Consider the following 57,671-nt stretch of genomic DNA (forward strand, 5'->3'; position numbering starts at 1 on the left):
AGGAATGACGGAAACAGGAAGGCCTGTTGCGTCGACAGCGGTCAATTTCAAATAACCATAGGCGCCGGCGACTAGTACTCCAGCTGCAATAACACCCCACCAACGTTTCTTCATAATAGCCTCCTTAAAAAATTTGTTTACAATGGATTTACGCATAAACTGCTAAATGGTTACAAAAATTTATGTTAAATCAGTAAAACGTAAGGAATAACATTATTATAATAATATTTAGAAGAGACTGATTTTGAAATTGACGTGATTCCGTTAAATTCTGCGTGATAGAATAGAGAAGATATCGCGTACAATAATAAGCATCAGTTTATTATTAGTTGTGCAACTTACGATTCAGGGGGTATTATCGTGACAAAAGCGATCCGTTTTAGTTATGACAAAGCATTGCCATTCGTTTCCGAACACGAAATGAAGCATTTAGAAGCTGCTGTAGGGCTAGCGCATCAAAAATTACATGAGGGTACAGGTGCAGGTAGCGATTATCTAGGCTGGGTAGACCTACCGGATACATACGATAAAGAAGAATACGCACGTATTAAAGCGGCGGCAGAAAAAATCAAGGCTGATTCTGATGTATTGCTCGTTATTGGTATCGGAGGCTCCTATCTTGGAGCTAAGGCAGTAATTGATGTACTAGGGCATACATTCTATAACTCTTTAACAAAAGAACAGCGCAAAGCACCTGAGATTTATTTCGTGGGTAATAATATTAGCCCTGTCTATTTGACTCACCTTATGCAGGTTATTGAAGGCAAGGAGGTTTCGGTCAACATTATTTCTAAATCCGGAACCACTACAGAGCCAGCTATCGCTTTCCGTATTTTCCGTGAGTTCATGGAGAAAAAGTATGGCAAGGAAGAAGCGCGTAAACGTATTTACGCAACAACAGATAAAGCGCGCGGGGCTTTGAAGCAAGTAGCGAACGAAGAAGGTTATGAGAGCTTCGTTATTCCAGATAATGTTGGTGGACGCTTCTCTGTGTTAACAGCAGTAGGATTGTTGCCTATCGCTGTATCAGGTGCAGATATCGATGCCTTGATGAGTGGGGCACAGGCGGCTCGTCAGCGCTATATGAATCCAGCTCTTGGAGAAAATGAATGCTATCAATATGCTGCTATCCGCAATTGCTTATTACGCAAAGGGAAGCAAATTGAGATGCTAGTAAGCTACGAACCTCAATTCCATTATTTCAATGAATGGTGGAAGCAGTTGTTTGGAGAGTCTGAAGGGAAGGATGGTCGCGGAATCTTCCCGGCTGCTGCTGATTTCTCTGCTGACCTTCATTCTATGGGGCAATTTATTCAAGACGGCTCGCGCAATTTGTTTGAAACGGTGCTTTCCGTTGCACAACCAGCGACTGACGTTGAAATCATGCAGGATGCCGCTAATTTAGATGGCTTGAACTTCCTTAGTGGAAAAGGCATGGATTTTGTTAACAAAAAGGCAATGGAAGGCACGATGTTAGCGCACATGGACGGCGGCGTTCCTAACCTTGTAGTTGAATTGCCTGAGCTATCAGCGTATCATATTGGTGAGCTTCTTTATTTCTTTGAAAAAGCATGCGGCATCAGCGGTTATCTGCTAGGTGTGAACCCATTTGATCAGCCTGGCGTAGAGGCTTATAAAGCGAACATGTTCGCACTTCTTGGTAAGCCAGGTTTTGAAAAGCAGAAGGCTGAGCTGGAGGCCCGCTTAAAAGGACAGTAAACCATGTATTTAACTGTAAAGGAAACAGCTGCTTATCTGGATATGCCTGAATGGTTTATACGAGAAAAGATAGCGGAGAGACGTATCCGTGCCGTCCATAATGGTGAGGACTACTTTATTAATAAGGAGCAGTTTACTTATCATATGGAGGAGCTAGAGAGACTGAAGGCTTTTGAAGAGGCGGAAAAATTCGAGCCAATTCCCGAAAGCTATGATTACAAGGACGAAGATTAATAATTTCACATTGATCTACTGGGGGAGTCCTAACTTGCAGGGCTGAGAGGACAGAGCGTGTCTGTTGACCCTTTTTACCTGATCCAGGTCATGCTGGCGAAGGGAAGTGGTTAGATTTGGTGTTGGTGATTTTCCCACTTTTCCTGCGCGGAGAAGTGGGTTTTTTCATTTCTTTGTGTAGAGAGCCAATCGATTCCCCACTCAGTAGATACGAGAAAGGGTGAAGAACAATGAAAAGCTGTTCAGACATCATTGTGATTGGCGGAGGAATTATTGGTTTGGCGATTGCCACGGAACTTGCTCACGTAGGCATGACGGTTACTCTCATCGAAAAGGGAGTGTTTGGAGGGGAGGCATCCGTTGCAGCGGCGGGAATGCTTGCTCCTTTAAAGGAATTTACGAAGCCGGGGCCGCTTCTTGACATGGGAATACGTTCATTGCAGCTATATAAGAATTGGGTGCTTGAACTGAAGGAGGCTACCGGCATTGATTGCCAGCTATCTACAGCAGGTATTCTGACAGTAGCCATGACCGACATGGAGGAGGAATGGTTGCAGGAGCGCTACCAGTGGCAAAAGTCTGAAGGTTATGATATCCGATTGTTGTCTGGAAAAGAAGTGCAAAAACAAGAGCCACATTTATCGAAAATGGTACGCCAAGCCATCTATTCTCCACACGAGGCTGATATCAATAACCGTCTGTTAGTAGAAGCCCTAGTGATACAGGCCAAAAACCGACATGTTCGTTTATTACAAAATACTGCTGTAATCAGATTAAAGCATGCTGGAAGGAAAATGACTGGCGTTGTAACAGAGAAAGGGGAGCTGGAAGCTAATCACGTGATTGTAGCAGCCGGGGCGTGGACTGCTGATATCTTACGTCAGGTGGGAGTGAATGTACCTGTCTATCCAGTAAGGGGACAAATCGCGGCGGTTGATTCGAATCATTTGCCTCTTTCCCATGTAGTCTTTGGAAAAAACGGCTATCTAGTGCCTAAGCAGGATAGACGAATTATTGTTGGAGCTACAGAAGATTTAGCCGGCTTTGACCGCTCTTCCACTGTTTATGGTGTTTCGAAAGTATTAACGGGGGCAATGTCAATTGTACCAGCGATTTCCGAAGCTCCATTTTTACAGGCTTGGGCAGGATTACGGCCTGCTACGGCTGATGGACATCCTATTTTAGGGCCAGTGCCAAACTGGAGTGGGCTAACGCTAGCCTGCGGACACTACCGGAATGGAATCCTGTTAGCGCCGATTACGGCGAAGCTGATCGCCGAATATGTCAGTTCAGATGAAACAGAGCATATGAATCCTTTCTTGCCTAATAGGTTCAGTCTTGTTTCGTCCGAGGAAAAATGAGGAGAAGGCGCTCACCCTTTTCATAAAGCATGGGAGTTTGAGGAAGGTTAACAGAAAAAGGAGATGATCGCAGATGAAGCAATGGGCAAATAGATGGCAGCATATGGCGATAGTTGCTTTTACTGTGCTTCTGTTTACTGTATCTACCTCTTCAGAGATCGCATGGGCTCAACTACCATCTCCTGTACCTTCTGATCCGATACAAGGAGCTCTTATTTTGACGATGAATCCCCATGTAATCAAAGCAATCACTCACTACTATGGTTATCCACGAGCCTATGATCTATCCTCAGCCAAGGTGGTAGGTGTCTCTCGTCTAACCAATCAGCCTCATTCCTTTGAAGCTGTTTTTCAGGTGAAAACCTATGAGGGAAATCATTCACCGCCTTTTGCAATTGAAACGATTAAGCTTGCAGTACACCCAAACGGGGTACAATTGACTGGATATTCTCATCAAGGCGACGAGTGGGAGGAAAAGCGCAAGGTGGAGGAGCAACAGGTACAAAAGGAATTTGAGGATTACTTTCAAATAAAATTGGCTGGCTATCAGCAAATCGGATATTACCAAATTGCTCACCAATATCGCGATGATCCTGATCATGCCTTACTCTTGCTGAATCAGGAATTGCTTTCCCAAAAAGAAGCGATTCAAAAGCAAGTTTATCTATTGCCTATGACCTTTCTTGGTAAACGGGACGGCTACATCTTGTATAAGCGACCAGATGGGCGGCAGATCGTCTATTTCCTGCTTAAGGAGCTAGGGACATGGAAGCTGGATAAGATGAAGCATGTACCTAGTAAGGAAGTGTCGAAAGTCAGCTTGGCATTCGTATAGAATAGCTCAAAAGCCGTCAGCAACTTGAAATGCTGACGGCTTTTGGAATGGAAAAACCAGTTTCATTTATGACTTAGGAAGAAGTGCCGTCCAAAAAGTGTCGTTCTCATATCCGAGGCGCCAAACGGCAAAGCCAGCCAGCTTGTACTTTAGAGCCAAGCTACGTTTAGCGGCGATACTATATTCATTCTCATACCAAAGGGTATGCCAAACGCCGTTTTTCATATAGTGCAGATAGGGCGATTTATATGTATCATGCCATGCTGGAACGGCTTGATTTTCCTTAATGATGGCAGGTATATTACGAAAGCTGATTGCCCTTTTTTTCTCGGTACTCCACTCGTAGCCATAGCTTGGAATACCCATTAATAGCTTATAGGCTGGTACTTGAGAGACGCTATAGCGTATAACATCCTCCACCCAATTGTAGGAGGCAACTGGACCTTCCTCTGACCAAGTTCCATGCTCATCATACGTCATTAGTTGAAGATAGTCGGCCTTGGCACCCAGTGCTTTTAAATCAAAGCCATATACCCAGAAGATAGCAGGGTCATCGTTTGTTTTGGCAGGGACAGAGACGATTAATTGCTTTTTAATCGCATGAAGCTGGTCTGCTAAGCTTCCAACGAACGAGGAATAGGCCTGACGATCTTCGGCCGGAACATTTTCAAAATCAAGATTAGCACCTGACAATTGATTTTGCTGTACGGTGGTAAGGACTTGTTGGATAAAACGCGCTTTATAGTCCTTGTTGGCCAGGATCGAATGAACGATTTCCTTATCAAATAATTTTTTCCCATGATTCGTAATGACTAAAAAGCTGCCCTTTTTTGTATCTTTCGTTAACTGTAACGCTGTTTTAGGCAGGTCTCCTACCAAATAGCCTTCCTTGGTAGCATTGTAGTTAAAGAAGGCGACGTCAGAGATTCTATCCTGGTAATGATGCAGGGAGGTATAGGCGGCTAAATCACCTGGATAATTTTCGGCATAATAGCTAACTACCTTTTGTGTAGCCGTTACCTTTGGAGCTGCCGATACATTTGAGCCAGTGGCTGCTTCTAGCTGGCTTCCTCCGAGTGTAATTGAAAGTAGCGATAGTGTTAGCAAGATTCGTTTCACAAAAATAAAATTCCTTTCCGAGTAAGTACATGTTGTAAATTGATAGATTTCTTCTTGTCCTTCCCTTTCGACACAGAGCATTGAATTCCTTTAAAAGTTACTGGTGGTAAATGATGGATGCTAATTAAATCAAAGTAATTTGGAGAAGGCTATACGGATAAGAAGAAAGGAAAGGGGTAGCTTCGATGAAACAAATAGGAAGTCAAATTGAAGGGAAACAAGCGACATACGGTGATCTTATGGAGACGTTGGGGAAAGAAGGCTTTACTTTGTCCAATTGGGAATATAGAAGTGGCTTTTTGGATCGCAAGCTCGATGATAAAGGCATGGTGTTCTTACGTTTACCTGTACAGGTAGTGAGCGGTGAGTTAGATCAGCCTCAAGCTGTTTTACGCTTTGAACAACCATTTGTCCTGAAGCATATCTACCAAACCGGCGCTGATGATGATACTGATTATGCAGCCGCTTCGGTCGTTTCCTCTATGTTTAATCAGTTTCAAGAACCCATTAATAAAGATGCGGATATAGAATCGACATACATTGTACAGGCTGAAGAACTGTTGAATAGATTAGAGCAGACGATATTTGCGGGAGAATGAGGAAAAGAGAAATTCTCGACCTTTTGTAAAATAGTTGTTAACTCATTTGCTGATAGCTACTTGCAATAGTATGATGAATATGAAATCAAGGTTATCGCAAAAGAGAAAGGATTTTAACGAAATGAAAATCGCAACGGTTTTACGTAATGATGATCATACACGTCAGGTGGATATAAGGTTGCGTGAAAAGCTGGCTGCTTCCACTTCGCGTTCCTATCGTTTTTTAGATGCCAATAGTCAAGAAAAACCGGATATGGTTTTGTCTATTGGAGGTGATGGAACCATGCTGGAAGCTGTTCATCAATATGGATTCGAGCCGCATTATATTGGGATTCATACGGGCCATTTGGGATTTTATGCGGACTGGCATCCTGATCAATTGGATGAATTTGCTGAGGCCTTGGAACAGGTAGACCCTTTAATAGCCGAATACCCAACTGTTTCCTGTCAAATTCGTACCAAGGATGGACAGCTATTGGAGAAGTGGGCACTAAATGAACTAGTCATTCGCAATGCCAGCCTTTCTTCCTTGGTAGTCTCCGTTTTTATTAATGAGCAAGAATTTGAACATTTTCGCGGAGACGGTCTTATTATTTCATCGCCTTCAGGTAGCACTGCTTATAATAAAGCGGTGGATGGTGCCTTGCTGCATCCTTCCCTAGAGGCAATTCAGCTAGCAGAAATTGCTTCCATCAATAATCAATCCTATCGGACGATAAACAGCGCACTAGTTTTACCTAAGCACCATCAGGTAGAGCTGATTATTATGAATCCTGAAATCATGCTTGGCATGGATCGAGAGCAGGGCGTTTGGAAAAATGTTGATTCAATCACCTGTCGTGTTGGTCCTCAAAAGGTCAAATTTGCTCGATACAAGCGTCTAACCTTTTGGGATCGTGTGCGTAAAGCTTTTATTCATGGTTAATATTACAAAAAATTGGTTTTTAGTCTTTACAAGTTCCCCTTCTTTACCGATATAATTATATGAGATATGAATTTCATTTACGTTAAAGATAGTTAGAGGATGGGTGAACGAATGAGAAAGAATAGGTTTTATAAGATATTTGGATTGGGTTTAGCTATTTGTATGGCCTTTGGCATGCCGACTACTTCCGTTTTGGAAGCCGCAACCAAGCCTGCAACCAAGCCTGCCGAGAAGGTTCTGTCTTCTTTGAAGATTTCAGCCAATACTCTGGCACTTGAAGCAGGGAACACGAAATCACTTACTCTAAGTGCACAATACACAGTAGGAAGACCTGTTTCTGTCACTTCCAAGGCAGCTTGGAGTACGTCAAACAGTTCGGTAGCAACGGTTACTAACGGTAGAGTAAAAGCTGTAGGAGCAGGAACAGCGGTAATTACAGCCAGCTATATGGGTAAATCAGTTACCACGTCTGTAACGGTATCCAAAAAGCTGAAAGTATTGGAAGTAAGCTCGAAAAAAGTGGATTTGCTTCGAAATGATTCGAAAAAAGTTTCTGTGACGGCTGTTTATACGGATTCTTCCAAGGAAAATGTTACAGATAAAGTAACTTGGCAGGTAAAAGGTAATGTAGTTACTGTTGATAAAGGATTAATTAAACCAAAAGAAGCGGGTTCAGCTACGGTAACAGCAAGCTTTGGTAACAAAAAGGCAACTGTAAGCGTACAAGTCGACCAAATGAATAAATTGTTGGTTACGACACAGCAGCTACATTTGTTCAAAGACGATGATGATTTTGAGATAAAAGCTACTGCTATCTACAAAGCAGGATCAAACGAGGATGTTACCTCTAAAGCAACATGGACAAGCACGAATACGGATATCGTGACAGTTAAAAACGGAAAAATTATTCCGCGTAAAGCTGGTAAAGCAATTGTTAAGGTGAAATTCGGTAACAAGAACGTAAACATCACCGTGAATGTTTACTAAGAAGAGCATCTCGATAAAGTAAAAAAGCATCCCCTTTACATTACCTGTGTGAGTAGCACAACGGTAAGCGGTAAAGGGGATTTTTCATGGGCAATAAATAAACCTCAGTCCAGCAAATGGGACTAAGGCTATTTGAGATTGAGTAGTCAATTTTTTAGAATGAGTACCTTCATATCCTTTGGTCTTTTGTCGTATCTACGGGGTTTCAATAATCGCTACAGGCCTTGTCCAAGCTCCACTTGCTTTGTCGATTTTAATGGGAAAACAACTGATTTTGAAGCCATAAGGTGTCGGGATTTTATCTAGGTTAGCAAGCTTTTCGATTTGGCAATATTCTTTATCTCTTCCAACGTAATGAGCTGCCCAGAGAAGTCCTTCCCGTGGCTTTTGCTTGTAATTCGCAGCTTGAATAGTAAGAGGGATGTCCCAGCCCCAGCCGTCAGTACCCATGACCTTGATTCCTTGCTCAATAAGCCAGCGAGTTGCTTCGGCAGATACGCCAACATGAATGTAAGCATAGTTGTCATCCATCATTTTTTTATCAGCATCGGAACGAATTAACACAATATCGTATGGTTTTAGCTGATAATCCATCTCCTTTAGCTTTTGAATCAGGTCATTCGTCGTAATTTCATAACCGGATTCCTTGTTACTAAAATCAAATACAACACCGTCTGCAAAAAACCATTCTAGTGGTAGCTCATCAATGGTTTTGGAAGGTTGACCTTCTGAAGTCGGCCAGTAATGCCAAGGGGCGTCAACATGTGTTCCTGAATGAGTATTTGCGGTCACTGTCTCCGTTGCCCAAGCTTTTTTCTCTGGAAAGTCTTCAGGAGTAAGACCTAGGATATGAGCTGCCTGAATGGCACCTTCCTCATGGGAGGAATAATCAATTTTTGCCGGTAACGGCTCTTTTATGTTGGGACTTAGAGTAACGCTTAAATCAATAAATTGTGGTTTAGCCATAAAATCCTCCTCTGGTCACAGCTTTTCAAATGTTTTTCTACAAGCATATGTGTGGAAAATGATCCTACTATTTTTTCCTCCATTTGACAATGACGACACGGTGAATTATGTTTAAACCAAATTATTTTGTTGCTTTTCTATCTTTTTTTCAAAGATGTTAATTCCTAATTCAGCAAGAACCTCGACAGCTTCTCTTACAGGTAATCTGGGGAGCTTGAATTCCTCCTGTAAGACCTTTTCTATCTCTTCCGTATTAGACAGAAGTATAAGCTTTTCATTCCCACTTTCATCTACAATACTAAATTCATTATTGTGAATCGTTACCTTCCGATGTTGATCTAGCTGGAATAATTGAATGAATAATAGAGACATAAATTTTCTATCTAGATCAAATGATTTTGCCACCGTATTATTAAAGTAGATCAGGTTTTTCGTGACAGTTGGGTCAAACGTCCAGTCCTGTTCGGTTAATTGATTTTTAACGTACCGGTTGTAGAGATAGCGTCCCGGATTTTTTGTATCTGCAACTAAACGAACGGCAATATCAGCGTATTCACTGCAATTGTCCGGGTTGCGTGTAAAATCAACGGGTGTAAAAAAAGGAGCAGCAGAAGCACAATCTACATATAAAGGTATGCCTGGTTCCTCAGGATGATCAACCAGAATAGCAATATGTGTTTGGCCAACAGGAAGTAATTTTGCTGAGAATCCAAGCTCTAATAAAAGCTGCTGCAGCGTTGAATTAAGCACGTAGCATGTTCCACCAAATTGCATGGTATAGAGGTGCAGAGTAACAATATCCAACGGGGGAATGTAGAAGTTGTTTTGGTTATATTCTCGATAGTAAATCAGCTTACTAATATTTTCAAAAGGTATTGTTGATAGGTGATTACGACAAATTTTTTGGAGAAATTGGTAGGAAGGCTTTTCTTGTTTTAGGTGTATTTTATGCAAATAAGACTCAGCCCACGTTGGTAATTTCATAGCGATTACCCCCTTCATTTTAAAATCAATAGAGTATTTTCTGGTAGGTGTCAAATAGTATTTTAATTGTAAATATTTAGATAAAAATGAGCAAGGAATTTATGTCCGGATAGCTTGCAGTCTCATGAGGTATTCCTTGATTTCATACGCAAAAGCATTAGGGTAAAGGTTATCCAATTTATTACTTTATTGTAACAAATGATTTTGAAAGCTGTCTAATAAAGTAAATTCATCCTAGGTATAGCGAAGGAGGAAGTATGTATGAAACGAAAGGGATCGAGACGGAAGATGATAGGAATGCTTTACGTCACTTGTCTGGCGGCCTTGCTGATTCCAACCTCAGGCTGGGCACAAGCCGAAATGATAAAGCCAGCGTTCTCATTTCCTAACAATACGGGAAAAAGTGGAGAGAGAACAATAGTTAGACCATTGAAGCAGCAGGATCCTCAGAAGGCTTGGCCGAAAGAATGGCGCGAGAGAATTGAGCATCTGATAAATAGCTATGAGCCATGGAGCCAGTATCAGATTGTGAAAGGAACATTTCGCCGAGAAGAAAGTCGGGAATATTGGGACGTTCAATTGACAAAAGGAACAGATGAAAAGCTATCTCTTACAATCAACGGTAAAAATGGGCGCTTATTGCGAGCCCTATCTATAAGTGAAAAAAATCAGCCTGCCCCCCTCTTGTCCAACGAATGGGAAGCAGTAAAACAAGCTCAGGCTTTTCTTGAGAGTATGCTGGGCAGAGAAGCTAGTGAGTATCAGATAGCATCTCATTTACCTTATGAGCAATCCGTTAGCCAAGTCACTGCTGAACCAAATAACATCTTACAGGGCATCAGAGTAATTACCTACCAGCGTATAAATGCCAAAAGCTCGCCTGCGGTAGATGATGCTATACAGATTGGGATAGACGGAGAAGGAAGAATAAAGAGCTTTGTTCGTGTTGAAATTCCTAAAGGATAGCCTAGAGTATCTTTGCCGTATGGTGAAAAGCCAGCTTGCTTGCAACAGCGCATTTATTGCAGTATGGAGTTTTTTCAACGAATATTTGCTAATTAGTTGGGCAATACCAATCCTAGGAACACTAGGATGGAGGAGTCATATGCGTTCACTAATGAACTTTTTTCAGAGAGCTAACTTATTAGCGTGGATTGTGGGATTGTTTATTGCTCATATCGTCATGTATCTTAGCCTAGGGACTCCGACGTGGTTTGCTACCTCGTTATTAGCCGTATCTGTATATGCTGTACTGTTCATGGTAATGAAAATGGTTGCCCAGCGTTATCATGAGAAACAACGAGAAGGAAACCGGTAGGGCTAGTCTCTTTACGAACGAAAAAGCTTGCACCTACAGCAAAAAAAGCGTACAGAAGAGTAAGCTCCTGTGCGCTTTTTGTCTGCTAGATAATAAAAGAACGTTACCATTTTCCGAACCATTGTAATACAATTATGCAAGCACCTAAAGCGAATACATAATAGGCAAAGACCTTCAGTGACCCACTACTGATCAGTTTAATCATCCAACGAATAGCGATATATCCTGTTATACCTGCAAAGATAGCTCCAACTAGCATAGGAATAATACCGTTTGGTAGCACAGACATCTCAGCCAAATCCTTTGCCTGTAAAACGCATGCTCCTAAGATAGCAGGAAGAGATAGCAAAAAGGAAAAGCGCGCGGCATCATTACGATCAATTCCTCTTAGCAATGCACCAGCAATTGTGAGGCCAGAACGGGAAATAGCAGGTAAAATAGCGGCTCCTTGTAAAGCACCAATGAATAAGGCATCTATGTAATTGATTTGTTCAAAAGCTCGTGTCCCCTTGCGCATGGATTCCACGGCCCATAGAATTAGCCCTGTAGCAAGGAACTCTACCCCGATGGTTTGCCCCGTCTGTGAAATCTCCTCGAAATAATCCTTGAAAGTCAGACCAATAATGCCAGTTGGAAGGGTACCTACGATCAACAGTCGAGTTAATTTGCTGAATGGATTGCGAATCACATAGAGAAGTTCATCCCAATAGACAATAACAACGGCAAACAATGTACCTAGATGCAGTAATGTATCAAATAGCAGACCAGCTTCACGTAGTCCGAACAATTTGCCAAACAAGACAAGATGTCCTGTACTTGATATAGGCAAAAATTCAGTAAAGCCTTGAATGATACCAAGAAAAATCGATTCTATATATGCTAGCATGCTCTTCTCCCCTCTTAGCATGATTCCTACTCGATAAGACAAGTGTATGCAGATAAGTAGTCGGACTTGCTGTTTTTATGGATAAAAGTTTAGAAAGATGTTTATTGTAAATGATGTAAGGAAAGCTGTTCTTTGGATACAGCTTCAAGGAGCGAAAAAGCTACATTTTGTATTTATTTTTTACAAAATCCGTACAAGCGGTGAAGTCTCACGTGGAACGCACCAACAGATTGTGTATAATGAGGGGACGAAGGGATAACCTTACGGAATATATTGAGCGTGACATAGAGTAGGAAGTGACGAAATGAGAGATAAACGACAGTTTGGTAATAGAGACGGACAGGGAAGAGGAGGACGCGGTGTCAGAAGCGGTGGAGGCAGCGGCAGACAGCAAGGCGGCCGTTTTAGCTCACCACGTGCCGGATACAGAGGAGATAGCAGGAACGCCAGCTTTTCTGAAAAGACGATGCCAGCTCAATCTACGAAATACATGGCAGGGACGATTGTTTCTTTGCCTGTTTCTAGAGTGGAAGAGTATGGCTATTTCTTAACAGATGGCGACGTAGAAATTTTATTGCATCAAAATGAAGCGACAGATCAGCTAGAGGTAGGCGATACTGTAAAAGTCTTTTTGTATCACGACCATGAGAATCGCTTGGCAGCAACGATGCAGATGCCTCTGGTCAGAGAGGGCGAGTATCAATGGTTAGATGTTGTGGATGTCTCCACACGCGTAGGTGTTTTCTTACATAATGGAATTCAAAAAGACCTGTTAGTATTTAAAGATGATCTGCCTATGCAATGGGAAGAGTGGCCACAGGTTGGGGATAAACTATTGGTGACCTTAAAGCGTGACAAGCACGGTCGTCTTTTAGGAGAGCCAGCCGCTGAGAATGTCATTTGGGACCTATCTCGGAATGCAACTAGCGAAATGAAGAATAAATGGGTAGAAGGTATTGTCTATCGGGTGTTTATGGAAGGTGTATTCGTATTTACTGACGATAAGCATATTTTATTTATTCATGAGGATGAAATGACAGAATCCTTACGTATGGGACAAAGAGTACGAGCTCGGGTTAGCTATGTACGTGAAGATGGCCGCTTGAATGGGTCTATGCAGGAACGTAAAGAAGTACGCTATGGAATTGATGCTCAAATCCTTTTAGGTGTGCTAAAGGAACGTGGAGCGATGCCATACACAGATAAATCCACACCAGAAGAGATTAAGGATCGCTTTAACATGAGCAAGGCTTCCTTTAAACGTGCTATGGGCAAACTCATGAAAGAGGGTCTGGTTGAGCAAGTTGATGGCTGGACGCATCTGAAAAAGGAAGTTTATATGAATCACCAAAGAGAGCTAGAAGAGAATATGGAATCATAAACAAGTAAAACCCTCCCTGTGGAGGGTTTTAGCATGTTTGAAAGGCTTGGGGAGCTACAAATAGAGCGATCAGTCAACGCTAACAGGAAAGCTTTTTAAACCGTATATGGTAGTGCTATTTGCAATAGGCACCGGCTGATTGTTCTTGTGAAAGGAAATATGCTTGATATTTTTAAATAATTCTGTCAAAGAAATTTTTGCTTCTAATCTTGCTAAAGGCGCACCTAAGCAAAAATGTATGCCCTGTCCAAAGGCAAGATGAGGATTTACCCTTCGACTGATATCAAAAGTAGAAGCATGCTCGAATACTGTCTCATCCCGGTTAGCTGACCCTATCCAAGCAATGATAATCTGATCTTTTTTAAGCAGATGGGGCCCAATTTGTACATCCTCCCCTACTCTTCTCACGACTCGTTGCGCTGGAGAACGGTAGCGTAATGATTCCTCTAAAGCTTGGGGAATCAGGGATAAATCCTGCTGAATTTGTCTATAAGCTCCGGGACTCTCCAATAGACTATACATGGTATTAGAAATAAAGTTTGTTGTCGTCTCATTTCCTGCTACCAATAACAATTTACAAAAAGCGACAAGTTCATCAATGGAAATTTTGCTTTCTTCGCTTTCTGCCTGGATAAGAATAGAGATAATATCTGATTCTGGATGAGGGCTTTTTCGTTTATGTTCAACAATTTCTGTAAAAAAGCTTGTTAACTCCTGATCAGCTTTTGTACGAACAGATAGGAATTGCGTCAAATGATCTGGGTCATCGTTATCTGGGGAACTTACCACAATATCTGACCATTCCTTAAACTTCGACATCTCTGATGAAGGAACCCCCAGCATCTCGGCAATTACAATGACAGGTAACGGGTAAGAGAAATCTCGTACTAGATCAAATTCTTGTTGGTCTTGCACATTTTCCAGAAGCTGCTTCGTGATTTCTTCAATACGTGGGGCCCACGCTTTCATCATTTTCGGGGTAAAAGAATGCATAACAATAGAACGAATATCTGTGTGCATAGGCTGATCCATGCCAATCACACTTCGATTAAATGGAGATGCTCTTTTTGGGGGCAAAACGCTAGAAAAATTTTGTTTGTCTTCCAGTACCCGTTTGACATCGTGATAGAGAAAGACGTTCCACATGTCTGCTTTTTCATTATAGAAAACAGGGGATTGGTGCCTCATTTTTTCGTACCACAAAAAAGGATGATAAGGATCTAGTTGAACTTCTTCATCTCTAAAATAATTGCTAGGAATCATGATAAAAGATTGTTTCATGTCATTCATGATACTCTTTCCTCCTTTAAAGATGTCGAAAATAATTAAACTGAATATCATTCACTGAATATCATTCAGTTTATAAAGTAAGTATAAATCAAGGAGGAAGAAATGTAAATTTTTTACTTTAAGAGATTGTGTGCTGTCTACTGGAAAAAATTGATACAATATTCTCTAGGAAGTGGCGCATCTTTTTCAACGCGGAGTATATGTCCTCTTCCAATACGTACACGTTAACTAGGAGAATAAATACGATGCCGGAAAGAAAATTAACCAAGCGACAAGAAAAAGCCATGGAAACAAAACGCACAATTTATCATGTAGCTCTGGATTTGATAAAAGAAAAAGATTATGAGAGTATCTCTATCGAGGAAATTAGTAAGAAAGCAAGTGTATCAGTGGGAACATTTTATTATTACTTTAGTTCCAAGGAAGAGATTTATCTTTGCTTATTTCAGGAAATCGATAAACGCTTTGCTCTTGATATACAAGCTGACGAAAAACAAGAGCCAACAAAAGATCGGCTCTTACATTTTTTTGTTCAATTAGCCAAGCATACATCTGAGCTGGGATTGCACATTAATAAGCAGCTTTATCATGGAAATAATCGACTGTTTACTTTGAAACCTTCTTCTACTTGGACAAAGCTTCAGGAAATTATCAGTCAGGGGCGAGCTAGACAAGAATTAACCATGGATTTAAAAGAGGAAGAAATACTTGAATATTTAATTATGCTATCAAGAGGGATTATTTTTGATTGGTGCATCCATAATGGAAAGTATCCACTGGTTGAGGTGATGCACAAGTACATGAAGAAGACCATTTCATCTATATGTAAGTAAATACGAATGATGGATAGCCAAGGAGCCTATGGATTAAAGGCTGTAAAATCTTAGGAAGCCTCGTATTAAAGATATATCAAATTGGTTACACAAGGAGATAAAGCAGATTTTTCCTCCAGAGATATGTTAAGATATTTTATAGCAAAAAACCAAAGGAGGAACTTTAGCTTGCAAGCGAAACCGATTCATAAGCCTTGGCAGTTACTTTATCGCGTCTATCGCTATATTTTGCCCTTGCTTGAGCAAGAGTTCGCTTATTGGTATGAACGAGCGAAAGAAATCCCGGATAGGGAGCTTCGAAAACAAGCCATAGCTAGCATGGATACCAAGAAATTTCATTGTCAGGGTGGTTCTGTTTATGCTTCTCAGGTTATGGCTTATAAAGAAACACTGGTCAAGCTAATCGTAGCTTATCAGACTATCAGTGATTATCTAGATAATTTGTGTGATCGTAGTACGTCACTTGATCCAATTGATTTTCGTCAGCTACATTACTCCATGCAGGATGCACTAACTCCTGATGCACCGCTAAGGGATTACTATGAATTTCGTGAGGAAAAGGATGACGGCGGCTTTTTGAATGCATTAGTTTTGCGATGTCAAGAAATGGTCCGAAAGCTACCTTCCTATAAAGATGTTCAGCAGCATATTGTGAATTTATCTACACTGTATAGCGATTTGCAGGTATATAAACATATCGCTTTAGAGAAACGGGAAGAAGCCTTATTAACATGGTGGGATCAGTATAAGGAAAGCTATCCAGAGATAGAATGGCAAGAGTTTGCTGCGGCGACTGGCTCGACCATTGGTATTTTTGCATTGTTTTGCTTGGCAACAGAGCCTGCGGTTGATCCTAAGGAAATAGAAGCATTACATCATGCCTATTTTCCTTGGATAGGCGGCGTACATATTTTGCTAGATTACCTGATTGATTTAGAAGAGGATCGAGAAGGTGGGGATTTAAACTTTGTCAGCTATTATCAATCTGATGAAGAAGCGTATGAGCGGCTGCAATACTTTATTGAACGAGCCAAACAAAGCATTGATCAATTGCCTCATCCTGCGTTTCACCGCATGATCGTTGACGGGCTACTTGCCTTTTATTTGGCTGATCAGAAAGTGAATCGGCAACAGCCGCAAATTTATACGATTTCCAAGCGTTTATTAAAAAAGGCAAGCAGTTTTACTTCTTTTTTATTTTACGTAAACAGCCTATTTATTCGCCGGAAGGAAACATAATTTATGGACGAAGATGTTTCTTTTTATAAGAAAATCCGAACCCCATCAAACAGGTTGCCAATACCAAGCAGCCAATGATACCAAGTGCGCTTTTCAGTCCAATAAAGACACCTACTCCTACCAAGCAGAAGGCAACTAACACTGCAAGGAAAAAAGTCACCAATTTATATTGATTCATTAGGGAATACCTCCTTTGTTGACGGTGTTCCTATTATACCTTATTTTTTCGGTTTGTTTTACATTTTCTGAATTTGGAAGTGTCGGTAACAGTAGTATTTTCCAAACACAACCTATCTTCATAAGCCTTTGCCAATCTTATTAGGTTGGTAAGGGCTTTTTTTGTATGCAAGAAAAGAAGAGGTGTATGATGTGACTGTGCTTTTGGGCTGTAGTTGTGAAAGGGATTGACACCAAACACAAAAAGAAGTAGTGTATTAATTGTACTACATGATATAGTACACACCGAACTGTAAGAGGTGGTTGATTATCATGATTCTGATTAATGAACGAAGTCCTTCGCCCATTTATGAACAGATCATTCAGCAGATAAAAGAGTTGATTCTAAAAGGTATATTACAGGAGGGAGAAAAATTGCCATCGGTACGAGAACTGTCCGGCATGATTGTTGTTAATCCAAATACAGTGAGTAAGGCATATCAGGAATTGGAAAGGCAAGGAATTATCGAGACGTTGCGTGGAAAAGGAACTTTCGTCGCTAAGCAACAGGTTCCTCGGATGGAAACAGAGCGTTTGGATAAATTCCAGGCATCCTTAAAACAAATCGTTATTGAAGCAAGTTACCTAGGGATTAGCACACAGCAAGTACAAGAGTGGGTTGAGAAGTACATGTTAGAATTACGAGGTGATTCAAATGCTTAGTTTATATAATGTAAGTAAAGTAATTGATGAGGAAGAGATATTACATAACATTAGCTTTGAGATACCTAGGGGTGTGATTGTAGGTCTTGTAGGTCGTAATGGGTCGGGTAAAACAACCTTGCTGCGTACGATCATGGGAATTTTGGATACGGATGGGGGAAGTGTGGATCTGGATGGTCGCTCTATCCACCAGCACCCGGAGTGTAAAAAAGACATGCTTTTTGTTCCAGATTCTCCAGAAGCGTTGCATTTTTATACACCTGATGAATGCGCTAAGCTGTACAAAGCTATGTACCCTAACTTTGATTATGCTCACTATGTAACGTTGATGGAGCGCTTTAAGCTTCCAAGACGAAAAAAAATTCGTCAATTTTCTAAAGGAATGAAAGCTCTGGCGTCACTTATCTTAGCGTTCTCCTCAAAGGTATCCATGATTATACTAGATGAACCGACAAACGGAATTGATCCGATAGTCAAAAAACAGGTACTAGGCATGATTGTTGAAGAAGTTGCCCAACGTGAAGTAAGCTTTATCATTTCTTCACACCAACTTGAAGAGCTAGAAAGAATAGCTGACATGATTATCATGATCAAAAAAGGAAGTGTTGAAGCGACCACTTCGCAAGCAGATACTGAAGAGAGATTTAAGAAGTTTCAGGTGGTTTTTAAAGGAGAAGCTCCACAGACATTGCTTGACCTGCCGCAGGTATATCTTCTTCAGCAGGTAGGGCGTGTACATACCTTATTACTGGAGGATCCAACAGGCTCAGCATTAGCTCGATTACAAGAGGAACAACCACTCTTATTAGAAAAATTACCAGTTGATTTAGAAGATTTATTTATTACCAAGCTAGGTGGTGACGATTATGTTTCATAAAGCATTATGGCTAAAGGAATGGAAACAGAGTAAATCAATGATATGGTTGTTACCGTTTATTACCTTTCTGTGTATGGGCTTCACCCGTATGCAGAATACCTTATTTCTAACTGAAAACCAGGTTATCATGAATGTAGCTCGATTAAAAAAAGAAGGAGCAGAGTTTTTTTACTTTGCTACTAATAATTCAAATTATCTATTTGCTAGCTTTCCAGTACTGTTGTTGATTGCTTTGACATTGATGGGATCGGAGAGAAGAAGCCTAGTAAACGATTTTACTTTCTCTATGCCTTTTTCACGCAGAGATATATATTTGACCAAATGGATGCTAGGGGCATCAACGATTGTTATTAGTTTAGTATTGAATACTTTAATTGATATGATCGTTATCCTGGTTTCTCCATTCCAAGAATTCTTCATTTTGAAGGAGCATCTTTATCCTTTACTTCAGTCATCATTAGCTCTCATCGCTTTTTATAGCTTTGTCCTGATGATTGGAACCTTAGCGGGGGGAACAATGGTTCAAGCCATGCTGTCCCTAATCTTTAGTATCTTTCCTGTTGGAATTGCCTTCTTAACTAACGGGTTTTTACAAATGAATTTTGGCATCGAATTGAACTTTGACTTATTTCCAATCAATCTTATCTTGTTGACAAGTCCAGTAGTAGTAGTAAACATGTTTGGAAAGCTATCGTCACCTTTTTTGATTCCGATTTTGCATTTGCTTGTTACATTAGGACTCGGTATTTTCTTATATCAGCGCAATCGATTAGAGAATAATGGCAAAGTTATTATGTTTCCAGCGTTAGAGCCTGTGTTTTACGGGGGAGCTATTCTGTGCTTTGCCTTACTTGGTGGACTTTTTGCCTCAACTGTAATTGAAAAAGATTTATTTACGTATTACGCCGGTTTTATTTCTCTAGGGATTTTAGCAGCCATCGGGTCTTACTTTTTGCGAAATGCTCGGATTCGTATGTAGCCCACATGTAGAAGGGTAAGCTTGTTGCCATTCTGCAAATTTTTATTTTACAACCAGAATCAAAGCTTATGGTCGATAAATAGCGTCGTTTGGACAATTGTTTCCACTTTTAGGAGGAGGCTTGGTAGCGTTGGTGCCAAGCCTCGCTTTACTTTGTGGTAGCATGCTAGCCCTTTTCAAGGATAGGCGCTGTGATCCTACAACGTCACCTTTTGCCACAAAACAGGAAAAGTATGAAACGAAACATACGAGACATCAATGTGTCTTAGTGTAAGTGTAATGTTATTGTTTGATTGATTCCTCTACAAGTCCATACCTTCTCATTTTGTTATAAAGCGTACCGCGTGACATTCCTAGTAGCTCCGCGGCCGCTTTTTTATTTCCATAAGTGCGTTCTAATGCCTGTAATATTTTTATTTTTTCCATATCGCTCCCCTTTTCCAACCGAGCCGGTACATATTCGCTGTGTAAGCCATATATCTCAGAAGTAGTTTGGCTGCTGGCAGAAGGAGATACAGTGGCTGCTATATAGGCTGAAGACAGCTCTGTAGCTGATGAGCTACTGGATTTGGTCGGATGATCCGAATTACGTTCGTGAGCGTTCTTTAATGCGGCAGGAAGATGCTCCCAAGTAATGACTCCATTTTCTTGTAAAATGGATAAACGCTCAATGATGTTGCGGAGCTGACGAATGTTTCCGGGCCAATGATAGTCAAGGAGCGCTTGCATCACATCTGGCATAATGCGGGGCACTGCTTGATTATTAGCAAGAGAATATTCATGCAGGAAAATCGGAACCAATTCTAAAATATCCTCTGAACGTTCCCGCAACGACGGAAGCTCTAGAGAAAAAACATTTAATCGATAATATAAATCCTCACGAAAACGTCCCTCTGCCACCATTTTTTCTAGGTTTTTGTTTGTAGCCGCAATGATTCGTGTATTCACATAAATCGGTTCTGTTCCACCGACACGATAGAATTGTCGCTCCTGTAGGGCACGTAATAGCTTCGCTTGCAATTCTAGCGGTAATTCCCCAATCTCGTCTAAAAAAAGCGTACCTTCATGAGCCAGCTCAATCTTTCCAGGTTTCCCTTTTCGTTCGGCTCCCGTAAAAGCTCCCCCCTGATAGCCAAAAAGCTCGCTTTCAAATAAGGCGGCAGGAATGGCTGCGCAGTTAATGGCTACAAAAGATTTTTGACTGCGTTTACTTACCTGATGAATAGCCTGAGCAAATAGTTCCTTACCCACTCCGCTTTCTCCATATATAAGGACAGTAGCATCGGTTACGGCGACCTTTCGGGCTGTCTGCATAGCTGTTTGTAAAGCAGGCGAATGTCCCTTGATAGGGAAAAATGGATCAGTGGGAGCTTGGTAACGAGTCATTTCCTGCTGCAAATTGTGTAAATGCTCTGTTGTATTAGTTAATTCCTCATGCAGTTTGACTAATTCAGTAATGTCCTGCTCAATGGAGATGGCTCCAATAATCTCTGATGATTGAATGATTGGGGCTGAGTTAATCAAAACGTGTTGATTGGGACGCGGGATATGGTAGAGCCTTTGGACAGCCGATCCCTCTGATAATGCAATCTTTAAGCGAATAGATTCGCTAGCAAAATGGTTATCCAACGAAGTGCCCACAACATCTTCTTTTTTGATTTGATACATCTTTTCAGCTGCTGGATTCCAATAAACAACCTGATTAAAAGAGTCTACAATGGTGGTCGCCTCGCTCATAGTCGACAATAAAGTATGAAGGAGAGCTTCTTGATTGCTGGCGACAGTGCCAATGATCTCAAATAATTGACTAAAGGGCAGATAGCCAAGAGGCTTGCCGTCTGCGGAATCCAACACAAATAGCTTTGAGTGGATAGCTGGAGCTGTTAATTGCGAAAGAAAGCTAGATGCACATAAAAAGGCCTGCCATAGCGTATGTGAACTAGGAATGGCGCAATATTCAGGCAAGTAAGAATGCATGACATCCCCAGCAGTGTTAGATTGACTTGTCACATCCTCAGAGAAAGAAAGCGGTAACATACAAGCGGTTACCTTCATTTGTAACGAGAAGAAGGATTTCATGAGATCACCTGTGCTGTTTGACATTATGATTGATACTTTCACAAAAAGGACACTCTTTAATCATTAGTGTACATGATTTTGAACAAAAGTGTACATAAATGTCAAAATACTATGTGTTTTCATACGACGGGACACCAGAAAGGTTAGAAATTGACGATTTTATGAGATTTTTCCCGAACTCGCTCGATTGGCACGATGCTTGCTTGGTATATAAAGCAGAAAGTAAATGTACTGGTAAAGCAGCTTGAGGGGGATGTAATGATGGAACAAATCTTAAAGAACTTTTTCTTATTCCTTTCTAAAAATCAGGGATTAAATAAAGCGGCAAAGAAATGGGGGCTTCGTTTTGGCGCCAAACGTGTGGTGGCGGGAGAAACAATCGCAGAAGCCATTCGTGGTGTCCGTGAATTAAATCAAAAAGGGCTGGTTTGCACGCTGGATCATCTTGGAGAGTTTGTGTTTAGCGTAGAAGAGGCTAATGAATCCGCTGATTATTGCATGAAAACGATAGAAGCCATTTATGAATCTAAAGTGGACTGTAATCTTTCGCTTAAAATGACACAATTGGGCTTGGATATTAGCCGTGACTTATGTGTTGGCAACATGCGCCGAATTTTAGATACAGCCAAGCAATGTGGGAATATTTTTGTGCGCATTGATATGGAGGACTATGCTCATAATCAAGTGACCTTGGAAATCCTGCATGAACTATTACAGGATTATGATAATGTTGGCACTGTTATTCAAGCATACCTCTATAAATCAGAGAATGATGTGGAGAGTGTGAAAGATAAAAAAGTTAATCTACGTTTGGTAAAGGGTGCTTACAAGGAATCACCAGAGGTAGCGTATCCAGCAAAAGTAGATGTTGATGAGAATTACAAGAAAATTATTAAGCAGCATCTCCAAAATGGTAATTATGCAGCGATTGCCACACATGATGATGCCATTATTGCCTATGTGAAGCAATTAGAAAAGGAGATGGGTTTTTCGCGGGATCAATTTGAATTTCAAATGCTGTATGGTATCCGTCCACAGTCCCAGCTAGATTTGGCAAAAGAGGGCTATAAAATGCGTGTGTACGTTCCGTATGGTAATGATTGGTATGGATATTTCATGCGTCGTTTGGCGGAGCGTCCAGCCAATGTAGCATTTGTAATCAAGGGTCTATTTAGTCGTTAATCACGCAAGGCATGATAACTATAGGGTTGTAATATGATGTAAAAGCCAAGTTTATGCATAGAGATGAAAGCGGGTACAATTTAACCTGTGTCTATGCATGGAAGCTTGGCTTGTTTTATCTTTCGCGTGTTGAATAATGCAGATACATATCTTCCAGTAGATGGCACATGAAGTCAGTGATCAATTTTGCTATGCTTATATCACATCTTTTGATGGATTATCGGAAGCTATTAACAAATCCTGGAGGAGTGCGATATAATAAGGTTGGTTGTTCACGATGGCTGAATCGCTATTGGTTAACATGGTTTATAAGCTTCTGAGGTAAAATGATCAGAAGATACATAAACCAGTTTTTTATAAGAAAATTGAAGTTTTTTAAAGCAGGAAAAATGGGGTATAAATGTAGTATAATTATAATTATTCTAGTTGTGGGGAGAGAAACGAAATGGAGCTTACTGGTCAACGCTTGTTCGTATTATGGAGAACCTTTTCTCAACTTGATTTTCTACGTCAAATTAGAGGACGTGACATCCCGGATCAGTCTGTAAATGAATTAATTAACAAAGTGAAAAATTTGGATGAAGTGGAAGTATTACCGATTGATACGGAACAATTACGTGAAACGGTAATCAAACTTCGTAAATAAATAAAAAGAAGGATGCTTAGGTTGCATCCCCTCTATTTCTATTTCAGCATAGGATGTGTAGGCTATGTGCATACCCCTTGCTAGAAAATGAATCATAGATGAAAAACCGGCCTCTCCTCAAACAGGATAAGTCGGTTTTTCATTTTGTTATAGAAATTTTGCCATGCATAAGACCGGCTGCGTCAGCTTCCCTACTGAAGCAGTCACCTGCCGATACTGTTCGAAACCTAATTTTCCCCAAAAATCTAATGCGCGTTGATTGGAGGTGATGACACCGATATGTACGGTCTTTTTATCCAATGAACGAAAATACTCTTCTAGCATTAGATAGGCTTTTTTCCCGTATCCCTTGCCCTGATAGCTGGAATCTATCAGCAATAAACCAATCCAAGGTTTTTGGTCGTTTGGATTTTCCAACAGAATATGCGAGAGGCCAATGATTTTATCTTCGTACCGAATAGCTAGCCAATGACCGGTTGGATATTGGTTTGCGTCCTCATATTCTCGGCTTAGTTCAGCGAGAGTTAATGTAGGTTCTCCGTTTGTAAGTACATTATAGTTCGGATTGCTGTTATATATTTCAACGGCACGAGGCAGCTCCTGTTGCTCTAACGAATTGATCAGCAATTGATCCTGATAAAAGGATAGACTCATATTAGGATTGCGCTCCGTATTTTTTAATCCAGCCAATTTGACCAGCGTGATATCCTTTATGATAAAGTAATAGACCAAAGGCATCACGCGGGGGCATGACACCAATACGAGATTCGACTGGTTGATCCCAGCTTTCTTCCGGTAATAATTCCATTGATTGCAAGAGGAATTGGCTAGCGCGTTCCGTGTAATCCATCAAATCGTTTAGGTTAACCCAGACTCCTGTGTCTGTAACCTTGCCTAAGGTAAAGATGCCTTCTTCCTTAGCAGGTGTTTGGTTAAAAAACATCTGAGAAAAAGCATACTCTACCTCAGCGATGTGCCTGATAAGAAACCCGATCGAATTAGTGGCAGGAGGAAGTTTCCACGATAGATGTTCCTCACTGATTCCCTGCAATAAAGCTAGATAACGCTTTTGATGAGTAGCATGGTATTGTGGTGCTAATTCTTGAACAATCATGGGACACACCCTTCCTTAACGTATGGATACATAGCCTTGTCCTTTATTATATGAGATAATTTTTGAAATTTCACGCAAGCAAAAAAGAAAAATGTTCAAGCTCTACAAGAATCGTATATAATCAAAAAAAGGGAAAATAAGGAGGCTACAGACATGGCACATACCTTTGCTTTTACGGTTCGTTCTACAGAAGTTGATTTTATTGGTCATGTGAACAACGCCAAATATTTGGAATATATGGAATGGGCTCGCTTTGACTGGTTAATCGCTGAGGGATATACTATAGAGGAGCTACAGAGACGGCATATTTTCCCGGTAGTTGTGAATATGAATGTCAATTATCGAAGTGAGCTTGTCATGGGTGATGAGATTACGATTCACACTACCTTGGTTAACGTAGGCAAACGGAGCTTTGTCATCAAGCACGAACTGCATCATGAGAAGAAGGGTTTGGTCGCAGATGGCCTTGTTACAATGGTGATGATTGATCAGACTGAACGGCGTGCGGTTGAATTGCCTAATGAGTTAAAGGAGTTATTTCTTTCTATACAAAAAGAAGAATTGATACCCTAAGTAGTTGCTGCTACAAATTTGATTCCTTTTGGGGAATAATATTTGTGTGCTGTCTACCCTCCGCTATCGGGGGGTTATTTCTTTTCATATGAAAACAAAGGAGGGGAGTGAGCTGGAAAGAAACGATTGACAATTGTCTTTTTGTGAAACATAATCAACTATTATGTATAGAAAATAGCAATTACGTTTAGGAAGAAAAAGGAGTACGAATATGGTACGTTCTAAAAGAAGCATCCTGACCGCTTTGATGGTAACGACATTTTTAACAGCCATTGATACGACTGTAGTAACAACGGCAATGCCTGCCATCGCAAATGATTTGGGACAAACAACCCTCATTTCCTGGGTATTTTCCATCTATTTGCTAACAACGGCTGTTACGACACCTATTTATGGAAAGCTAGCTGATTTGTTTGGACGAAAAAAAATCTTCTTATTTGGTACGACTGTTTTTTTAACAGGTTCATTTTTATGCGGCTTGTCTGGCTCTATGACACAGCTCATGCTATACCGAGGTATTCAGGGCTTGGGAGCTGGAGCTGTTCAACCGATCACTATGACAATTATTGGCGATTTGTTCACACAGGAAGAACGTGCTAAATTGATGGGATTATTTAGTGCGGTATGGGGAGTAGCGGCAATCGTAGGGCCTGTAATTGGCGGTTTTTTCGTAGATTATGTGGCTTGGGAATGGATTTTTTATATTAATATTCCAATTGGACTTGTTAGCATCTTTATGATTTCAAAATATTTCAAGGAAGAGCTTACTCCTAAAACGGTTCATATCGATTATTGGGGAGCATTATTCTTCACTGGCAGTTTAGTTTCGTTCCTGTACACACTCTTAGCAGAGGGTGAGGGACAAGGGATTACTTTTAATGCTACAACCATATCCTTACTGATCGTCAGCCTTGTTCTATTTTGCATCTTTCTTGCTATTGAAAGACGCACACCAGAACCGATGCTTCCATTATCCTTATTTAAGCGTCGTTTAATTGCAACTTCGCAGGCTATTTCTGTTTTACATGGAGCTTTATTAATTGGTGTATCTGTTTATATGCCCAACTGGCTTATCAATATTGTTGGCTTATCCGCAACGCTTGCGGGGATTGTCGTTCTGCCATTATCTCTTGGCTGGCCATTAGCAGCTTCTGTAGGTGGACGTTATTACAGTCGCTTGGGATATAAATGGCTGGTGGCAATTGGTGGAGTTTTCTTTTTGATTGGTCAACTTCTCCTATCATTCCTTACGCCAGCAACATCTGTGTTCTATATTGGCTTCTTAATGTTTATTCTGGGACTGGGCTTTGGGCTGACAATGACTGCTATCACAATTGCAGTACAAAGTAGCGTCGTCTGGCGCCAACGTGGTGTCGCGACTAGTTCCGTACAATTCATGAGAACGATGGGACAAACTGTAGGGATTACGATGTTTGGTGCTGTATTTAATATGTATCTATTACAAGGACATATGGAAACTGGTTTAATCAAGGTTTTTCATGCTCTATTTGTAACAGCAATTATTGGGATGTTTGTAACGATTCTACTGCCGAAAAAAGCAGAGCAAGTAGAAGAAGAGCGCTAATCGAAAAAAGCAAGATCAATAAAAGGGCGATTCATGCCTTTCATGATCTTGCTTTTTTCTATGTAAACAGGCTTGTTTTGGTACAGTTCGTGCTTTGTGCTGTCTTCATTATCTTGTCAGTCTCAGGGCTTCATGATAAACTTGTCAAAATCTATCAAAAACGGGGAAGAAGGAGGATACAGCATGAAAACAATCGGTCTGTTAGGCGGTATGAGCTGGGAATCTACTACTGAATACTATAAGCACATCAATCAGATGGTGAATCAACGAGTCGGAGCTCTTGCGTCAGCCAAATGTGTTGTATACTCAGTTAATTTTGAAGAGATTGTTCAGTGTCAAAAAGAAGGACGTTGGGACGATGCTGCGGCTATATTAGGTCAAGCGGCACAGCATCTTGAGAAGGCTGGGGCAGAATGTTTGCTAGTTTGTACCAATACCATGCATAAAATTGCCAAACAAATTTCTGCCTCCGTTACCATTCCCTTTTTACATATCGCAGATGCCACAGCAGAAAAGATTCGGGAACAAAAGCTGCGGAAAATAGGATTGCTGGGTACGAAATTTACGATGGAACAGGACTTTTTTATTGAAAAGATGAAAGACCAGGGCATCGAAATTATTGTACCAGAGGAGAAAGAGCGAGATATTGTTCATCAGGTGATTTTTGACGAGCTTTGTAAAGGGATCATTACCAGCGCATCACGTCAAGCTTATCGGGAAATTATGGATTCCCTAGTGAAAGCGGGAGCAGAGGGGATTATCCTTGGGTGTACGGAAATTACCTTGTTAGTGAACGCAGAGGATGCAACTGTTCCATTATTTGATACTACGCGGATACACGCGGAAAAAGCAGTTGATTTTGCTTTGTCACAGGTGAATAATGAATAAATTCATCACCAGCGATAATGCTTATCGTGAGTGACAAGGTAAAAAAAGACCTTCCTTTTGTTAAAAAAGGGGAGGTCTTTTTTTGCAGAAATATGTGATTACTGACGGCGATCTATAAAATCTTGTGAATTACCTTTCAGATTTGGTAAGCTTTTTTAAGGGTAAGGAAATATTTTGAAAGCGTGTGAAGGAAAAGCACCCTAGAATGACAATTAAACTCCCATATACCTGAGTCCAGGTCATCTGCTCATCTAGCAGCAATAAGGCTAATAACGCCGTAAAAATGGGATTAAAATTAAGAAACATCCCTGCTGTGGTCCCGCCAAGCTGCTTAACCCCCATGTTCCAAAGCACCATGCTAATAACAGTCGCAAATACACTGATATACAATGTGCCCCAAATAAACTCAGCATTAAGATTAGTGATTGTAAAGCTATTGAAATTGAAGGGCAACAGCATCAAGACCCCGAAGAATCCAGAATACAAAGTGGACATTAGTGCAGAAACATCGCGCATAGCCCATCTCCCCGCTACAGAATAAAGCCCCCAGGTAGCTACAGCGGCTAACATCAAAAGGTCTCCAGAATTAAAGCGAAGTGACAACAGGGCATGCCAATCTCCCTTAGAGAGTACCAGTAGGACCCCTGTAAAGCACAGAATCATTGAGCCTATCTGTAAAGCCTTCATTTTCTCACGCAATAAAAGAAAAGAAAAGATAGCAATTGAGATGGGATTAAGTGTAGAGAGTAAGCCGACATTTGTTGCAGCAGTACGCTCTAGGGCCCAGAACATAAATAAATTAAATAAGACCACGCCAGTAGCTCCCATCAGGATGAGCGGTAAGATCGCCCTGCGAGGTGGTAGGAGGCGTTTTTCCACTAGGTAGACTACAGGAATTAATACAATGACGGCAATCATATAGCGTAAATTGGTTAAGGTCATGGAGGATGCATGGTTTACCAAAAATTTACCCACTACAAAATTGCCACTCCAGAGAAAGCTTGTAAAAAGTAATAGAGCGACATACATCGGTTTCATCTGCGTGATCTCCTACTCCTAACATTATCAGATTGTTACATTCTCTTTAAGAGATACATTTTGAGTGGATTCTATACCTATCACCAAGGGTTTGCTGAAACGGTAGAATCAACTAATGGCGATACTTAGTGAGTGATGTTGATAGTAAAGAAAGATCACCCCATTTGGTTTCATTCCAAAAGATTCAAAAGTCCTCCTTTACTAATGTGGAATTCTGTAATTATTCACCCTTTTCCTTCTTGCTTTTAAATACGCAGGTAAGAATCAAGTTTGCGTTCTTATTTTTACGACATAAATTTGATTCTTTATAACTTATTACATAATTTTTGTGCGTCGTCAGACAATAATAATCTATTCCATTCAAAATATGTGTTTTTATCTGATGGTACATGCCCTTTCAAAAATAGAAAATCACCATATAATGCAATAGCACCAATAATATTTATTATGAAAGTGGTGATTTATATGTCCTTTATCAATAGAATTGTAAATGGAGATTTTGAAACGGGAACCCTTACCCCATGGGGTTCTTCAAATGTATCCATTACTAACCTGCACAGTCACACAGGTAATTTTTCTGCACAATTACTCGGAGGTACGACTAGTAGTCTCTTGACTCAATTAGTACCGGTAGTACCCGGAGAGAGTTTTGAATTTTTTCTATCAATCGCAAAAACAGGGGGGTTGCCAAGCCCTCAGGTAGATATTTCAATCATTTATTTAAATATAGTTGCTCTCCCTGTTAGTATCGGTTTGAGTACGACAATTCCGTTTGATCATCTTCCTGATAACACGAATAATAAAAATTGGACTACCATTTACGAAACAACTTCAATTGTACCTCTAACGGCGATTGATGCAGTGGTTCTTATTAATAATGTTCCTTCTCCAGCAACTGCAGATATAGTAGTTGATAGCATCGCATTATTACAAACATCGTAACTGGACTACTATCTACGAAACAATTTCTGTTGTACCTGTAACGGCACTGAAGCAGTGGTTCTTATTAATAAGATTCCTTCTGCATCAACTTTAGATATAGTTGTTGATGGCATCGTATTATAATTACAAACTGGTGCAGGAGCAAAAGGTGTTACTAGCGACACTGGAGCAACCTGAGCAAAAGGTGCTACTGGAAGCTTAATAAATTTCTGAGTTTTTTGAGAATAAAACCAACACTAGCGGTCACAATTGTAAGAGTGGCCGCTTCCATTGTATATAGTCCTTTTACAAGCTATTGAGCCGAGAAAACCCTTGTTTTTAATCCATGAGATGGTATCGTCGCCGATTTCAAACTGATCTAGCTGTTTGCAGTATCCATAACATGGTGTAGTAGCTTATTAACTATAATTGGACCTATTACTGAAGTTCTCATGATGAATTACAACAAGCAATAGTGAAACTCCTAACCTGACATGATATAATTTTCTTGTTTATACATATTTTTGTGAAAATATAGAATAAATGTATAATCCATTTTAATAAACTTGGATTGTATTCCTATCTAGAAAAAAAGAAACGAGAGCAGGAAACGATATTTTTATCCCGAGACTAATAGCTTCAGCCAGCTAACAAGAGAGAAAAGTACTGTTTGCCAATCTTGACATCTTATTAGGAATGGAGTGCTATGCTTGTCTATTGCTGTAATTATGGGATTTATAACCGTTTTTATTGTACTAATTGGCTTACTTGTTTTTTTGATTGTTAGACAAAATCAATTACAGAAAGCGGCAGAGAAACAGCTACTTACTAGCTGTAAGGTTTGCCAAAAGCAGATTGCAGTAAAGGCTGAGATTTGCCCGCATTGTGGAAAACGGCTTAAAATGTCGCCAGTGATGGGGTGTCTTATTGTCCTTCTCATTTTAGGAGTGATGGGAGTAGCTACAATTGCTGTAGTTAATTTTACGATACCCGCAAATGGCACAAGTAAGCCAGCTAGTGTAGGTCGGTTATTTTGGGAAGAATCTATAGCGATTTACAATATGCTAGATAAAAAGATCAGCTACAATACCGGCACAAACTCTGAAGAATCACAATTTATTCTTGATTATATAGGTAAATATGGGATTAATAATTTAAACCCTGATGAGCTTACCATATATTCTTATGTATTGGATATTATTATGACTCATCAAGATCAGCAGGAGGGGGACACCGATGTGGTCCAGTCACCCAAATTTGTAGAGGCAAAATCGAAGCTAAAAGATATGTTTGGAAGTAATAGTATCAATATCAATTAGGGTGTTCTTGATTTTTTTATAGGAAAATCCCCCTTTACGTAACTAGATAAGTTATTCTTATCGTCTACGTAAAGGGGGAGTGCTTATCTACATTCTACATTAGTCCTGTTACTTGTCCATTCTTATCTAAGCGAATATGCTGAGCAGCAGGTACTTTTGGCAATCCTGGCATGGTCAACACATTTCCCGTAAGAACCACGATAAATCCAGCGCCGGCCGAGAGACGAATTTCACTTACATTCACTACGAAATCCGCAGGAGCTCCTAATAAGCTGGCTTGATCTGAGAAGGAATAAGGCGTTTTAGCCATGCAAATAGGCAAGTCTGACAACCCTAACTCTTCAATTTTACCTAACGTTTTCATGGCTGCTGGTGAAAAGGAAACATCAGAGCCACGATAGATTTCGGTCACAATCGTTTTGATTTTATCTGTTATGGGTTTGTTTAAGTCGTACAGGGGCTTATAGTGAGAAGGAGCTTCCTCCAGCACCCTAACTAGCTTCTCAGCAAGTTCCACACCGCCAGCACCACCATCTGCCCACACATTTGAGACTGCCACTTCGATACCGAGAGTCTGACATTTTTCTTTGACAAAAGCGACCTCTTCAGGAAAATCTGTTGCAAAATGATTAATCGCTGCTACCACAGGCACACCAAATTTTTGTAAGTTTTCGATGTGACGCTGCACGTTAGCAAAACCGGCTTCCAAAGCAGGCAGGTTGACTTTTTGCAGCTCGTCTTTTGTTACACCTCCGTTATATTTAATTGCTTTTACAGTAATGACTAGTACAGCAGCCTGAGGTGTGAGGCCAGCTTTCCTGCATTTAATATCAAAGAATTTTTCAGCACCAAGATCAGCACCAAATCCAGCTTCTGTTACTACATAATCGGCTAGCTTCAGAGCAAGTTTGGTACCAATTACACTGCTGCAGCCGTGAGCGATATTGGCAAAAGGCCCACCATGCACAATGACAGGAGTTCCTTCAGTGGTTTGTACGAAGTTAGGCTTGATTGCTTCTTTTAAAAGAACAGTCATAGCATCGATAGCTTCTAATTGCTTAGCTGTTACTGGGTTATCATCCAGGTCATAACCGATAATGATCTGACCCAGACGTTCTTTTAAATCTTCCAAACTTTCGCTTAAACAAAGGATGGCCATGATCTCTGATGCTGTAGTGATCATAAAGCCGTCTTCACGAACTACGCCATTCGTATCGCCTAATCCAACTACAATATGTCGGAGTGAACGATCGTTCATATCGAGTGCTCGTTTCCAGACGATTTTGCTTGGATTAAGTCGTAGTGAATTATGTTGAAAAAGGTGATTATCAATAAGGGCGGATAATAAATTATGCGCTGCTGTAATGGCATGAATATCGCCTGTAAAATGTAGATTGATTTCTTCTGCGGGTAGTATTTGAGCATTGCCACTGCCTGTAGCTCCGCCTTTCATCCCCATGCATGGCCCTAGTGAAGGCTCGCGTAAGGCGGCTATTGTTTTTTTACCAATATGATTTAGTGCCTGAGAGAGTCCAATAGTTGTCAGTGTTTTACCTTCTCCAGCAGGTGTAGGGTTCATGGCAGTCACTAACACTAATTTTCCATCTGCTTGATCCTTTCGTTTTTCCCATGCATCTAATGATAGCTTAGCCTTGTATTTCCCATACAGCTCCAGATCATCCTCAGTAATACCTACGTGATTTGCAATTTCTACAATCGGCTTCATTTGCTACCTCCTGTTCCATTAGGTGATATTCTGTCCATCCCCACCATTATAGCTCCTCTGTAGGTAAGGAGAAAACGAAATTTACCAATAAAGGGAGAAGCAAAGTGTTTTTCCCCGCTAGTAGACGATTAACTTGCTATGACAACAGTAAGCTGATGAAAAAGGAGATGAATGAAAAGAAAGAATGGGGAACATAAATCAATAATCACATTTAGTTATAGACAAAAACATCTAATGTCTATTATTATATAAACAAATAAAAAACATGTTTGATTTTAGGTGAAGGTATTTCTGACAGCCATATCTTACACAGAAAGGAAAATTATGATGTCTACAAGCAGAAAAGCGGAATTAAAACGCCAATACAAAGAAACCAAGCCAGTGGGAGGAGTATATCAAATTAAAAACATCCGCAATCAAAAAATATTTGTAGGAAGTACGCCTAATTTAAAGATGATGAACGGTCGGTACTTTCAATTAAAAACAGGTACTCATCCAAATAAACAGCTACAGCAGGAATGGAATGAATATGGAGAGGAAGCTTTTATTTTTGAGGTTTTGGAGGAGCTAAAGGAAAAGAAAGAGGGATATTTTGACCCTGCTGATGAATTAAACAAGATGTACGAAAAGTGGTTAGTCAAGCTACAACCTTATGGGGAAGCGGGTTATCATAGCACAGCACAATAGGAGCTGAAGCGTGGTTTTTCGCTAATTGGAGTCCCCCTTGAGGTAGTAATAGGGGTACATTTTTGCTTAAAGTTTTTTCAGAGAAGAAGGCGTTCTGTAGTTATACCAGTAGCTTTTTACGAATAAAAATTTTCAACAGGGGATGAATGGAGATAGCAAACTGTGACTATCTCTTTTTTCTTTCAAAAATAGGGGGAAATATGGTGGAAACAATAAAACAACCGCATATTTTTTCACATACGTTTATACGCGTTATTCTCTTATCAGGAATTTTTCTACAGATTGGTACGTGGGTTCGTAATTTTGCTGTCCTTCTCTACGTCATGGAGATTACAAATAATGACCCGTATATCGTCTCTTTGATATCAGTGGCAGAGTTTGCCCCCATCTTTATTTTTTCATTTATTGGCGGGACATTTGCTGATCGCTGGAGACCAAAGCGGACAATGGTATGGTGCGACATATTAAGTGCCATTTCTGTATTTTGTGTATTGGGAACGCTAATGTTTGGATCGTGGAAGGCTATTTTTTTTGTTACATTGTTTTCTGCGATTTTATCGCAATTCTCACAGCCGTCTGCCATGAAGCTGTTTAAACAGCATGTACCGGCTGAACAAATGCAGGCCGGAATGGCTATGTTTCAAACCCTGGTAGCAATTTTTATGATTCTTGGTCCAGCGATTGGAACAATGATATATCAAAGCTTCGGCATTACAATTTCTATTGGAGTAACAGGGATTGCCTTTTTATTATCGGCAGCCGTCCTGTATCAATTGCCAAAAGATCAGCGTCCAGAACAGAACCATGGTCAAACAAGCCTGCTCCAAGAAATGGAGGATGGTTTACGGTATGTATGGTCTAAATTTGTCTTACGCCGGTTAAGCATGTGTTTTATAGGAGTGGGTTTGGCTGTAGGTCTTATCCAGCCATTAGGTATTTTTGTAGTTGTAGAACAATTAGGATTACCGAAAGAGAACTTGCAATGGTTGTTCACAACGACGGGGGCAGCTATGCTCCTTGGAGGGGCAGTGGTAATGACTCTTTCAAAAAAAATTGCACCACAAAAACTACTTGCATTGGGGCTTTTGAGCAGTGCATTTTCCGTATGTGGTATTAGCCTTACGCAAAGCTTTTGGATTGTGTTGATCTTTCAATTTGTAAACGGGTTATTTTTCCCCTGTATTCAAATTGGGATTAATACCATGATTTTGTTTTCCTCTGAGCAAAAATTTGTGGGAAGGGTAAATGGAGTTCTGAGCCCCTTATTTTCAGGAATGATGGTCGTAACAATGAGCTTAGCAGGGGTGGTTAAAGAGGCCGTTTCTTTACAAGCAAGCTATCAAATTTCCGGACTATTATTCATAATAGCCGTCTGTGTAGTGATTCCTTTATTTAAAATGCAGTTGCAACAACAAGCAGATACCAGTGAGATAGTAGTAAAGCAAGAAGGGGGAGTAGAGAGTTAAGTCCTAACGGGAAGCTTCAAACGAGCGTACAAATTTTGCGACTTGAAGATGTACATCGTAGCTAATCTCAGTGCTGTATCTTCTTCAGCAATTAACGTAGTGTGAACGTTTACCTCATGGAGCGAAGCAAACGTCTCGTGTAATGATCTAAGTCAAATAATTGGCAATGTTCAGCTTAATGATAAGAAAGGTTTCAACGGAGGGTATACTCCCGTTGAAACCTTTTCTTTTGCGCTTAGGACCAATTCTGTACTCGCCAGATTTGCGTAACCCAGTCTTCATAAAACGCAGGCTCATGAGAAACAAGCAGTATTGTACCCTCATATTGTTTGAGTGCCTCTTTAAAAGCCTCTTTTGCCCCAGTATCCAAATGATTCGTCGGTTCATCTAACACGAGTACGTTGCTGTTTGTTAGCATAAGCTCGCATACTCTGACCTTCGCTTGTTCTCCACCGCTCAATGAGCAGACCTTTTGCCGAATATGCTGTTCACTAAGACCGGATCTTGCTAGCTCCTGTCTTATTTCCTTTTGTGTTAAATCAGGCCGTAATGACCACACTTGCTCAAGTGGTGTTTGATTCGAAGCCGATCCTTCTTGTGAAAAATATGCTGGTTTTACTCGTTCTCCAATTCGTACACTACCACGTAACGGTTGCAGATATCCTAGCAATGTGCGAAGCATGGTAGATTTACCTATACCGTTATAGCCTACAATTGCGATTTTTTCACCTCGGGTTACTCGTAAATCAATTGGCCCCAATAAAGGCTCTGTATAGCCGATTTGTAAATTGCGGGCTTCTAAAATCCGGCTAACTGGCTCCGAATGAATGTGAAACATAAAGCGTGGCTGCATGGAGGAGGTGGGTTTCTCCATTCGAGCTATTTTTTCTAATGCCTTTTCACGACTCTTTGCTTGTTTAGCCTTGCGAACACGATTTTTTTCAATAAAATTCTCTAGTCTGGATATTTCTTTTTGTTGCCGTTCATATGCATTGTGTAGTTGTTGTTTATTTTGGGCATAGCTTGTTAGGAAAACATCATAGTTACCTGTATATCGTTTGATTGTCTGATGCTCTAAATGATAGATGGCAGTTGTGATTTCGTTGAGGAACCGCTGATCATGTGAGACCACAAGAAAGGCATGCTTATAGCTTTTTACATAATTAATAAGCCATGCAATATGTGCGTCATCAAGATAGTTTGTTGGCTCATCCAGTAACAAAACATGGGGTTCTTCTAATAAAAGCTTTCCTAGCAAAAGCTTTGTTCGTTGGCCACCGCTGAGCGTTTCCACATCGCGATCCATACCAAGCTCATAAATCCCTAGTCCAGAAGCAATTTCTTCTATTTTGGTTTCTATCTGATAAAAGTCAGAGTGATCCATAATACTTTGCAACTCACCATAGCGAGCTAACAATCGTTCAAGATTATCTTTAGGGGTAGCCATTTCCTCTGTTACTTGAAGTAGCTTTTTTTCTATCTCATACAGATGGGCAAAAGCTCCTTGTAAATACTGCAAAATGGTTGTGCCAGCCTGTAAATGAATATGCTGCTGTAGGTAACCGATTTTGAGATGAGAGAGCCACTTCACTGTCCCTGAATCAGGGAGGAGTTCCCCTGCTAAAATGCGAAGGAGAGTTGATTTTCCCGCTCCGTTGCTGCCAACTAGACCGGCATGCTCTCCTTGAAGTAGTCGAAAGCTTATATTTTGAAAGATAATGTTATCGCCATACATCTGTGTAACATTTTCAACCGCTAATATGCTCATTACGTATTCTCTCCTTATTCTTTCACATGGAAAGCCAACGAGAGAACAGCATGATAAAAACAATATTCAATTAGCTGAACATAAAAATGGGTAAGGCGAATATACCTTACCCACTACCCAATAATGTTAGAAAGAAAGGAATAAGATTTTTTATCTACTGTCCTCAGATTGGCTTATGAAAAATGGGCAGACTTCTCCCGTAGTAAGCCTAATCTCTTAGAAGAACAGTCGATAAAATCATCATATCCTTTTCTACACCTCATTAGCATGTTAGATTTTTATACACTTACAGTATATGTAAATGTTTATTGGAATGTCAAGCAACTAGACCGGTTTTGCTTACTTTTCGTGTTAGACTTCCTTCTTAAATGGATGAAAAAAAGTCTTAGGAATATCTGTTTCAAAACGCAGCAGTTCACCCGTACTAGGATGCACAAAGGCTAAGACTCGTGCGTGTAGCCCTAATCGACCGATTGGCTTAGATTTAGCGCCGTATTTCTTGTCACCTACTATAGGGTGTCCGATATCTTCCATGTGGACGCGGATTTGATTTTTCCGGCCTGTTTCTAGTTGGACTTCCAGCAAGGAGAAATTCCGATCAGACTGGAGCACTTTATAGTGAGTAATAGCATGCTGTCCATCATTTGGACGGTGACTGGAATACATTTTTAATGTACTACTTTCTTTTAGCCAGGATGAAATCGTTCCCTCTTGCTTTTTCACATTACCTTCCACAAGGGCAACATACAAGCGTTCCTTGACACTGTCTTTCCAGGAATTTTGGAGTGCCTGTTGAACCCGTTCACTTTTAGCGAACATCATAACGCCAGATGTGTCTCGATCTAGGCGGTGCACAACGAAAATCCTATTTTGGGGATTCTCAAGACGAATATAGGCCATTAATTGACGATAGACAGTTAATTCCTTCTCTTGCGGTGAAGCAATTGATAGCAAGCCAGCTTCTTTTTGGACAACAATAACATCAGCATCTTCATATAAAATTTTGATGCCAATCATCGGAGGCGTTTCCGAAACCTTCTTATTCTGTAGACAGACCGTTTGCCCAGGGTGCAATACATGGTTATGGGTTGTCACAACTTTATCGTTAACTAATACCTGACCACGTGTTAACAGGGACTTAATGGAGTTACGGCTGAGATTTGTAATATGCTGTAATAAAAACGGTAGTAATTCAGACGGTTCTTTTACCGTATATTGTTTGGCTGGAGCTTGATTTTTACTGGTAAATTTCCTGTTGTTTTTCGTAAAGTGCTGTTTGGGGTGGTTCCTTCTATTATTCATGAGACAAACCTCTTTCTTAGAAACTACGATACACGCTACACGAAATTGTAACCGATAGCTTCTATACTAACAAATAAAAAACAATCCACCAAGCAGAACCGAGCAGGGCAGGTATTCCAGGTGAGGAATGAGAGATAATGAGAAGAGAAAGTTAGCGAGTATCAGGGTATATTTGGAAAGGGATTCTTGCGAAAACGTCTGTTTGGAAATAATTACTACTTGATAACATTCGTGCTTTTTTCTTTCCCTGTCTTCTTCATTTTTGTTATAATGGTGCTTAAGCCAATTAAGGGAGTGTTACAAAAAGATGGATGCATTGTTTGACCAATTGAAAGAATATCTAAACATGGATACAGAAATCTCTTTCCTTGAATTTGATAAGTATTATAAAGACGTATTGGTATTTTTAGATAGTGAATGGAAAAACTTGAGCGAAGAAGATACCATGCGTATGATCTTCATTCTTGATAACTTAAAGGCAAACAGCGAAGAGCGCTCTAAGCGTAAAGGGAAAGAAGCAAAGAAATTCGCTAAAATTGCTGAACGCACAAACATTTGGGCTCAAGTAATGATTAAACGTATGAAAGAATTCGGTTTAAACGACGAAGAAATCGGTAAGCGTTACGAGGAAATTTACGAAGCTGTGTAGGTATGCGCTTTACCCGAGTAGTTTATTAAGGCCTGATTCCTTATGGGAGTCAGGCTTTTTTCTGTTATAGTACCCAACTATAAACCAAGAAACCTTACAAAAATTTAAGGTTTCTGTAAGACTTATCAATAGGTAATGGGAAGATTGTTGAACTACAATTAGGTTACAACGAGGCAAAAGTCGAAACATGTCAAAGAAAACAACGTCCTATAAATAGAAAGGAGGCAGCAATCATGAATCATGTCTTACAGGGAACTGCACAACCGTTAAAAAAGAGCAAGCCTAAAGCCCGACGTACACGTGTACCAAAGTGGTTAGTAATATTGTTGATTGCTGCGCTTTTTTTCCAGATTATTGCATACTCTATTGTAACTATAGCCGGTTCTTATTTAATAGACCAACAGATCTTAAGTAAGACGGTAGGAAGTAGTTTAGGAGGCAAAGGGACGTATGTTGCTACAGATGAGATGCCTGCTTATCTGAAGGACGCTTTTATTGCGATTGAAGACCATCGCTACTATTACCATAAAGGAATTGATTACATTGCATTTGGACGAGCTTTATGGATTAATACGATGTCAGAAAGCAAGCGGCAAGGCGGAAGCACGATTAGCATGCAACTAGCTAGAAATTTATTTTTAACAAATGAGAAAACCTATACACGCAAGCTAAAAGAAGCCTTCATTGCGATGAATTTAGAACGCCAATATTCTAAGGATGAAATCCTAGAGATGTATTTAAACAATATCTACTTTGGTCATGGAAAATATGGCATAGAAGCAGCAGCACAATATTATTTTGGTAAAACGGTACGATTACATGATCCAAAGCTAAAAACAATTAATGAAAGTGAAGCAGCAATGCTTGCAGCCTTACCAAAAGCACCAGAAAATTATTCACCAATCAAATATCCTGATAAGGCAATGACTCGGCAACATGTGGTATTAAGCCGAATGAAAAAGCTAGGCTATATCACAGAAGAGCAGGAACAGAATTTTTTGAAGCAAAAAATAAATGTACCAGCAACAGGAAATGAACTTTCCAGAGCCGCCTCGCAGTCTTAAGCTGTCAGGTCCCCACTGGTAATAAATCTGATTTTAAATAAAACAATAGCCTTCCATGATGGGAAGGCTATTGTTGCTTTTACTCGATAGGACTGTAGGTTAAGACACTGCTTTGAGTCCAGTTACACCGATGACAATGATGATGAGGCTTATAATACGTCCTATGCTCTTTGACTCATTGAAAAAAATCATATTCACTAGTACTGCACCGGCTGTTCCCACACCAATCCAAACGGCATAGGCTACACTTAACTGAAGATATTGAAGAGCTGTGTAAAGAAAGGCAAAAGATGCACCGAACCCTCCAAAGAAAAGAGCGGTATTTATCAAAGTTTTATTTGTACTAAATCTCTTTAAGCCTATTACTCCCATTAATTCAAATATTGCCGCTAGAAAAACAAATAACCAACCCATAATTAAGCAGCTCCTTTCCCTTGTGTGTTTCCGCCTTTATTGTCTGCAAGCTTTAATGAGATCACGCCAATGACTAGAAGCCCCATAAATAGACCTTTTGCCAAGCTGAATATCCCTTCAAAGATAAAAATATCCATAAGGGCAGTGCCTACTGTACCTGCTGCTGCGAAAATAGCATAAACTGTACCCGTTGGTAATGTTTCGCATGCTTTAGAGAGTAGATAAAAATCTGCAATAATAATGACAACCACAATAGCCCAATGCCACCATGCTGCTGCCACGTTAAAAGCATAAACCCAAAGCAATTCGAATAAACAAGTTAACATGACATAAATCCAAGCTCTATTCATAAACAATCATTCCTTTTTTTAAATGGTAAATCACTCATTTCAAAATGCTCGGTAAAAGCACAAAGAATTAGTTACGTAATCGGCCTCTTCTTCATGTACTTCTTTGCTTTTATTGTCTGTAGGTTCTAATGAAATTACACTTAGAATGAAGAGTCGCGTAACGGTTATGCTTTATCACTAAGAAATGAATGAATGTCAGTCATTTTTGTCTTAAAAAAAATATGGCACATACCTGATAGCTTTATTTACTTTGTAACAGTGATCTCTTGATGAAGTTATAGGTCTCAGCCTTAACTATATCCACAGTATCTTCCTGATCACGCCCTATATAAAATCGTTCAGCCGCATTCTCAACAAGGTTAATAATCATTTTTGCCATTCGCTCGATATTAATATCACTGATAATCTCGTTATCGTTTATGGCTTTGTTTAAGATAACTTCAAACAAATGATAATAGGGACGGTATATCGCTTCCCATTTCTCCATTGAATGGTCGATGGCAAGACCGGAATAGCAAAGGACAATAATGTCTTTGTAAGAATCGGTTATGTGAAAGGTTTCGTCAATCACAACCTCTAAGACGTCCCAAAAGTTTTCTTTCCCTTGAATATTTTCTTTAATTCTTTCTAAAGTGATGGTGAGAAGATTATCTGCAATGGCTGGAATTAAGGCTTTCTTAGACGAAAAATATAAATAGAAGGTTCCTTGTGCAACTCCTGCTTTTTGTACGATATTTGAAATGGAAGTCTTATCGAGTCCTTTTTCTGAAATGACGTCAATAGCAGCTTTTAAAATTTTATTGTATTTATCGTCAGAAGTGTTAGCTATGTTGATTACCTCCCTTTCAAAAATGAATGACTATCATTCATTATATAGAAACCTTACTATAATGTCAAAAAATCAAAGGCATCCATGTTAATCTATTACGTCATGACGGGAGAAGAGGGCAGGTTCAAGCAAGTTTTCATTTAGACGCTACACAAAAAATTAGTAAGCACGAATTCATTTTTCCTTTCCTTCTAGGTGTAGTAACCTGTTGTTTACCCAGTCCTTTTCAGCACTGGATATTATTTCTTGTATTATAACAGTGTTATTTAGTAAAAATAGTATTAATACAGAGAAATAAAGAGTATTCGAGAGATAGGGTAACCAAATACCGGATAATCGCTGTAAAATGTGATATAACAAGATTTTTTATTTAGAGACTGTTGTAGTACAATAAAATCAACAAATGACAATTGAAGCACGAAAACATACGGAGGCGATTAACATGGAGAAATTGACTCATTTCTTTGCTACATTGGGACCAAAACAATGTGAATGCTGTGGTCAACCGATTGCAGAACAAGCCGAATCCTATATGTCCGAATGCTTGGAGTGCTCCGAGAAGAAGTACATCATCGTAGAAGCTTAATCAATTTGCAATAAAATACTCTTTTATGGAACCCTTTCTTTTCTCCCTATACACACCCTTTCTTAAGCCATTCTGCCAGTCAAGCAGAGTGGCTTTTTTTTATTGGTATACATTTTGTGTATGAATGTAGCTGTTAATGAGAAAAGGATTGAAGTCATTCATTTTTCTTTTCGTTTTACTTGCACCAGCCAAAAAAACAGGGCATTCTAAGAACAGAATATGGAGAGGAGCTATTTGATGTTTCATCCAATTATTTATGACAATATAAAGGTTGTATTAGAAGGCGCTGTTTATGATCATGATTTGGATGGCGATATTTTGGTAATAAATCGAGTAGATGCTGTTGATTTGGCTAAATTTGGACGCTATTTTCATATTCAATTTCATTTATTGTCTTCCAAGGAAGACGATAGCAGGCATAAGGTTACTGCCGAAATTCAGCTCTCAACAGAACTAGCGGATATCGCAAGTGAGCAGTTAGAGCAAACGCTTGCTGTACCGATGGGCTGTCGGATATGCATTCATTTCGATGTATCAATGAGGGATGTACGCTACGAATCTGTTCAAGTAATTGATTTGTTAAATGAAATTTGGGGCCATCGACCGCATATCACACAACAGGTCATGTTTACAGTAGATGAGCATCAGGAATTTAGATGGCCGCCTGAACAATTTCAGGTACGAATTAAACTGGATTTTCATCGGAAAATCGATGAAGGAAATATCCCTGATATAAATGAAATTGTGGAGTATTGTATTGAATCCTTGCGATTACTTGAGGAACGAGAGGCATAATCCGGGGATACCGTCTGTATGGCAGTAAGGAACCGATAACACAGCCATAAAAAAATACCGCATCCAAGTTAGTAGCTCGGATGCGGTATTTTTTATAGTGACCTTCTTAGTCGATTATCCTGTAGGAAAAACGATTGGTTCTCCTAATCCTGTGGTACAGGTATATCAGGAGCTGTTTTTTTCTGTTTAAGCGGAATGGTTACGGTAAAGGCGCTTCCTATACCTACCTGACTGCTTACCGTGATTTTTCCAGAATGCCGTTCAACAAGTCGCTGGCAAATTGTTAAGCCTAATCCTGTACCACCACTATTGCGATTACGTGATTTTTCCGCACGGTAGAATTTGGTGAAGATTTTCGATAAATCTTCTTCTGCGATACCGTCCCCTTTATCAATGACAGAGAAGCTCACCTCATTGTTTCCCATATCACAGGTAAACAGGATACTTCCATCAGGTTTATTATAATGTATCGCGTTATTTAGTAGGTTTTCTAAAACACGTCGTAGCTTTTGCTCATCCGCCTCCATATGTAAGGAATCAGAAACGCGGAATTTACTGGAAAAGCTGATGGGGCTTTGCTCCAGACGGGTGGCGTATTCCTCAGCGATGTTGCTAGCGAATGTTCGGATATGAATACGAGTTAGGTTGAGTGGAAAACGACCCATCAATTGATTATGATCCTGTAGCTCATCCAATAGGTTTTCCAAATCAAGAGCCTTGTCTTCTATTTTTGCCATCTGCTTCTGTATTCGCTCAAGATCGGTAACCCGACCTGAAGCAATATAAGAGGCGTACCCCTTGATTGTAGTTAAAGGCGTGCGAAAATCATGCGCAATCGCAGCCATCAATTCTTGTTGTCGTTCCTCGACAAAATTGAGCTCTTCCACCATGTCATCGAAATAGCGGAATAGTTGCCCAAATTCATCGGTAGATTGATAAGAAAAGGCAACATCTCGTTTGCCTAGCTTAATTTCCTGAGTAACACGAGAAAGCTCATTAACAGGGCGGAGTATCCAACGAATGACCACAATAAATAGAATAATACCTATGAAAATTAAGCTGACATAAATATACACAATGATCATGGTAACTCCTTTAGAAGAGAGAATATCATAATCATCTGTATAAAATCGAACAACAGTCCTACCTTGTACAGGAGCACTACGATCAATGGAATACTCTGCTATTACCTTTTTTAATCCTTTGCCTTTTGCATTATAGGCTTCGGAGGTTTTCGTGGTAATGGCATGTCCATTCTCATCCTCTACCACAATCGTATACATCAGGTCTTCTGGTAACTGTTTCGTTAATTCTTTTAATTCATTGGGATCTTTAAACAAGGAACGACGAATCACTTCATTAAAGCTGACTCTCTCAGCCACTTCTTTTCCCAGCAAAAACTGCTCGTGGCGATCTGTTTTAAGCTGATCCACAATAATGTTTTGAAAAACAAAGCGATAGGCCAAAATATGAATCACGATGACAGCTAAAAAGGCGAGCAGTATTTTATTGCTGATTTTCACGAATTAGATACGCTCCCCAATAAAGACGTAACCAGTTCCCCATTGTGTTTTAATAAATGTGCGTTCAGTTTCTAGCTTTTCGCGCAGGTTCTTAATATGTACCGTAACAGTATTAAGTGAGCCATAACCATAGCCCCATACGCGATCATAGATTTGCTCTCGGGTAAAAACAATACCTGGATTCTCTGCTAGAAAGGTTAATAATTGAAATTCTTTTGTAGATAAATCAATTTTATTTTCCCCTGCATAGACAGAGTAAGTTTCCTTATGAATTTCCAACCCTTTGAATTTTAAGATGGTGAGAGCTGAATTTCCAGCTTCCTTGTCTAGTTGTTCATTCTGGGCAGTTAATTTTCTCAAACGGTCATAGCGGCGAAGATGAGCACGGATGCGAGCCAACAATTCTTCCGTATCAAAAGGCTTGGTGATATAGTCATCAGCACCGATTTCTAGTCCTACAACTTTATCTACTGGTTTACCTTTTGCACTTAAGAAAATGATAGGCATTTCCCGTTCACGGCGAATTTGCGCGCATAGTTCATATCCGCTCATATGTGGCATCATGATATCAAGTAAAATGAGGTTGGGGGTTAGCCCGCTATCTAGCTTTGCAAGTGCTTCTTCTCCACTATTAGCATGAGAAACGTCAAAACCTTCATTCTCAAGAATATCTTGGAGCAGATCGACAATCTCTTGGTTATCGTCCACGACAAAAATATGATCTTTCAAGGGAGACCCTCCTAGTTTCTACGAAATGCAGTTAATTTCATCATATCATGGATAGGGGTGTATGGCACAATTAAATATAAGGAAAGATATAGTCTTATCATGTGAGCTGGTACTAATTATAGTCAGAAAAAGCCAGAGACTCATGTCCCTGGCTTTTGTATAAAAAGGTTGTGCTTCTTTTTCAGCTTCCGTGAAAAAGATTTTAGTCTTCCATTTCTGGAATTGCTACACGTTTAGCGCCTACGTATTTTTTGCTCCAATAGTAGGGATCATCAAGGCTTGTCTTCGTTACTCCAATTCCTGTTTCCGAGTGAGCAAACATATTGTTTCCAATATAGATGCCTACGTGTGAGATGCTTCTTCCATTCGTGTTAAAAAACACTAAATCTCCTGGTTTCAGGTCTTCTCGATCTACTGATTCCCCGATTTCAAATTGGGCAGAAGAAGAAGCTGGAAGTTTTGCACCTAAAGCCCCAAACACGTATCCAGTAAATCCGGAGCAATCAAAACCGTAAGTAGATTTACCGGCTGCTTTGTAAGGTACGCCATACAAAGGATTGATGGTCTTGTCTAATGAGTCGGAGGATGCGAATACAGAACCTCCACCCACGGCTAGTAATGCAGTCGTTAGTATGGAACACACAAACTTACGCAACGAAAGAGCCCCTTCCTTTTAAGCCTCCGAGGTTAGCTGATGGGTTCGGTCGAAAGGTTTCCCTAAGCTGTTTTGAAAGAACAGCTATTCACCCCAAAGTTTGGTTCCCCCGTTTCCATTGTCTGGAGTTCGGCTAATTTTCGATTTTTTTTTACACAGAGAGATTAAATTCTACTTTCGTCGCGATTTCCCTTTTTTTTATATTAAAGTTCACCATTTCGACATATTTTTAAGTAATCTTTTTGGAGAATACCCGTCTTATCTATTTTTGATAAGAGTGACATTTCTCTTCTATTTTCTATTAGTAGAAACAAGGTGAAAATTTCTGTCGTTTCCTGTTGCTTTATCTAATTTTCCTATCTATGTAATAGGGTAATCTATCTTTCCTTTCAAGGATGGACATTCTCTCCGACTCAGGGCTGAGTCGAAAACCATCCGCTCGCCCGTTATAGATTATTTCAGGGTCGACTACAATAAGGTCATGAACAACAAGCGAATGAAAAAAGGAGGGAAAACACTTGCAAGGGCAATCCGGAAAATTATTTCTGGGGCTTACGCTGATTGTCGTAGGGGTACTGGTATTGCTTGACAAACTAGGGCTAGGAATCGACAGGTTAATCCCCATGTTTATCGCAGGACTGTTAATGGTCTATGGTTGCAAAAAGGTGTTAAGCGCTGGCTCAACAGGAAATAAAGGATGGGGAATATTTGTTTTCCTCTTCGGGCTATTAATGCTCTTAAATAAATTGAGCTTGCTATTTGGTTGCTTGCTAGCGATTGCGATCATCTACTTTGGATGTAAGCTTATGAAAGGCCAACGACATACGGCTCCGTATGAATCAACTCCATCGATGTGGGAGAGAGAATGGGCCCAAAGTGTATTGCGTGAAGATAAGCTAGATCGTTGGGAAAACGAGTTAAAGAAACGTCAACATAAGGATTTGTTTTGATTACAAAAACCAAAAAATGATAAACTCTAAGGAGGAATTCTAAAATGAGTATTTTTAAAAGACTGCGTGATGTAACGGTGGCTTCCGTAAATAATGCGATTGATTCCATAGAAGATCCGGTTGTTATGCTTACACAATACATGCGTGATATGGAAGCGGAGATTGGTCGGGTAGAAGTAGCGGTAGCTCGTCAGGTGGCTCAGGAGAAGAAATTCCGCCAACAATATGAAGAGGCGAATACTTTAGCAACTAAACGCGAGCGCCAAGTAATGCTTGCTCTTACTGAAGGCGAGGACGAATTGGCTAGACGTGCTTTATTGGATCAGAAGACATACGAATCACGTGCACTCGAATTAAAAGAATTATTGGATTCATCTAGTAATGCTGCCCAGCAAATGCGTGAAAAATTAGCTGAACTAAAAGAAGAGTTCTATAAAATGCGTGCGAAAAAGTATATGTTAATGTCCAGAGCTCAAGTAGCCCGTACACAAAAGCAAGTAAACTCTTATGTAACAGGCATAGGTGTTGAAAATGCGGCTCGCGGTTTTCATCGTATGGAGGAAAAAGTAATGCAAATGGAAGCGGAAGCTAGCATGAGTGGTATGTATGAGGACTCTGAATACCACCGTTCATTGAAAAAGCTGGACAAAAAAGACGAGTTAGATTATGAATTAGCAAAATTAAAGGAGAAGTTGGCAGGAAAATCCACTGAAAATAGGGAAGAAATAGAGTCAGCAACAAAGAACTAGATATTATTACACACAGCAGCCCTGTTTAGGGCTGCTTTTCCCCTAGGAGGGTTTACTAGATGTCAGATTTACTTGTGTTTCTGAGACGCTTTGTCTCGCGACCGGGACAAGTAGGGAGCGTGATCCCCAGTTCGCGTTTTTTAAGTAGTCTAATGATGAAAAATGTTCCATGGGAGCAAGTAGGACATATTGCCGAATTGGGGCCAGGAACCGGTGTTTTTACACGTGCTATTCTTACTCAGATGAAGAAGGATGCACGGTTTTTTATCGTGGAGCGTGATCCACAATTCCAGCAAATGCTGCATCATCGTTTTCCTCAGGTACCAATTTGCTCGGAGGCGGTCAGATTATCAGAGTATATGAATGAATTAAATATTCCTTCACTGGATGCTATTGTTTCTGGACTGCCATTTGCTGTTTTCCCTGAAAAGCTACGCAGTGATATCTTAGATTGTGTGGTAGAATCCCTTGAACCGGATGGGGTTTTTGTTACCTTTCAGTACTCCTTGCAACTGAAGAATGAACTGGAATCGCGATTTTCTACGGTAGATATTAAATTTACCCCGTTTAATATCCCACCAGCTTTTGTCTATGTATGTAAGAAAAGATAAAAATCAGTTGAGAGAGGAGTAGGCTTCGTTTGAAATTTTCTCGCGTAGAAAAAATGGTGGCAGGTACCATTATCATCTTTGTCGGTTTAGGCCTCTTCCTCAATAATTTAGGGCTGATTTTTTTCAGCATTTTTTCCTTATGGCCTCTGCTCTTTATTTTTTGGGGGTATCGATTTTGGAAAAGAGGAAGAAAAATTACCGGTGGTATCTTATTAACCATTGGTATTCTTAATATTTTTCAGGAATGGTTTGGTATTGCCATTCATAATTTGTTCGGCTTTATTTTTTCCATGTTCTTTATTTACTATGGCATTCGATTAATACGTCGTAAAGGTCGAAATCAGAATGATTTTGGCCAAGACTTTACTTATACAGAAGAGAAGCTGCAAGAAACAACCGCTTATTCTCAATCAGCAGACACAGCTAAGCAAGATGATCTCGATCTTGAAATGGATGCGTTACTTAAGGAGAGTCAGCGGAAAAAGGCACAAGAAAAAAAGCAGGCAGATATTCAGACACAGCCTACGAGTCAAAGCTTTTATACAGGCGAGCAGAATAATCAAAAGGCAAAGAAGGAGTCCTATTCAAAGTTTGGGCCTAAAATTGAAGGCGAATGCTATTCTGGTTCTTATTATTCTGATACGGGGCCTGATGAACCAATTTCGGCTCAAGAAGGCACGCATAGAGAACAGCACAAATCTAGCGATAAATCCTTTCATAAAAGCTTTGATAAGACGTTTTACGATCACGTACACATTCATAATCCACAGGATACACGTAGCTCGTTAATTGGTGATTATAAATTGATTTCTGGTCGTTTTGAGCTAAAAAATATGCGGATTTGGCAGGGGATCGGCGATGTGGTTATTGATCTGTCCCGTGCTGTCATTCCTGAAAAGGAAGGTACACTAGTCATCAACGGCTGGATTGGAGATGTCACGATCTATGTTCCGGTCGATATGCCAGTACAGGTGATGGCAGAGGTGACTATTGGAGAATTGGAAGTACTAGGCCATCGTCAAAATGGGATTACGCGTAAGGTGATGCTGTCCACTCATAACTACGCAGAAGCTACTGAAAAAGTAAAAATCATCATTTCGCTCTGGGTGGGCGATATTGATGTCAAGTACATCTGATGAGAGGGTGTACAGACATATGAAACAATCCTATTCGACATTAAAAAGTATTCAGTGGCAGGCGGTTCAACAAGCGCTGTTCTGGACAAACAGCACGGTATTGACGATGTTTGGTATTTTCCTATGGATCGGTCATTTTAGTAAGGATCGTCCGGAGGTCAATGAGTGGTTGGCTAAATATCTACATGTATCAGTGACCGTTGAATTTAGCTGGCGTATTTTCTTTTTTCAATTGGTTGTAGGATTAGTAGTGGCTACAGTTGTTGGGCTAGTCAGCGGTTATATCGCTGGCAATCTGTTAAAAAAGCGTCTGCATTCCTTATGGGAGGCGACGATGAATTTAGAACGCGGTATGTTATCTTATCGGGTACCGGAATTAGGCTCGGATGAGATTGGCGAATTGGGCTGGCAGTTAAATCGACTTGCAGCTAAATGGGAGGGGCAAGTGGCATCGTTACAGCGACTCTCCACGCATAATGCAGAATTGCATGATCAGGTTAAAGCTGCCGCGGTGACAGAGGAGCGCCAGCGGCTTGCACGTGAATTGCATGATGCTGTCAGTCAGCAACTGTTTGCTATCGCGATGACCACTGCTGCTATCAAACGGTTAATTGATAAAAATCCGAGTCGAGCGGCACAGCAGATTGAACTGGTAGAGGAAATGGCAGCAGGAGCTCAGGCAGAGATGAGAGCATTACTGTTGCATTTGCGTCCGGCTACATTACAAAACAAATCACTGGATGAAGCGGTTGAGGAGCTATTAGAAGAGCTGAAGATCAAGCATACGTTGGATATTAATTGGGAAATCAGTAACATTGCCAATATCCCGAATGGTATTGAAGATCAACTGTTTCGCATTCTTCAGGAAGCACTATCCAACTCCTTGCGTCATTCAAGGGCACATAGCATTACAGTAAAATTATTCACGTTGCAAGGGCATGTACGTTTACGCATTGCGGATGATGGTATTGGCTTTGATCCAGAAGGAGAAAAAATGACCTCCTATGGATTGGTGTCCATGCGTGAGAGGGTTGATGAAATTGGTGGTGCAATGGAGATTTACTCATCCCCAGGCAATGGCACACAGATCGAAATACGCGTCCCGTTATTGCTGGACGTACACCCAAAAGGAGTAGATGGAGAGAATGATCCGGGTATTGTTAGTAGATGATCATGAGATGGTGCGTATGGGACTCGCTTCTTATTTATCCACAGAAGATGATATAGAAGTAGTAGGGGAGGCTTCAAGCGGGGAAGAAGGGGTGCGTCTGGTTGAGGAAATGCAACCGGATGTCGTACTCATGGATTTAGTCATGGAAGGCATGGGAGGCATTGAGGCAACAAGGAAAGTTCGGGAAGTGTTGCCGCAGACGAAGGTTATTGTACTTACCAGCTTTATTGACGATGAGAAGGTATATCCGGTTATTGAAGCAGGAGCATTTAGTTATCTGTTAAAAACCTCCCGTGCATCTGAAATCGTAAAAGCTATTCGTGCCGCAGTAGACGGTGAGCCTGTATTAGAGTCACGGGTAGCCAGTAAGATCATGGCAAGGTTCCGTACAGGCGCGCAGACACCGGCTCATCAGCAATTGACACCCCGTGAGTTGGAGGTACTGTTGTTAATCGGGCAGGGAAAATCGAATCAAGAGATCGCGGATGAATTAATTATTGGTATTAAAACGGTAAAGACACATGTAAGTAATGTTTTATCAAAGCTAGGTGTAGAAGATCGAACACAAGCGGCAATATATGTCCATAAGCATCAACTACAGTAATAAAAATAGCAACCCACCAAAATCCGGAGCGAGTCTTCGGGTTTTTCTTTATATTACTTATCAAAAAGGACTACTTAGGGTAATACTATAAGAATATGGAAAATAGTGGGGTTGGTCGCGTGAAAAAGTTTATACCGAAGCGATCCAGATTCTTCACAGCAAATAGCGGCGTAGATGTCATCGGAGATATACATGGTTGCTATGAAGAATTTATTGAACTGTTGTCGGTGCTCGGTTACACGTTCGATGCAAAGGATCAGCTATATAAACATCCTATGGGAAGAAAGATATTGTCACTAGGGGATATTACGAGTAGAGGGCCTGAATCACTTAAGCTGCTTGATTTTTTTATCAGGCATATTAAAGAAGGGCTAGCTGAGATGGTAGACAGCAATCATGGATGGAAAATTGCACGGTGGCTAGATGGGAGAAGGGTCACGCTGGCGCATGGTGATGAGCTGGTGGAACAGCAATTTGCACGTTACGAGGTGGAGCACGGTGCCCGACGCACTGCTCAATTTCGCTATGCTAGCTTGCAATTACTCATGTCAGCACCATCTCATATTATTGTGAAATATCGAGGTAAAAAGGCCCTGGTTGCCGTACATGCCGGTATTAAGGACAGTTATATTGGGGAGGATTCACCTGCTATCCAGAACTTTTGCCGATATGGAGATGTTGCAGGCTTAGGTCCAGATGGAAGGCCCATCCGCAAAGATTGGACGGTAGATCATTTATCGGATATGGTAGTCATTTGGGGGCATGACCCTCGCCCAGAGCCAGAACGAAGTAAGAGGCAGAATGCGATTAATATTGATCAAGGATGTGTGTTTGGAGGGAAATTAACCGCTTATCGTTTTCCAGAAGATGAGCTTATCAGCGTTTTGGCCAAAACCAATTATTCCGGCTTGGAGGATACTCCTCTTACACGGTATGTGAAAAAGGAATAGCTGTATCTAAAAGCGAGCCAGTCAACTTTGGCTCGCTTTTAGACATAGTCTTTGTAGGAAGATTTTTTATCGGAGGAATCATGAGATGGCTGAGCAGATACGGTAAAAGATGCTTCACTGGACGATTTGAAGCTAGTAGAAGACAGGCTGACTGGATCGGAGGAGAGGCTAGAAGAAGGGGCGGAGGTGGAGTGCAGAGGCTGGTTCAATGCGATTTCTACTGATGTTTGCTGTTCTGTGCTAGGCTTATCTATTGGACTCTGTGCTTGTAAGGGCGCAACCTGTGATTGGGATGGAGTGAATGGCTGCACAGAAGGCTGAAATGCTTCCTGATCTTCTGACGAGAGGACAGGCTTTGTAAGATCAATATTATTCGACAAAATTTTAGCGTTTTGCTCATTATTGCTCCAATCATTTTTGAGCTGTTTCATATGCTGTTGGGTGTTTTTCGTGGTGGAATAAATTCCTACGGCAGCTAGTCCAGCTGTAATTCCATGCATGAGTGACTCTTTCCAGATAAATGGTACAGGGCCGTATAACCAATCATAGCCCAGCTTTAGTAGCAAAATAAAACCTAGCGTTGTCCAAGCTCTTAACTTCACAGGAATACGTAACCAGTCGGACAGCGTAGAGGTTGCCGCCATAGAGATGGCTATAATTGCACCAATGTCTAAGCTCATGGGAATGTCTCCTTTTATTTGATCATGTGAAAGCTATTATCATTTATTCATTACCTTTTCGTATAAACGGCGCAGCACGATGGCTTCTGCCCATAACGGCAAAGGCTTATCAATGTTTTGCCGCCATTCCTCATTGGTCAAAATACCTTCCTGATAAAGCCAGTTAACGGCCTCTTGTTTCCAGTCATCAGGTGGTTCAGGCTTTGGTGAAGTGGTCAATGGGGGAGTATAAGGTAGATTGGTAAACTCACAAAAGCCACGAACAATGGCTTCTGCTAGCTCCTTCCACTTCGTATTTAAAAACTCAGCATCTATTGGATTGTCTGCGAATCCATATTCGATTATGACCGTTTCCACATTTCCTGTGTCTCGATGCATAAAATAGTAATCAAGTTGGGGATTATTGGGGAGAGTACGCGTATAGATACGCCTTACAGGCATGCCGGCTGTCTCAATTTCCTCGAAAAGAGTACGCGACATGGCTGAGGAGGCGTGAATAGAATAGATTCCTTCCGCACCTCGACCGCCGCCTGAATTAATATGATTACAAAGGCAATATCGTGCGCCGCTGTTGCGAACCGATGATGCACGCTGGTCGCTTTCAAGCGTTATATCTGTAGAGCGAGTAAGTAAAGCTGGAACATTTAATTCTAAAAAGCGTTGGTGCTGATAAAGGGAAATTTTTAAAACGAGGTCCTTTTCTTTAAACAAGCTGTTGGTTCCCCCTCCTGGATCAATGCCACCATGTCCAGGATCGATCACGACGAAAGCAGTCATTTTTCTTCACCTCAGCACAGTATATGCAAGTCCTATCATAAAAAGTTAGCCTCATTTCATACCATACGACACAAATCTACATGGACAGGAAAGCTTCTTATGGTAAAATGGACGGGATAAGATATTAAAAAAGGATGGTAATGGAACATGTGGTACAACTGGGTTATTCCAATTGTTACGCTACTCTTAGGTTTAGCTGGTGGGTTCTATGGTGGAGTTCACTATCTTAAAAAGCAAGTAGCCAACATGCAAATGGATGAAAAGCAAATTCAAACCATGGCACGTTCTATGGGGATGAATTTAAATCAAAAGCAGCTAAAACAAATGAGCCGCAACATGAAAAACATGAAGATGCCGAACAAATTCCCTAAACCTAAATCAAAATAGGAGGGAAGTAGCTTGGGCTCCACGCGTATTCGCTTTATGATGTTAGGCTTTATCATTGGAGTCATACTGTTTTTTCTAAAAGATTTACCGACAGGATTTCGAATGGCAGCACCTTTTTACGGTGCAGGTATTGGCCTATTAACGGACGGAATCATTGCCCGTATAAAGCAGCATAGGGACGGAAAATAACGGGGAGAACTGGTGCCCAATTAGCTAAAAATGCTTCAGCGATTAAACAGGAGAAAGTTAACCTGTTTTAGTAAAAAATTACGGCGTGTAACCACTAAGTGGTACACGCCGTTTTGCTTGCTCTTATTTGATTATTAATTCATATACCATTTTGGTAATAAGAGAGACTGACACGAGAAGAAACAGCGGGCGCACATAGCGAACACCAGTCATAACGGCCACACGGGCACCAATAGTTGCGCCTAAAATCATGGCTAAGCCCATAACCAATCCAGTAGAAAAAAGAACCTTTCCATTCCAGATGAATACAGCAAGTGACGAGATATTGCTGGCTAGATTGAGGACACGACCGTTGCCAGCAGCGATTACAAAGTCATAGCCGAACAGTAACACCATTAGGAAAATCAAGAAGGAGCCTGTGCCGGGACCGAAAAAACCATCGTAGAAACCAATCAAAAAGGCAAATAAAATGCCCCAGCTAATCGTAAAGGTTGTGTACCCTTTAAAATTTGCTTCATGGCCAAACTTTTTGTTTAGCAGAGTATAAACAAAGATAAGACCCATCATAATAATAACTAGCGTGTTGAGAAAGCCTTGTGGAATATCTAGAACCGTTAGGGCACCTAACCAAGCACCAAGTAAGGAAAAGGGTGTGAGAATCAGCATTAGCTTCTTATCGAATTTCCCCATGCTAATGAAGGTGATCGAGCTGGTTAGGGATGAAAGGGTGCCAGCGAGCTTATTTGTTCCCAACGCAAGATGAGGAGGAAGGCCTAACCCCAGTAAAGCAGGAAGAGAAATTAATCCGCCTCCACCAACGCAACTATCAATAAACGCAGCTAAAAATCCGATTAAAGCAAGTAAAACAATGGTTGATATGTCGAGTTCCATTTGAAAGTCAGACTCCTTTATTTAATTGCGAAATATTTGATAATGTACAGTTTATCATGAGTGATCGGGTTTGCAAGAGTTCTGCATTCAGTAAATGTAGGGTAAAATACCTTACTATACTTTCAATACATTTTAGTTGCATTAATCCGGTCGTTTACGCTATAATTAAGGAGTAAAGCAAGCATAAAGGACTTTTTACTTACATAAAGGAGGAGTTTTTGTAATGGCACATCAACTACCTGCACTACCATATGCGAACAATGCATTGGAACCACATTTTGACGCATTAACAATGGAAATCCACCATGATCGTCATCATGCTACTTACGTTAACAATTTAAATGCTGCCCTAGAAGGAAATGCTGATCTTCAAGGTAAAAGCGTAGAGGAATTAATTTCTAATCTGGATGCACTTCCAGAAGCTATTCGCACAGCCGTACGCAACAATGGTGGCGGACATGCGAACCATAGCTTATTCTGGGAAATCCTAAGCCCAAATGGCGGTGGAAACCCAACAGGTGCTATTGCTGATGCAATCAATGCTGCATTCGGTAGCTACGATAACTTTAAAGCTGAGTTTACAAAAGCAGCTACAGGCCGTTTCGGTTCTGGTTGGGCTTGGCTAATTGTAGACGGTGATAAAGTAGCAATCACTTCCACTCCTAACCAAGATAGCCCAATTATGGAAGGGAAAACTCCTGTTCTTGGCTTAGACGTTTGGGAGCATGCTTATTACCTGAACTACCAAAACAAACGTCCAGACTACATCAATGCTTTCTGGAACTTGATTAACTGGGATGAAGTAAACAAACGTTTCGTAGCAGCTCGCTAATATATGGAATAAAGACAAAGGGTAGGCTCCTATTAGTCACATCTAATAGGTATGCTTACCCTTTTTTGTTGTGTTGCTATAAAGAAAGACGGCTTACGCGTTAGTTATAAAGCATGGATTGTCAATCATTGACTGAAAGAATTTCCACATAAACCCATTAAATTCGTTTGTTCTGCTCACATTTTTCGTATCTTTAAGATATAAATAAATCTAGAGGTTGGGTTTTGTTTCCACGTCCTAGTATGACGAATTTTTTAGGTGATCCAATAGCATGTAAGTAGTGTGTAACATCCTCAGAAAGAACTGACATACAAATTTTAATAAAGAAACGGTTAAAAGGCTTTCCCAAAAATCAGAGCCTTGCATTCCTACAAGCCCAATTGTATCTAGCTTACATAGGGTTTCCTTCATGCAAATCTTTTTCCTTATAGATGCAATCCTGCCTTTTTGCAAAAACGTTTCTCTGGACTAACACGCTTTTGGATCGTTACCATTAGAATAGAAAGTTCGGTATGAGGAGGAAATTTACTGTGGAAAGTATAGAAGGGAGCTCCAAGCTCCTGAAATACAAAAAGGGAAGCAGAGCCATTAAGATTAGCATCTTTCTTTATTTGATCCTGTCTGTAAGCAAGATTGTAGCTGGTATGTTTGCTCAGTCTGAGGCATTGACAGCAGATGGATGGAATAACGTATCAGATGTGTTGGCGTCTATTACCCTGATGATCGGTATGTATATTTCCCAGAAACCAGCTGATCACAATCATCGATATGGACATTTTCGTGCAGAAACGACAGCAGCCCTATTAGCCGCTTTTATGATGGCAGTGGTAGGGATAGATGTGTTAAAGGGTGCTTTTATGAAATTATGGAGACCAGAAGAACAAGTAATGGCTCCTGATCCTTTATCAATGTATGTAGCTTTTGGCGGTGCCCTGATTCTATATCTCTTATCTCTTTACAATATGGCGGTTGGTAAAGAAACAGATAATCTGGCAGTTATGGCTGCTGCTTATGATAATCGAAGTGATGCGATTATCAGCATTGGAACATTAATTGGTATTGGTACAGCTAGGTTGGGCTGGCTATGGGCAGATGCTTTAGTGGCACTCATCGTCGGCTTACTCATAATCAAGACGGCATATGTGGTAGGAAAACAGGCTGTCGATAGCCTAATGGATGCCTTTGAAGAAGAGAAATGGCAGGAGATTCATGATCGTATTATGGAAGTGAATGGCGTTAGCCGTGTGACTGATTTACGGGCCCGTTATCATGGAAGCGCTGTTCATGTTGATTGCATTATTGAAGTGCCTTCATCATTAACTGTAGAAGAAAGTCATGATGTTACGGATAGTATTGAAGAGCATTTGAAAGGCTTTAATGGAATTGAACGAATGCTGATTCATGTAGAACCAGCTTCGTGTAGACTGAATAAATCTCGAACATAAAATGTGTCAAAAGGAAAAAGCTCCTCACGAAGAAGGAGCTTTTTTTCTTTTTAATTGACTTGAATCTCTTTTTGGGGATTTAATTTTTTGGTTAACTGGTCTTCACTGTGGTGAATCCAGCCTACGAACGAATCACGAATTTGTTTATTTTGATCTAGATAGACGACAGCTACCAGCATGTAGTGGGATTTGCCCATATGCTTGGCTCGATAACGCAAATCTTTCCATTTGACTTCATAGCCAAAAGAGCGTTGTATGACTTCTGCATGAACATGGTGGGTAAAGGAAAGAAATGCTTGCACTTTTTTATCCTGTCTCGTGAGGGTAATCAGCTCAGGTTCTTCTTTTGGAATCGGGAAAATATCAAGCACCAATGGTTCGGAGCCCTGATGCATCTCTCCTACATACCATTGCTGCGTGGTTTTAACTACAAATGTCCAGTTACTCCACGAATAAGTAGGGATTAGCGTATACTCTCCTTTTAGCCCCAATGAGGATTGCAGATAGGCTAGCTCACGGGCATGTACCCGATACCTTTTTACATAATAAAGGGCAATAAATAGATAGATAACCAAGAACAGCTTACCAGGCTCAGCACCAGCCGCCCACAATAGCAGCCCGATGATGTGCAAGGCAAAAATCAGCGGATCAAAGATAAACATGGTGCAAAGGGCTACCCATTTTCGATTAAAAGGACGTAGTGCTTGTGTTCCATAGGCGTTAAATATATCGACAAAAACGTGTAAAAAGACAGCGAAGAATGTCCAACCGAGTAAATGCCCCCAGTGCACTTGCGGAATGAAATATTGGATAAGTCCACAAATGGAAAGTGTCCAAATGAAAATAGCGGGTATCGAATGAGAAGCTCCCCGATGGTTGCGGATATATGTTGCATTACCCAGTAGACGAGTAAATCCATCAAAATCGGGTGCTTGTTGACCGATGACTGTTCCAATCATTACCGCTTCAGCTAAACCCGGATCGTTTGCTACTACAGGAT

62 protein-coding genes and 2 riboswitches (1 of these 64 running past the window's edge) are annotated in these 57,671 nt (G+C 40.5%); of the genes, 39 read left to right on the top strand and 23 right to left on the bottom strand.

All coding sequences use genetic code 11. The annotated features are described in order from the left end of the window. Positions 1-360: 360 nt before the first annotated feature. From O0550_RS20040 to O0550_RS20055, 4 genes are all read left to right on the top strand, one after another. Positions 361-1,719 (top strand): glucose-6-phosphate isomerase, encoded by a 1,359-nt coding sequence (locus O0550_RS20040; protein WP_258427134.1) that lies wholly within the window; start codon positions 361-363, stop codon positions 1,717-1,719. A 3-nt stretch (positions 1,720-1,722) separates the two neighbouring features. Next, on the top strand, positions 1,723-1,953 hold the full coding sequence (locus O0550_RS20045) for an excisionase family DNA-binding protein (RefSeq protein WP_003335494.1): 231 nt from the start codon (positions 1,723-1,725) through the stop codon (positions 1,951-1,953). 10 nt (positions 1,954-1,963) lie between these two features. After that, positions 1,964-2,075: riboswitch (TPP riboswitch) on the top strand. Positions 2,076-2,183: 108 nt separating this feature from the next. Continuing rightward, on the top strand, positions 2,184-3,314 hold the full coding sequence (gene thiO, locus O0550_RS20050) for a glycine oxidase ThiO (protein ID WP_003344008.1): 1,131 nt from the start codon (positions 2,184-2,186) through the stop codon (positions 3,312-3,314). Positions 3,315-3,387: 73 nt separating this feature from the next. Next, a complete protein-coding gene (locus tag O0550_RS20055; RefSeq protein WP_003344010.1) occupies positions 3,388-4,149 on the top strand; it encodes a DUF3888 domain-containing protein in 762 nt (253 codons plus the stop codon). A gap of 66 nt (positions 4,150-4,215) precedes the next feature. Here O0550_RS20055 and O0550_RS20060 read toward each other — a convergent pair whose 3' ends face one another. Beyond that, on the bottom strand, positions 4,216-5,268 hold the full coding sequence (locus O0550_RS20060) for a glycosyl hydrolase family 18 protein (protein ID WP_163246320.1): 1,053 nt from the start codon (positions 5,266-5,268) through the stop codon (positions 4,216-4,218). 185 nt (positions 5,269-5,453) lie between these two features. Between O0550_RS20060 and O0550_RS20065 the strand changes: the two genes are divergently transcribed. From O0550_RS20065 to O0550_RS20075, 3 genes are all read left to right on the top strand, one after another. Next, a complete protein-coding gene (locus O0550_RS20065; protein WP_258427135.1) occupies positions 5,454-5,867 on the top strand; it encodes a YugN-like family protein in 414 nt (137 codons plus the stop codon). Positions 5,868-5,988: 121 nt separating this feature from the next. After that, positions 5,989-6,792 (top strand): NAD kinase, encoded by an 804-nt coding sequence (locus O0550_RS20070; protein ID WP_003335488.1) that lies wholly within the window; start codon positions 5,989-5,991, stop codon positions 6,790-6,792. A gap of 111 nt (positions 6,793-6,903) precedes the next feature. Then, positions 6,904-7,779: an Ig-like domain-containing protein gene (locus O0550_RS20075; protein WP_258427136.1), complete on the top strand. Its 876-nt coding sequence runs from the start codon at positions 6,904-6,906 to the stop codon at positions 7,777-7,779. Between the two features lie 195 nt (positions 7,780-7,974). On the opposite strand, the gene O0550_RS20080 is transcribed toward O0550_RS20075, so the two are convergent. After that, on the bottom strand, positions 7,975-8,745 hold the full coding sequence (locus tag O0550_RS20080; RefSeq protein WP_258427137.1) for a cyclase family protein: 771 nt from the start codon (positions 8,743-8,745) through the stop codon (positions 7,975-7,977). Positions 8,746-8,856: 111 nt separating this feature from the next. Then, positions 8,857-9,729, bottom strand: a complete 873-nt coding sequence (locus O0550_RS20085; protein ID WP_258427138.1) for an arylamine N-acetyltransferase — start codon at positions 9,727-9,729, stop codon at positions 8,857-8,859. A gap of 261 nt (positions 9,730-9,990) precedes the next feature. Here O0550_RS20085 and O0550_RS20090 point away from each other — a divergent pair, with 261 nt between their 5' ends. Further along, complete coding sequence (locus O0550_RS20090; protein WP_258427139.1) at positions 9,991-10,695, top strand: hypothetical protein; 705 nt, start codon at positions 9,991-9,993, stop codon at positions 10,693-10,695. Between the two features lie 139 nt (positions 10,696-10,834). Continuing rightward, the gene (locus O0550_RS20095; protein ID WP_022585681.1) at positions 10,835-11,047 is read left to right on the top strand and encodes a hypothetical protein; all 213 of its coding nucleotides are present in this window, start codon (positions 10,835-10,837) and stop codon (positions 11,045-11,047) included. Between the two features lie 103 nt (positions 11,048-11,150). On the opposite strand, the gene O0550_RS20100 is transcribed toward O0550_RS20095, so the two are convergent. Beyond that, entirely contained in the window at positions 11,151-11,933 is a 783-nt protein-coding gene (locus O0550_RS20100) for an undecaprenyl-diphosphate phosphatase (protein WP_258427140.1), read from the bottom strand. Positions 11,934-12,237: 304 nt separating this feature from the next. Between O0550_RS20100 and O0550_RS20105 the strand changes: the two genes are divergently transcribed. Beyond that, on the top strand, positions 12,238-13,314 hold the full coding sequence (locus tag O0550_RS20105; RefSeq protein WP_258427141.1) for a CvfB family protein: 1,077 nt from the start codon (positions 12,238-12,240) through the stop codon (positions 13,312-13,314). A 69-nt stretch (positions 13,315-13,383) separates the two neighbouring features. Here the strand turns inward: O0550_RS20105 and O0550_RS20110 are convergent, their stop codons facing one another. Further along, on the bottom strand, positions 13,384-14,604 hold the full coding sequence (locus tag O0550_RS20110; RefSeq protein ID WP_163246326.1) for a cytochrome P450: 1,221 nt from the start codon (positions 14,602-14,604) through the stop codon (positions 13,384-13,386). Positions 14,605-14,849: 245 nt separating this feature from the next. Between O0550_RS20110 and O0550_RS20115 the strand changes: the two genes are divergently transcribed. Both O0550_RS20115 and O0550_RS20120 read left to right on the top strand, forming a co-directional pair. Next, the gene (locus O0550_RS20115; protein ID WP_258427142.1) at positions 14,850-15,437 is read left to right on the top strand and encodes a TetR/AcrR family transcriptional regulator; all 588 of its coding nucleotides are present in this window, start codon (positions 14,850-14,852) and stop codon (positions 15,435-15,437) included. Positions 15,438-15,605: 168 nt separating this feature from the next. Continuing rightward, the gene (locus O0550_RS20120) at positions 15,606-16,676 is read left to right on the top strand and encodes a tetraprenyl-beta-curcumene synthase family protein (protein ID WP_003344035.1); all 1,071 of its coding nucleotides are present in this window, start codon (positions 15,606-15,608) and stop codon (positions 16,674-16,676) included. 1 nt (position 16,677) lies between these two features. Here the strand turns inward: O0550_RS20120 and O0550_RS20125 are convergent, their stop codons facing one another. Continuing rightward, on the bottom strand, positions 16,678-16,854 hold the full coding sequence (locus tag O0550_RS20125; protein ID WP_003335475.1) for a DUF5325 family protein: 177 nt from the start codon (positions 16,852-16,854) through the stop codon (positions 16,678-16,680). Between the two features lie 311 nt (positions 16,855-17,165). Here O0550_RS20125 and O0550_RS20130 point away from each other — a divergent pair, with 311 nt between their 5' ends. From O0550_RS20130 to O0550_RS20140, 3 genes are read left to right on the top strand one after another with little or no spacing between them, the layout of a single operon-like run. Further along, positions 17,166-17,555, top strand: a complete 390-nt coding sequence (locus tag O0550_RS20130; RefSeq protein ID WP_101667428.1) for a GntR family transcriptional regulator — start codon at positions 17,166-17,168, stop codon at positions 17,553-17,555. Then, positions 17,548-18,432, top strand: a complete 885-nt coding sequence (locus O0550_RS20135) for an ATP-binding cassette domain-containing protein (protein ID WP_101667429.1) — start codon at positions 17,548-17,550, stop codon at positions 18,430-18,432. Before O0550_RS20130 ends, O0550_RS20135 begins: the two co-directional genes overlap by 8 nt. Beyond that, a complete protein-coding gene (locus tag O0550_RS20140) occupies positions 18,422-19,411 on the top strand; it encodes an ABC-2 transporter permease (RefSeq protein ID WP_022585673.1) in 990 nt (329 codons plus the stop codon). The genes O0550_RS20135 and O0550_RS20140 overlap by 11 nt, the downstream gene beginning before the upstream one ends. Positions 19,412-19,693: 282 nt before the next feature. Here O0550_RS20140 and O0550_RS20145 read toward each other — a convergent pair whose 3' ends face one another. Beyond that, positions 19,694-21,490 carry a sigma-54 interaction domain-containing protein gene (locus tag O0550_RS20145; protein WP_258427163.1) on the bottom strand — a complete coding sequence of 599 codons (1,797 nt, stop codon included), beginning with the start codon at positions 21,488-21,490 and terminating at the stop codon, positions 19,694-19,696. A gap of 261 nt (positions 21,491-21,751) precedes the next feature. Between O0550_RS20145 and O0550_RS20150 the strand changes: the two genes are divergently transcribed. Continuing rightward, positions 21,752-22,672, top strand: coding sequence for a proline dehydrogenase family protein (locus O0550_RS20150; RefSeq protein WP_003344041.1), 921 nt, complete (start codon positions 21,752-21,754; stop codon positions 22,670-22,672). A 445-nt stretch (positions 22,673-23,117) separates the two neighbouring features. Further along, positions 23,118-23,318 carry a hypothetical protein gene (locus O0550_RS20155; protein ID WP_003335469.1) on the top strand — a complete coding sequence of 67 codons (201 nt, stop codon included), beginning with the start codon at positions 23,118-23,120 and terminating at the stop codon, positions 23,316-23,318. A gap of 147 nt (positions 23,319-23,465) precedes the next feature. Here O0550_RS20155 and O0550_RS20160 read toward each other — a convergent pair whose 3' ends face one another. Then, a complete protein-coding gene (locus O0550_RS20160) occupies positions 23,466-23,972 on the bottom strand; it encodes a GNAT family N-acetyltransferase (RefSeq protein WP_258427143.1) in 507 nt (168 codons plus the stop codon). A gap of 1 nt (position 23,973) precedes the next feature. Next, a complete protein-coding gene (locus O0550_RS20165; RefSeq protein ID WP_258427144.1) occupies positions 23,974-24,432 on the bottom strand; it encodes a DinB family protein in 459 nt (152 codons plus the stop codon). Between the two features lie 153 nt (positions 24,433-24,585). On the opposite strand from O0550_RS20165, the gene O0550_RS20170 reads away from it, so the two are divergent. From O0550_RS20170 to O0550_RS20180, 3 genes are all read left to right on the top strand, one after another. Then, positions 24,586-25,005, top strand: a complete 420-nt coding sequence (locus O0550_RS20170) for an acyl-CoA thioesterase (RefSeq protein WP_346659911.1) — start codon at positions 24,586-24,588, stop codon at positions 25,003-25,005. 211 nt (positions 25,006-25,216) lie between these two features. Beyond that, positions 25,217-26,590, top strand: coding sequence for an MDR family MFS transporter (locus O0550_RS20175; protein ID WP_003344045.1), 1,374 nt, complete (start codon positions 25,217-25,219; stop codon positions 26,588-26,590). Positions 26,591-26,773: 183 nt separating this feature from the next. After that, a complete protein-coding gene (locus tag O0550_RS20180; protein WP_096887975.1) occupies positions 26,774-27,478 on the top strand; it encodes an aspartate/glutamate racemase family protein in 705 nt (234 codons plus the stop codon). A gap of 129 nt (positions 27,479-27,607) precedes the next feature. Here the strand turns inward: O0550_RS20180 and O0550_RS20185 are convergent, their stop codons facing one another. Next, on the bottom strand, positions 27,608-28,516 hold the full coding sequence (locus O0550_RS20185; RefSeq protein ID WP_096887976.1) for a DMT family transporter: 909 nt from the start codon (positions 28,514-28,516) through the stop codon (positions 27,608-27,610). 270 nt (positions 28,517-28,786) lie between these two features. Here O0550_RS20185 and O0550_RS20190 point away from each other — a divergent pair, with 270 nt between their 5' ends. After that, positions 28,787-29,458: an NTTRR-F1 domain gene (locus O0550_RS20190; protein ID WP_258427145.1), complete on the top strand. Its 672-nt coding sequence runs from the start codon at positions 28,787-28,789 to the stop codon at positions 29,456-29,458. A 680-nt stretch (positions 29,459-30,138) separates the two neighbouring features. Then, the gene (locus O0550_RS20195) at positions 30,139-30,756 is read left to right on the top strand and encodes a zinc ribbon domain-containing protein (protein ID WP_258427146.1); all 618 of its coding nucleotides are present in this window, start codon (positions 30,139-30,141) and stop codon (positions 30,754-30,756) included. Positions 30,757-30,850: 94 nt separating this feature from the next. Here O0550_RS20195 and O0550_RS20200 read toward each other — a convergent pair whose 3' ends face one another. After that, entirely contained in the window at positions 30,851-32,482 is a 1,632-nt protein-coding gene (locus tag O0550_RS20200) for a formate--tetrahydrofolate ligase (protein ID WP_258427147.1), read from the bottom strand. Between the two features lie 324 nt (positions 32,483-32,806). Here O0550_RS20200 and O0550_RS20205 point away from each other — a divergent pair, with 324 nt between their 5' ends. Then, positions 32,807-33,169 (top strand): GIY-YIG nuclease family protein, encoded by a 363-nt coding sequence (locus tag O0550_RS20205; RefSeq protein WP_003335457.1) that lies wholly within the window; start codon positions 32,807-32,809, stop codon positions 33,167-33,169. A gap of 200 nt (positions 33,170-33,369) precedes the next feature. After that, positions 33,370-34,635 (top strand): MFS transporter, encoded by a 1,266-nt coding sequence (locus O0550_RS20210; protein WP_258427148.1) that lies wholly within the window; start codon positions 33,370-33,372, stop codon positions 34,633-34,635. 235 nt (positions 34,636-34,870) lie between these two features. Here O0550_RS20210 and O0550_RS20215 read toward each other — a convergent pair whose 3' ends face one another. Continuing rightward, positions 34,871-36,403 (bottom strand): ABC-F family ATP-binding cassette domain-containing protein, encoded by a 1,533-nt coding sequence (locus O0550_RS20215; RefSeq protein WP_258427149.1) that lies wholly within the window; start codon positions 36,401-36,403, stop codon positions 34,871-34,873. 351 nt (positions 36,404-36,754) lie between these two features. Next, entirely contained in the window at positions 36,755-37,705 is a 951-nt protein-coding gene (locus O0550_RS20220) for an RluA family pseudouridine synthase (protein WP_163246335.1), read from the bottom strand. A 307-nt stretch (positions 37,706-38,012) separates the two neighbouring features. On the opposite strand from O0550_RS20220, the gene O0550_RS20225 reads away from it, so the two are divergent. Together O0550_RS20225 and O0550_RS20230 are read left to right on the top strand one after the other, a co-directional pair. Beyond that, entirely contained in the window at positions 38,013-38,354 is a 342-nt protein-coding gene (locus O0550_RS20225) for a hypothetical protein (RefSeq protein ID WP_003335453.1), read from the top strand. 233 nt (positions 38,355-38,587) lie between these two features. Then, positions 38,588-39,418 (top strand): transglycosylase domain-containing protein, encoded by an 831-nt coding sequence (locus O0550_RS20230; protein WP_003344062.1) that lies wholly within the window; start codon positions 38,588-38,590, stop codon positions 39,416-39,418. A gap of 99 nt (positions 39,419-39,517) precedes the next feature. Here the strand turns inward: O0550_RS20230 and O0550_RS20235 are convergent, their stop codons facing one another. From O0550_RS20235 to O0550_RS20245, 3 genes are all read right to left on the bottom strand, one after another. Continuing rightward, entirely contained in the window at positions 39,518-39,832 is a 315-nt protein-coding gene (locus O0550_RS20235) for a DMT family transporter (RefSeq protein WP_003335451.1), read from the bottom strand. Positions 39,833-39,834: 2 nt separating this feature from the next. Further along, complete coding sequence (locus tag O0550_RS20240; protein WP_258427150.1) at positions 39,835-40,182, bottom strand: DMT family transporter; 348 nt, start codon at positions 40,180-40,182, stop codon at positions 39,835-39,837. A 241-nt stretch (positions 40,183-40,423) separates the two neighbouring features. After that, positions 40,424-41,011, bottom strand: a complete 588-nt coding sequence (locus O0550_RS20245; RefSeq protein ID WP_258427165.1) for a TetR/AcrR family transcriptional regulator — start codon at positions 41,009-41,011, stop codon at positions 40,424-40,426. Positions 41,012-41,453: 442 nt separating this feature from the next. Between O0550_RS20245 and yhfH the strand changes: the two genes are divergently transcribed. Together yhfH and O0550_RS20255 are read left to right on the top strand one after the other, a co-directional pair. Continuing rightward, positions 41,454-41,597 carry a protein YhfH gene (gene yhfH / locus O0550_RS20250; protein ID WP_003344066.1) on the top strand — a complete coding sequence of 48 codons (144 nt, stop codon included), beginning with the start codon at positions 41,454-41,456 and terminating at the stop codon, positions 41,595-41,597. Between the two features lie 237 nt (positions 41,598-41,834). After that, a complete protein-coding gene (locus O0550_RS20255) occupies positions 41,835-42,392 on the top strand; it encodes a hypothetical protein (protein ID WP_003344070.1) in 558 nt (185 codons plus the stop codon). Between the two features lie 143 nt (positions 42,393-42,535). On the opposite strand, the gene O0550_RS20260 is transcribed toward O0550_RS20255, so the two are convergent. From O0550_RS20260 to O0550_RS20270, 3 genes are all read right to left on the bottom strand, one after another. Further along, a complete protein-coding gene (locus O0550_RS20260) occupies positions 42,536-43,915 on the bottom strand; it encodes a sensor histidine kinase (RefSeq protein ID WP_003335444.1) in 1,380 nt (459 codons plus the stop codon). A gap of 3 nt (positions 43,916-43,918) precedes the next feature. Next, on the bottom strand, positions 43,919-44,644 hold the full coding sequence (locus tag O0550_RS20265; protein WP_003344073.1) for a response regulator transcription factor: 726 nt from the start codon (positions 44,642-44,644) through the stop codon (positions 43,919-43,921). Between the two features lie 202 nt (positions 44,645-44,846). Continuing rightward, complete coding sequence (locus O0550_RS20270) at positions 44,847-45,299, bottom strand: C40 family peptidase (RefSeq protein ID WP_003335442.1); 453 nt, start codon at positions 45,297-45,299, stop codon at positions 44,847-44,849. Between the two features lie 6 nt (positions 45,300-45,305). Continuing rightward, a riboswitch (cyclic di-AMP (ydaO/yuaA leader) is annotated at positions 45,306-45,444 on the bottom strand. 373 nt (positions 45,445-45,817) lie between these two features. Between O0550_RS20270 and O0550_RS20275 the strand changes: the two genes are divergently transcribed. The 7 genes from O0550_RS20275 to prpE all read left to right on the top strand — a co-directional run bounded on the left by O0550_RS20275 (position 45,818) and on the right by prpE (position 51,470). Further along, on the top strand, positions 45,818-46,249 hold the full coding sequence (locus O0550_RS20275) for a LiaF transmembrane domain-containing protein (protein ID WP_003344075.1): 432 nt from the start codon (positions 45,818-45,820) through the stop codon (positions 46,247-46,249). Between the two features lie 44 nt (positions 46,250-46,293). Beyond that, complete coding sequence (locus tag O0550_RS20280; RefSeq protein ID WP_003344077.1) at positions 46,294-46,998, top strand: PspA/IM30 family protein; 705 nt, start codon at positions 46,294-46,296, stop codon at positions 46,996-46,998. A gap of 59 nt (positions 46,999-47,057) precedes the next feature. Continuing rightward, on the top strand, positions 47,058-47,609 hold the full coding sequence (locus O0550_RS20285) for a class I SAM-dependent methyltransferase (RefSeq protein ID WP_003335439.1): 552 nt from the start codon (positions 47,058-47,060) through the stop codon (positions 47,607-47,609). A gap of 29 nt (positions 47,610-47,638) precedes the next feature. Next, positions 47,639-48,745, top strand: coding sequence for a cell wall-active antibiotics response protein LiaF (gene liaF / locus O0550_RS20290; RefSeq protein WP_101667442.1), 1,107 nt, complete (start codon positions 47,639-47,641; stop codon positions 48,743-48,745). A gap of 19 nt (positions 48,746-48,764) precedes the next feature. Beyond that, complete coding sequence (locus O0550_RS20295; RefSeq protein ID WP_003344082.1) at positions 48,765-49,916, top strand: HAMP domain-containing sensor histidine kinase; 1,152 nt, start codon at positions 48,765-48,767, stop codon at positions 49,914-49,916. Continuing rightward, complete coding sequence (locus O0550_RS20300) at positions 49,891-50,520, top strand: response regulator (RefSeq protein ID WP_003344084.1); 630 nt, start codon at positions 49,891-49,893, stop codon at positions 50,518-50,520. Before O0550_RS20295 ends, O0550_RS20300 begins: the two co-directional genes overlap by 26 nt. A gap of 95 nt (positions 50,521-50,615) precedes the next feature. Next, positions 50,616-51,470 carry a bis(5'-nucleosyl)-tetraphosphatase PrpE gene (prpE, locus tag O0550_RS20305; RefSeq protein WP_258427151.1) on the top strand — a complete coding sequence of 285 codons (855 nt, stop codon included), beginning with the start codon at positions 50,616-50,618 and terminating at the stop codon, positions 51,468-51,470. Positions 51,471-51,508: 38 nt separating this feature from the next. Here the strand turns inward: prpE and O0550_RS20310 are convergent, their stop codons facing one another. After that, on the bottom strand, positions 51,509-52,150 hold the full coding sequence (locus O0550_RS20310; RefSeq protein ID WP_258427152.1) for a hypothetical protein: 642 nt from the start codon (positions 52,148-52,150) through the stop codon (positions 51,509-51,511). Between the two features lie 39 nt (positions 52,151-52,189). Next, positions 52,190-52,927 (bottom strand): N-acetylmuramoyl-L-alanine amidase, encoded by a 738-nt coding sequence (locus tag O0550_RS20315; RefSeq protein ID WP_022585653.1) that lies wholly within the window; start codon positions 52,925-52,927, stop codon positions 52,190-52,192. A 147-nt stretch (positions 52,928-53,074) separates the two neighbouring features. Between O0550_RS20315 and O0550_RS20320 the strand changes: the two genes are divergently transcribed. Continuing rightward, positions 53,075-53,314: a YneF family protein gene (locus tag O0550_RS20320; RefSeq protein WP_003335431.1), complete on the top strand. Its 240-nt coding sequence runs from the start codon at positions 53,075-53,077 to the stop codon at positions 53,312-53,314. Positions 53,315-53,326: 12 nt separating this feature from the next. Further along, complete coding sequence (locus tag O0550_RS20325) at positions 53,327-53,503, top strand: hypothetical protein (protein WP_022585652.1); 177 nt, start codon at positions 53,327-53,329, stop codon at positions 53,501-53,503. A 123-nt stretch (positions 53,504-53,626) separates the two neighbouring features. Here the strand turns inward: O0550_RS20325 and O0550_RS20330 are convergent, their stop codons facing one another. Next, positions 53,627-54,394 (bottom strand): TSUP family transporter, encoded by a 768-nt coding sequence (locus O0550_RS20330; protein ID WP_003344093.1) that lies wholly within the window; start codon positions 54,392-54,394, stop codon positions 53,627-53,629. 223 nt (positions 54,395-54,617) lie between these two features. Here O0550_RS20330 and O0550_RS20335 point away from each other — a divergent pair, with 223 nt between their 5' ends. Next, entirely contained in the window at positions 54,618-55,226 is a 609-nt protein-coding gene (locus O0550_RS20335; protein ID WP_258427153.1) for a superoxide dismutase, read from the top strand. Between the two features lie 530 nt (positions 55,227-55,756). After that, positions 55,757-56,671, top strand: a complete 915-nt coding sequence (locus O0550_RS20340) for a cation diffusion facilitator family transporter (RefSeq protein ID WP_258427154.1) — start codon at positions 55,757-55,759, stop codon at positions 56,669-56,671. A 50-nt stretch (positions 56,672-56,721) separates the two neighbouring features. Here O0550_RS20340 and O0550_RS20345 read toward each other — a convergent pair whose 3' ends face one another. Then, on the bottom strand, positions 56,722-57,671 hold the 3' portion of the coding sequence (locus tag O0550_RS20345; RefSeq protein WP_068793885.1) for a metal-dependent hydrolase. 58 nt of this gene lie beyond the right edge of the window; only the last 950 of its 1,008 coding nucleotides appear in the window; its start codon lies beyond the right edge, outside the window; the stop codon is at positions 56,722-56,724.

This window comes from Brevibacillus halotolerans (assembly GCF_026891775.1).
Taxonomy (GTDB): domain Bacteria; phylum Bacillota; class Bacilli; order Brevibacillales; family Brevibacillaceae; genus Brevibacillus_B; species Brevibacillus_B halotolerans.

Excerpts from the sequence above, each read along its gene's own strand:
- O0550_RS20115 (WP_258427142.1), top strand. The coding sequence starts at position 14,850 with ATGCCGGAAAGAAAATTAACCAAGCGACAAGAAAAAGCCATGGAAACA.
- O0550_RS20180 (WP_096887975.1), top strand. The coding sequence starts at position 26,774 with ATGAAAACAATCGGTCTGTTAGGCGGTATGAGCTGGGAATCTACTACT.
- O0550_RS20135 (WP_101667429.1), top strand. The coding sequence starts at position 17,548 with ATGCTTAGTTTATATAATGTAAGTAAAGTAATTGATGAGGAAGAGATA.
- O0550_RS20330 (WP_003344093.1), bottom strand. The coding sequence starts at position 54,394 with ATGGAACTCGACATATCAACCATTGTTTTACTTGCTTTAATCGGATTT.
- prpE (WP_258427151.1), top strand. The coding sequence starts at position 50,616 with ATGGAAAATAGTGGGGTTGGTCGCGTGAAAAAGTTTATACCGAAGCGA.
- O0550_RS20230 (WP_003344062.1), top strand. The coding sequence starts at position 38,588 with ATGAATCATGTCTTACAGGGAACTGCACAACCGTTAAAAAAGAGCAAG.
- O0550_RS20045 (WP_003335494.1), top strand. The coding sequence starts at position 1,723 with ATGTATTTAACTGTAAAGGAAACAGCTGCTTATCTGGATATGCCTGAA.
- O0550_RS20145 (WP_258427163.1), bottom strand. The coding sequence starts at position 21,490 with ATGAAATCCTTCTTCTCGTTACAAATGAAGGTAACCGCTTGTATGTTA.
- O0550_RS20085 (WP_258427138.1), bottom strand. The coding sequence starts at position 9,729 with ATGAAATTACCAACGTGGGCTGAGTCTTATTTGCATAAAATACACCTA.
- O0550_RS20140 (WP_022585673.1), top strand. The coding sequence starts at position 18,422 with ATGTTTCATAAAGCATTATGGCTAAAGGAATGGAAACAGAGTAAATCA.
- O0550_RS20095 (WP_022585681.1), top strand. The coding sequence starts at position 10,835 with ATGCGTTCACTAATGAACTTTTTTCAGAGAGCTAACTTATTAGCGTGG.
- O0550_RS20255 (WP_003344070.1), top strand. The coding sequence starts at position 41,835 with ATGTTTCATCCAATTATTTATGACAATATAAAGGTTGTATTAGAAGGC.
- O0550_RS20150 (WP_003344041.1), top strand. The coding sequence starts at position 21,752 with ATGGAACAAATCTTAAAGAACTTTTTCTTATTCCTTTCTAAAAATCAG.
- O0550_RS20075 (WP_258427136.1), top strand. The coding sequence starts at position 6,904 with ATGAGAAAGAATAGGTTTTATAAGATATTTGGATTGGGTTTAGCTATT.
- O0550_RS20210 (WP_258427148.1), top strand. The coding sequence starts at position 33,370 with ATGGTGGAAACAATAAAACAACCGCATATTTTTTCACATACGTTTATA.
- thiO (WP_003344008.1), top strand. The coding sequence starts at position 2,184 with ATGAAAAGCTGTTCAGACATCATTGTGATTGGCGGAGGAATTATTGGT.
- O0550_RS20235 (WP_003335451.1), bottom strand. The coding sequence starts at position 39,832 with ATGGGTTGGTTATTTGTTTTTCTAGCGGCAATATTTGAATTAATGGGA.
- O0550_RS20100 (WP_258427140.1), bottom strand. The coding sequence starts at position 11,933 with ATGCTAGCATATATAGAATCGATTTTTCTTGGTATCATTCAAGGCTTT.
- O0550_RS20335 (WP_258427153.1), top strand. The coding sequence starts at position 54,618 with ATGGCACATCAACTACCTGCACTACCATATGCGAACAATGCATTGGAA.
- O0550_RS20300 (WP_003344084.1), top strand. The coding sequence starts at position 49,891 with ATGATCCGGGTATTGTTAGTAGATGATCATGAGATGGTGCGTATGGGA.
- O0550_RS20225 (WP_003335453.1), top strand. The coding sequence starts at position 38,013 with ATGGATGCATTGTTTGACCAATTGAAAGAATATCTAAACATGGATACA.
- O0550_RS20165 (WP_258427144.1), bottom strand. The coding sequence starts at position 24,432 with ATGATTGTTCAAGAATTAGCACCACAATACCATGCTACTCATCAAAAG.
- O0550_RS20280 (WP_003344077.1), top strand. The coding sequence starts at position 46,294 with ATGAGTATTTTTAAAAGACTGCGTGATGTAACGGTGGCTTCCGTAAAT.
- yhfH (WP_003344066.1), top strand. The coding sequence starts at position 41,454 with ATGGAGAAATTGACTCATTTCTTTGCTACATTGGGACCAAAACAATGT.
- O0550_RS20170 (WP_346659911.1), top strand. The coding sequence starts at position 24,586 with ATGGCACATACCTTTGCTTTTACGGTTCGTTCTACAGAAGTTGATTTT.
- O0550_RS20125 (WP_003335475.1), bottom strand. The coding sequence starts at position 16,854 with ATGAATCAATATAAATTGGTGACTTTTTTCCTTGCAGTGTTAGTTGCC.
- O0550_RS20065 (WP_258427135.1), top strand. The coding sequence starts at position 5,454 with ATGAAACAAATAGGAAGTCAAATTGAAGGGAAACAAGCGACATACGGT.
- O0550_RS20090 (WP_258427139.1), top strand. The coding sequence starts at position 9,991 with ATGAAACGAAAGGGATCGAGACGGAAGATGATAGGAATGCTTTACGTC.
- O0550_RS20205 (WP_003335457.1), top strand. The coding sequence starts at position 32,807 with ATGATGTCTACAAGCAGAAAAGCGGAATTAAAACGCCAATACAAAGAA.
- O0550_RS20320 (WP_003335431.1), top strand. The coding sequence starts at position 53,075 with ATGTGGTACAACTGGGTTATTCCAATTGTTACGCTACTCTTAGGTTTA.
- O0550_RS20240 (WP_258427150.1), bottom strand. The coding sequence starts at position 40,182 with ATGAATAGAGCTTGGATTTATGTCATGTTAACTTGTTTATTCGAATTG.
- O0550_RS20105 (WP_258427141.1), top strand. The coding sequence starts at position 12,238 with ATGAGAGATAAACGACAGTTTGGTAATAGAGACGGACAGGGAAGAGGA.
- O0550_RS20185 (WP_096887976.1), bottom strand. The coding sequence starts at position 28,516 with ATGAAACCGATGTATGTCGCTCTATTACTTTTTACAAGCTTTCTCTGG.
- O0550_RS20220 (WP_163246335.1), bottom strand. The coding sequence starts at position 37,705 with ATGAATAATAGAAGGAACCACCCCAAACAGCACTTTACGAAAAACAAC.
- O0550_RS20315 (WP_022585653.1), bottom strand. The coding sequence starts at position 52,927 with ATGACTGCTTTCGTCGTGATCGATCCTGGACATGGTGGCATTGATCCA.
- O0550_RS20160 (WP_258427143.1), bottom strand. The coding sequence starts at position 23,972 with ATGAGTCTATCCTTTTATCAGGATCAATTGCTGATCAATTCGTTAGAG.
- O0550_RS20285 (WP_003335439.1), top strand. The coding sequence starts at position 47,058 with ATGTCAGATTTACTTGTGTTTCTGAGACGCTTTGTCTCGCGACCGGGA.
- O0550_RS20130 (WP_101667428.1), top strand. The coding sequence starts at position 17,166 with ATGATTCTGATTAATGAACGAAGTCCTTCGCCCATTTATGAACAGATC.
- O0550_RS20200 (WP_258427147.1), bottom strand. The coding sequence starts at position 32,482 with ATGAAGCCGATTGTAGAAATTGCAAATCACGTAGGTATTACTGAGGAT.
- O0550_RS20175 (WP_003344045.1), top strand. The coding sequence starts at position 25,217 with ATGGTACGTTCTAAAAGAAGCATCCTGACCGCTTTGATGGTAACGACA.
- O0550_RS20055 (WP_003344010.1), top strand. The coding sequence starts at position 3,388 with ATGAAGCAATGGGCAAATAGATGGCAGCATATGGCGATAGTTGCTTTT.
- O0550_RS20080 (WP_258427137.1), bottom strand. The coding sequence starts at position 8,745 with ATGGCTAAACCACAATTTATTGATTTAAGCGTTACTCTAAGTCCCAAC.
- O0550_RS20070 (WP_003335488.1), top strand. The coding sequence starts at position 5,989 with ATGAAAATCGCAACGGTTTTACGTAATGATGATCATACACGTCAGGTG.
- O0550_RS20295 (WP_003344082.1), top strand. The coding sequence starts at position 48,765 with ATGAAACAATCCTATTCGACATTAAAAAGTATTCAGTGGCAGGCGGTT.
- O0550_RS20110 (WP_163246326.1), bottom strand. The coding sequence starts at position 14,604 with ATGAATGACATGAAACAATCTTTTATCATGATTCCTAGCAATTATTTT.
- O0550_RS20310 (WP_258427152.1), bottom strand. The coding sequence starts at position 52,150 with ATGAGCTTAGACATTGGTGCAATTATAGCCATCTCTATGGCGGCAACC.
- O0550_RS20215 (WP_258427149.1), bottom strand. The coding sequence starts at position 36,403 with ATGAGCATATTAGCGGTTGAAAATGTTACACAGATGTATGGCGATAAC.
- O0550_RS20155 (WP_003335469.1), top strand. The coding sequence starts at position 23,118 with ATGGAGCTTACTGGTCAACGCTTGTTCGTATTATGGAGAACCTTTTCT.